At 65.0% G+C, this 53,102-nt stretch carries 55 protein-coding genes, 1 other RNA gene and 2 pseudogenes (1 of these 58 only partly in view); 39 read left to right on the top strand and 19 right to left on the bottom strand.

Features of this window, described 5'->3' with window-relative positions; genetic code table 11:
• Both A5658_RS23260 and A5658_RS23255 read right to left on the bottom strand, forming a co-directional pair.
• A pseudogene (locus tag A5658_RS23260) lies at positions 1 to 479 on the bottom strand (hypothetical protein); the annotation flags it as partial.
• Between the two features lie 13 nt (positions 480 to 492).
• Positions 493 to 795 (bottom strand): RNA 2'-phosphotransferase, encoded by a 303-nt coding sequence (locus tag A5658_RS23255; RefSeq protein ID WP_231997419.1) that lies wholly within the window; start codon positions 793 to 795, stop codon positions 493 to 495.
• Positions 796 to 940: 145 nt separating this feature from the next.
• On the opposite strand from A5658_RS23255, the gene A5658_RS23250 reads away from it, so the two are divergent.
• From A5658_RS23250 to A5658_RS23240, 3 genes are all read left to right on the top strand, one after another.
• Positions 941 to 2,905, top strand: coding sequence for a hypothetical protein (locus tag A5658_RS23250; protein WP_156751616.1), 1,965 nt, complete (start codon positions 941 to 943; stop codon positions 2,903 to 2,905).
• A gap of 118 nt (positions 2,906 to 3,023) precedes the next feature.
• Complete coding sequence (locus A5658_RS23245) at positions 3,024 to 3,488, top strand: hypothetical protein (RefSeq protein WP_067340739.1); 465 nt, start codon at positions 3,024 to 3,026, stop codon at positions 3,486 to 3,488.
• Positions 3,489 to 3,510: 22 nt separating this feature from the next.
• Complete coding sequence (locus tag A5658_RS23240) at positions 3,511 to 4,230, top strand: N-acetylmuramoyl-L-alanine amidase (RefSeq protein WP_067340737.1); 720 nt, start codon at positions 3,511 to 3,513, stop codon at positions 4,228 to 4,230.
• On the opposite strand, the gene A5658_RS23235 is transcribed toward A5658_RS23240, so the two are convergent.
• On the bottom strand, positions 4,205 to 4,390 hold the full coding sequence (locus tag A5658_RS23235) for an excalibur calcium-binding domain-containing protein (protein WP_067340735.1): 186 nt from the start codon (positions 4,388 to 4,390) through the stop codon (positions 4,205 to 4,207). The genes A5658_RS23240 and A5658_RS23235 overlap by 26 nt on opposite strands.
• Before the next feature lie 367 nt (positions 4,391 to 4,757).
• Here A5658_RS23235 and A5658_RS23230 point away from each other — a divergent pair, with 367 nt between their 5' ends.
• The 3 genes from A5658_RS23230 (at position 4,758) to A5658_RS23220 (ending at position 8,419) form a co-directional block, all read left to right on the top strand.
• Positions 4,758 to 5,243, top strand: a complete 486-nt coding sequence (locus A5658_RS23230; protein ID WP_067340733.1) for a universal stress protein — start codon at positions 4,758 to 4,760, stop codon at positions 5,241 to 5,243.
• A gap of 296 nt (positions 5,244 to 5,539) precedes the next feature.
• Complete coding sequence (locus A5658_RS23225) at positions 5,540 to 7,270, top strand: MFS transporter (protein WP_082993378.1); 1,731 nt, start codon at positions 5,540 to 5,542, stop codon at positions 7,268 to 7,270.
• 249 nt (positions 7,271 to 7,519) lie between these two features.
• A complete protein-coding gene (locus tag A5658_RS23220) occupies positions 7,520 to 8,419 on the top strand; it encodes a universal stress protein (protein WP_067340728.1) in 900 nt (299 codons plus the stop codon).
• A 54-nt stretch (positions 8,420 to 8,473) separates the two neighbouring features.
• Here A5658_RS23220 and ssrA read toward each other — a convergent pair.
• From ssrA to prfB, 9 genes are all read right to left on the bottom strand, one after another.
• Positions 8,474 to 8,843: a transfer-messenger RNA gene (gene ssrA, locus A5658_RS23215) on the bottom strand.
• 79 nt (positions 8,844 to 8,922) lie between these two features.
• Positions 8,923 to 9,756, bottom strand: coding sequence for a maleylpyruvate isomerase family mycothiol-dependent enzyme (locus A5658_RS23210; RefSeq protein ID WP_067340725.1), 834 nt, complete (start codon positions 9,754 to 9,756; stop codon positions 8,923 to 8,925).
• A 36-nt stretch (positions 9,757 to 9,792) separates the two neighbouring features.
• Positions 9,793 to 10,641, bottom strand: a complete 849-nt coding sequence (locus A5658_RS23205; protein ID WP_156751615.1) for an EamA family transporter — start codon at positions 10,639 to 10,641, stop codon at positions 9,793 to 9,795.
• Complete coding sequence (gene smpB / locus A5658_RS23200) at positions 10,638 to 11,132, bottom strand: SsrA-binding protein SmpB (protein ID WP_067340719.1); 495 nt, start codon at positions 11,130 to 11,132, stop codon at positions 10,638 to 10,640. The genes A5658_RS23205 and smpB overlap by 4 nt, the downstream gene beginning before the upstream one ends.
• 2 nt (positions 11,133 to 11,134) lie before the next feature.
• Positions 11,135 to 12,028: a permease-like cell division protein FtsX gene (ftsX, locus tag A5658_RS23195; RefSeq protein WP_067340716.1), complete on the bottom strand. Its 894-nt coding sequence runs from the start codon at positions 12,026 to 12,028 to the stop codon at positions 11,135 to 11,137.
• Positions 12,029 to 12,718 carry a cell division ATP-binding protein FtsE gene (gene ftsE, locus A5658_RS23190; protein ID WP_067340713.1) on the bottom strand — a complete coding sequence of 230 codons (690 nt, stop codon included), beginning with the start codon at positions 12,716 to 12,718 and terminating at the stop codon, positions 12,029 to 12,031. It abuts the gene before it with no gap.
• Positions 12,719 to 12,788: 70 nt separating this feature from the next.
• Positions 12,789 to 13,280, bottom strand: coding sequence for a hypothetical protein (locus A5658_RS23185; protein WP_067340711.1), 492 nt, complete (start codon positions 13,278 to 13,280; stop codon positions 12,789 to 12,791).
• Complete coding sequence (locus tag A5658_RS23180) at positions 13,280 to 14,260, bottom strand: mechanosensitive ion channel family protein (RefSeq protein WP_067340708.1); 981 nt, start codon at positions 14,258 to 14,260, stop codon at positions 13,280 to 13,282. Before A5658_RS23180 ends, A5658_RS23185 begins: the two co-directional genes overlap by 1 nt.
• On the bottom strand, positions 14,250 to 15,356 hold the full coding sequence (gene prfB / locus A5658_RS23175) for a peptide chain release factor 2 (RefSeq protein ID WP_067340705.1): 1,107 nt from the start codon (positions 15,354 to 15,356) through the stop codon (positions 14,250 to 14,252). Before prfB ends, A5658_RS23180 begins: the two co-directional genes overlap by 11 nt.
• A gap of 74 nt (positions 15,357 to 15,430) precedes the next feature.
• Here prfB and A5658_RS23170 point away from each other — a divergent pair, with 74 nt between their 5' ends.
• Entirely contained in the window at positions 15,431 to 16,792 is a 1,362-nt protein-coding gene (locus tag A5658_RS23170; protein WP_067340703.1) for an FAD-dependent oxidoreductase, read from the top strand.
• A 4-nt stretch (positions 16,793 to 16,796) separates the two neighbouring features.
• Here the strand turns inward: A5658_RS23170 and A5658_RS23165 are convergent, their stop codons facing one another.
• Positions 16,797 to 17,150: a hypothetical protein gene (locus tag A5658_RS23165; RefSeq protein WP_067340702.1), complete on the bottom strand. Its 354-nt coding sequence runs from the start codon at positions 17,148 to 17,150 to the stop codon at positions 16,797 to 16,799.
• 23 nt (positions 17,151 to 17,173) lie between these two features.
• Positions 17,174 to 18,832 (bottom strand): NAD-dependent malic enzyme, encoded by a 1,659-nt coding sequence (locus A5658_RS23160; RefSeq protein WP_255361360.1) that lies wholly within the window; start codon positions 18,830 to 18,832, stop codon positions 17,174 to 17,176.
• 157 nt (positions 18,833 to 18,989) lie between these two features.
• On the opposite strand from A5658_RS23160, the gene hisN reads away from it, so the two are divergent.
• The 3 genes from hisN (at position 18,990) to A5658_RS23145 (ending at position 22,511) form a co-directional block, all read left to right on the top strand.
• Positions 18,990 to 19,772, top strand: a complete 783-nt coding sequence (gene hisN / locus A5658_RS23155) for a histidinol-phosphatase (RefSeq protein ID WP_067340696.1) — start codon at positions 18,990 to 18,992, stop codon at positions 19,770 to 19,772.
• A 92-nt stretch (positions 19,773 to 19,864) separates the two neighbouring features.
• Positions 19,865 to 21,274 carry an acyl-CoA dehydrogenase family protein gene (locus tag A5658_RS23150; RefSeq protein WP_067340693.1) on the top strand — a complete coding sequence of 470 codons (1,410 nt, stop codon included), beginning with the start codon at positions 19,865 to 19,867 and terminating at the stop codon, positions 21,272 to 21,274.
• 28 nt (positions 21,275 to 21,302) lie between these two features.
• The gene (locus A5658_RS23145; RefSeq protein WP_067340690.1) at positions 21,303 to 22,511 is read left to right on the top strand and encodes an acyl-CoA dehydrogenase family protein; all 1,209 of its coding nucleotides are present in this window, start codon (positions 21,303 to 21,305) and stop codon (positions 22,509 to 22,511) included.
• Positions 22,512 to 22,544: 33 nt separating this feature from the next.
• Here the strand turns inward: A5658_RS23145 and A5658_RS23140 are convergent, their stop codons facing one another.
• The gene (locus A5658_RS23140; protein ID WP_067340687.1) at positions 22,545 to 23,204 is read right to left on the bottom strand and encodes a TetR/AcrR family transcriptional regulator; all 660 of its coding nucleotides are present in this window, start codon (positions 23,202 to 23,204) and stop codon (positions 22,545 to 22,547) included.
• A 127-nt stretch (positions 23,205 to 23,331) separates the two neighbouring features.
• Here A5658_RS23140 and A5658_RS23135 point away from each other — a divergent pair, with 127 nt between their 5' ends.
• The 8 genes and pseudogenes from A5658_RS23135 (at position 23,332) to A5658_RS23105 (ending at position 30,189) form a co-directional block, all read left to right on the top strand.
• Complete coding sequence (locus A5658_RS23135; RefSeq protein WP_067340684.1) at positions 23,332 to 24,462, top strand: VOC family protein; 1,131 nt, start codon at positions 23,332 to 23,334, stop codon at positions 24,460 to 24,462.
• Positions 24,459 to 25,400 carry a fumarylacetoacetate hydrolase family protein gene (locus A5658_RS23130; protein WP_067340681.1) on the top strand — a complete coding sequence of 314 codons (942 nt, stop codon included), beginning with the start codon at positions 24,459 to 24,461 and terminating at the stop codon, positions 25,398 to 25,400. The genes A5658_RS23135 and A5658_RS23130 overlap by 4 nt, the downstream gene beginning before the upstream one ends.
• Positions 25,397 to 26,941: a bifunctional 3-(3-hydroxy-phenyl)propionate/3-hydroxycinnamic acid hydroxylase gene (locus A5658_RS23125; protein ID WP_067340677.1), complete on the top strand. Its 1,545-nt coding sequence runs from the start codon at positions 25,397 to 25,399 to the stop codon at positions 26,939 to 26,941. Before A5658_RS23130 ends, A5658_RS23125 begins: the two co-directional genes overlap by 4 nt.
• A gap of 350 nt (positions 26,942 to 27,291) precedes the next feature.
• Entirely contained in the window at positions 27,292 to 28,131 is an 840-nt protein-coding gene (locus A5658_RS23120) for a cytochrome P450 (protein ID WP_369830558.1), read from the top strand.
• A gap of 15 nt (positions 28,132 to 28,146) precedes the next feature.
• Positions 28,147 to 28,503, top strand: a complete 357-nt coding sequence (locus A5658_RS23115; protein WP_082993376.1) for a DoxX family protein — start codon at positions 28,147 to 28,149, stop codon at positions 28,501 to 28,503.
• Positions 28,491 to 28,676: pseudogene (locus A5658_RS27755) on the top strand (hypothetical protein); the annotation flags it as partial. The gene A5658_RS23115 and the pseudogene A5658_RS27755, both read left to right, overlap by 13 nt.
• On the top strand, positions 28,663 to 29,694 hold the full coding sequence (locus A5658_RS23110; protein WP_067340674.1) for an amidohydrolase family protein: 1,032 nt from the start codon (positions 28,663 to 28,665) through the stop codon (positions 29,692 to 29,694). The pseudogene A5658_RS27755 and the gene A5658_RS23110, both read left to right, overlap by 14 nt.
• Before the next feature lie 78 nt (positions 29,695 to 29,772).
• Positions 29,773 to 30,189 carry an EVE domain-containing protein gene (locus A5658_RS23105; protein WP_067340671.1) on the top strand — a complete coding sequence of 139 codons (417 nt, stop codon included), beginning with the start codon at positions 29,773 to 29,775 and terminating at the stop codon, positions 30,187 to 30,189.
• Here A5658_RS23105 and A5658_RS23100 read toward each other — a convergent pair.
• Positions 30,161 to 31,486 carry an amidohydrolase family protein gene (locus A5658_RS23100; RefSeq protein ID WP_067340667.1) on the bottom strand — a complete coding sequence of 442 codons (1,326 nt, stop codon included), beginning with the start codon at positions 31,484 to 31,486 and terminating at the stop codon, positions 30,161 to 30,163. The two genes, A5658_RS23105 and A5658_RS23100, sit on opposite strands and share 29 nt — an antisense overlap.
• 3 nt (positions 31,487 to 31,489) lie before the next feature.
• The gene (locus A5658_RS23095; protein WP_067340665.1) at positions 31,490 to 32,044 is read right to left on the bottom strand and encodes a pyridoxamine 5'-phosphate oxidase family protein; all 555 of its coding nucleotides are present in this window, start codon (positions 32,042 to 32,044) and stop codon (positions 31,490 to 31,492) included.
• 129 nt (positions 32,045 to 32,173) lie between these two features.
• Between A5658_RS23095 and A5658_RS23090 the strand changes: the two genes are divergently transcribed.
• Together A5658_RS23090 and A5658_RS23085 are read left to right on the top strand one after the other, a co-directional pair.
• On the top strand, positions 32,174 to 32,815 hold the full coding sequence (locus A5658_RS23090) for a TetR/AcrR family transcriptional regulator (protein WP_067340763.1): 642 nt from the start codon (positions 32,174 to 32,176) through the stop codon (positions 32,813 to 32,815).
• Between the two features lie 20 nt (positions 32,816 to 32,835).
• The gene (locus tag A5658_RS23085; protein ID WP_067340662.1) at positions 32,836 to 33,807 is read left to right on the top strand and encodes an NADPH:quinone oxidoreductase family protein; all 972 of its coding nucleotides are present in this window, start codon (positions 32,836 to 32,838) and stop codon (positions 33,805 to 33,807) included.
• An 89-nt stretch (positions 33,808 to 33,896) separates the two neighbouring features.
• On the opposite strand, the gene A5658_RS23080 is transcribed toward A5658_RS23085, so the two are convergent.
• Positions 33,897 to 34,373 carry a polyketide cyclase gene (locus A5658_RS23080; protein ID WP_067340658.1) on the bottom strand — a complete coding sequence of 159 codons (477 nt, stop codon included), beginning with the start codon at positions 34,371 to 34,373 and terminating at the stop codon, positions 33,897 to 33,899.
• Positions 34,374 to 34,484: 111 nt separating this feature from the next.
• On the opposite strand from A5658_RS23080, the gene A5658_RS23075 reads away from it, so the two are divergent.
• The 10 genes from A5658_RS23075 to A5658_RS23030 all read left to right on the top strand — a co-directional run bounded on the left by A5658_RS23075 (position 34,485) and on the right by A5658_RS23030 (position 44,066).
• A complete protein-coding gene (locus A5658_RS23075; protein WP_067340655.1) occupies positions 34,485 to 35,576 on the top strand; it encodes a homogentisate 1,2-dioxygenase in 1,092 nt (363 codons plus the stop codon).
• Positions 35,576 to 36,778, top strand: coding sequence for an alpha/beta fold hydrolase (locus A5658_RS23070; protein WP_067340652.1), 1,203 nt, complete (start codon positions 35,576 to 35,578; stop codon positions 36,776 to 36,778). The genes A5658_RS23075 and A5658_RS23070 overlap by 1 nt, the downstream gene beginning before the upstream one ends.
• The gene (locus A5658_RS23065) at positions 36,775 to 37,974 is read left to right on the top strand and encodes a CaiB/BaiF CoA-transferase family protein (RefSeq protein ID WP_067340649.1); all 1,200 of its coding nucleotides are present in this window, start codon (positions 36,775 to 36,777) and stop codon (positions 37,972 to 37,974) included. Before A5658_RS23070 ends, A5658_RS23065 begins: the two co-directional genes overlap by 4 nt.
• A gap of 61 nt (positions 37,975 to 38,035) precedes the next feature.
• A complete protein-coding gene (locus A5658_RS23060) occupies positions 38,036 to 38,929 on the top strand; it encodes a hydroxymethylglutaryl-CoA lyase (RefSeq protein ID WP_067340645.1) in 894 nt (297 codons plus the stop codon).
• On the top strand, positions 38,929 to 39,540 hold the full coding sequence (locus tag A5658_RS23055) for a TetR/AcrR family transcriptional regulator (protein ID WP_067340641.1): 612 nt from the start codon (positions 38,929 to 38,931) through the stop codon (positions 39,538 to 39,540). Before A5658_RS23060 ends, A5658_RS23055 begins: the two co-directional genes overlap by 1 nt.
• A 12-nt stretch (positions 39,541 to 39,552) precedes the next feature.
• Positions 39,553 to 40,791, top strand: coding sequence for an acyl-CoA dehydrogenase family protein (locus A5658_RS23050; RefSeq protein ID WP_067340638.1), 1,239 nt, complete (start codon positions 39,553 to 39,555; stop codon positions 40,789 to 40,791).
• A complete protein-coding gene (locus A5658_RS23045; RefSeq protein ID WP_067340635.1) occupies positions 40,788 to 41,774 on the top strand; it encodes a phosphotransferase family protein in 987 nt (328 codons plus the stop codon). Before A5658_RS23050 ends, A5658_RS23045 begins: the two co-directional genes overlap by 4 nt.
• Positions 41,775 to 41,791: 17 nt before the next feature.
• Complete coding sequence (locus A5658_RS23040; protein ID WP_067340632.1) at positions 41,792 to 42,724, top strand: catalase family peroxidase; 933 nt, start codon at positions 41,792 to 41,794, stop codon at positions 42,722 to 42,724.
• Positions 42,724 to 43,071 (top strand): DUF6285 domain-containing protein, encoded by a 348-nt coding sequence (locus tag A5658_RS23035; RefSeq protein ID WP_067340629.1) that lies wholly within the window; start codon positions 42,724 to 42,726, stop codon positions 43,069 to 43,071. Before A5658_RS23040 ends, A5658_RS23035 begins: the two co-directional genes overlap by 1 nt.
• An 86-nt stretch (positions 43,072 to 43,157) precedes the next feature.
• The gene (locus A5658_RS23030; protein WP_067340626.1) at positions 43,158 to 44,066 is read left to right on the top strand and encodes a DMT family transporter; all 909 of its coding nucleotides are present in this window, start codon (positions 43,158 to 43,160) and stop codon (positions 44,064 to 44,066) included.
• Here the strand turns inward: A5658_RS23030 and A5658_RS23025 are convergent.
• Positions 44,046 to 46,397, bottom strand: a complete 2,352-nt coding sequence (locus tag A5658_RS23025; RefSeq protein WP_067340623.1) for an MMPL family transporter — start codon at positions 46,395 to 46,397, stop codon at positions 44,046 to 44,048. The genes A5658_RS23030 and A5658_RS23025 overlap by 21 nt on opposite strands.
• Positions 46,398 to 46,561: 164 nt before the next feature.
• On the opposite strand from A5658_RS23025, the gene A5658_RS23020 reads away from it, so the two are divergent.
• The 9 genes from A5658_RS23020 to nuoE form a co-directional block, all read left to right on the top strand.
• Positions 46,562 to 47,800, top strand: coding sequence for a GNAT family N-acetyltransferase (locus A5658_RS23020; protein WP_067340619.1), 1,239 nt, complete (start codon positions 46,562 to 46,564; stop codon positions 47,798 to 47,800).
• A 32-nt stretch (positions 47,801 to 47,832) separates the two neighbouring features.
• Positions 47,833 to 48,216 carry a nuclear transport factor 2 family protein gene (locus tag A5658_RS23015; RefSeq protein ID WP_067340617.1) on the top strand — a complete coding sequence of 128 codons (384 nt, stop codon included), beginning with the start codon at positions 47,833 to 47,835 and terminating at the stop codon, positions 48,214 to 48,216.
• 13 nt (positions 48,217 to 48,229) lie between these two features.
• Entirely contained in the window at positions 48,230 to 48,766 is a 537-nt protein-coding gene (locus A5658_RS23010; protein ID WP_067340614.1) for a YceI family protein, read from the top strand.
• Between the two features lie 27 nt (positions 48,767 to 48,793).
• Positions 48,794 to 49,192, top strand: a complete 399-nt coding sequence (locus A5658_RS23005) for a response regulator transcription factor (protein WP_067340611.1) — start codon at positions 48,794 to 48,796, stop codon at positions 49,190 to 49,192.
• A gap of 280 nt (positions 49,193 to 49,472) precedes the next feature.
• Positions 49,473 to 49,850: an NADH-quinone oxidoreductase subunit A gene (locus A5658_RS23000; protein ID WP_067340608.1), complete on the top strand. Its 378-nt coding sequence runs from the start codon at positions 49,473 to 49,475 to the stop codon at positions 49,848 to 49,850.
• A gap of 7 nt (positions 49,851 to 49,857) precedes the next feature.
• Positions 49,858 to 50,412 carry an NADH-quinone oxidoreductase subunit B family protein gene (locus A5658_RS22995; protein ID WP_067340605.1) on the top strand — a complete coding sequence of 185 codons (555 nt, stop codon included), beginning with the start codon at positions 49,858 to 49,860 and terminating at the stop codon, positions 50,410 to 50,412.
• Positions 50,409 to 51,149, top strand: coding sequence for an NADH-quinone oxidoreductase subunit C (locus A5658_RS22990; RefSeq protein WP_067340603.1), 741 nt, complete (start codon positions 50,409 to 50,411; stop codon positions 51,147 to 51,149). Before A5658_RS22995 ends, A5658_RS22990 begins: the two co-directional genes overlap by 4 nt.
• Positions 51,149 to 52,444 carry an NADH dehydrogenase (quinone) subunit D gene (gene nuoD, locus A5658_RS22985; protein ID WP_067340601.1) on the top strand — a complete coding sequence of 432 codons (1,296 nt, stop codon included), beginning with the start codon at positions 51,149 to 51,151 and terminating at the stop codon, positions 52,442 to 52,444. Before A5658_RS22990 ends, nuoD begins: the two co-directional genes overlap by 1 nt.
• Positions 52,441 to 53,102 carry the 5' portion of an NADH-quinone oxidoreductase subunit NuoE gene (gene nuoE / locus A5658_RS22980; RefSeq protein ID WP_067340598.1) on the top strand. It continues 109 nt past the right edge of the window, so the window shows 662 of its 771 coding nt (coding positions 1-662); it begins with the start codon at positions 52,441 to 52,443; its stop codon lies beyond the right edge, outside the window. Before nuoD ends, nuoE begins: the two co-directional genes overlap by 4 nt.

The raw sequence follows: 53,102 nt of genomic DNA, 5'->3' as shown, positions 1-53,102 counted from the left end.
GCACCGCGCACCGCGTTGGCCAGTTCCTCATCGGCGTTATGGGCATGCAGCTTGCAAGTGTCGAGTTGTCCTTGCAGCAGCTGTTCTTCGGCAGCCAACGTCAGCTGGTCAAACCCGATCGCACCTATCCCGGCTTCGATGCGCCAGTCCGGCGTGATCGAAAAGCCAAAGCCCTCGGCGGCCTGCTCGATCCCCTCCAGCTCAGACTTCACCGCACGCACGTCTGCTTCGGCAACCGACACCGCCGCGGCCACCTGCTTGGACTCCTGCCCGTCGGCCTCAATGTCGCGACGCGTCTTGCCCAGATCAGCACGAAACGCATCCCCGGCATCCCCGCGCCAATCGCTCAGCGTGTCATGCACCTGCCCCAGGTTGTCGCCCAACCTCTGCAACGTCACCGCCCGATTGCTGGCGATCTGAAACACCCCATGAATGGCATCAGGATCCCAGCGCTTGACGTCGGCCGGGGTCAACGCCACCACGAGCTACCCCTTACTCAGACAACGACCGCAGCGATCGGGCCGCCTCTTCCTCGTTGGTGACGAAGCGGAGCATCGCTTCGGCGACGTGCGATCCCAAATTGCCCACCTGCAATTTGTGGTGGCCATGCCGAGCCTCCCAGCGCGCCGCCAGCTGACCAAGCGCTTCTTGCGAAGAACCCACCCAGCCGGGCGCGGCTTCGGCCAGCCCGTCTTCGTGGTTCGCGAAACTCAATGCGGCCTCACCGACCGATTCCAGCATGTCGTTGCTGCCGTTGTTCAGCGCGACAGGATCGACCTTCAACACCTCGGCCACGACGATCCCTCCTGTTCACTGGTCCTGCGCGCTGAAGCATAGCCCGAACAAAGGGGGTGCGCCCTTCACCTTTTTGAGCGACCAATTCGCACGTATTCGTGGTCGGCTTGACCAATAATTCGGGCATCCCAACGAAGGGAGCGGCATGGCATCCGCGATGCGCAACGTGACGTGGTCCTCAGCTCTGCCGCGGCGGATGCGATCCATCGGGCTTGCTGCGACCGCGGGCGCCATGGCGATGGCGATCACCGCGCCACACGCCAACGCCGATCCGGCGTACCAGCCCGCGCTCGATCAGCTTCTCGAAGCCATGCAGCAGGCAGCGGCTTACGACGCCAGCCTGCCGTTCGCGACAGTGGACAGCGATGCCATGCTGATGACCGGTCTGCAGAACACCAACTATGAGCTGCTCTCGGCCGGCCTATCCAGGGTCACCGAGCTGTTCAACGGCGTCTTCTTCCAGTCGCCCGAAGCAGTGGCGACCGATGCCGCCGATTCCCGTCAGTACTTCCAGTTCTTCACCCCCGATATCTACTACCACGCGACCGCCGGACTCGCCCCCGGTGCGACCTACGAGCTCACCGGCACCGTCGGCAAGGGCACCGAAGCGCTCGCCATTGCGACCGAAGCCATCACCGGGTCGACGGCCGTGAGCAAGGAGAGCCTGGAACTCGACCACGGCCTGGTCGTCAATCCCGATGGCTCGTTCACTATCGACATCGGTCCCACCGAGCCAACTGGCGCCGTCAATTTCATCAACGACACCGATGCCACCACCAATGGCGATGCCTCCCTGCTGATTCGAGATGTGCTCGGCGACTGGGCCCAGGGCCCCGGCAGCATCAGCATCCATTGCGTGTCCGACTGTCCGGCGTTTTTCTCCATACCGTCCACCGGGCTCTTCCCCGGAGCGGACAGCTCTGCGGCCGAAATAGGCACGCTGACAGGAACTTCCACCCCGCCAATCACCTCGGTCGATTCCCTGCTCACAACCCTGTTCACCGCGTTCAGCAACATCGTCGGACCCTTCAACCAGGAAAACATGGGTCTGGCCCAGGTTGCCGGCATCGATCTGCCGCCCAACACGATGAGCATGCTCGCACCTGAAACCAGTGTGTTCGCAACCGGTCTGCCGAGCGCGGACGTCTCGGGCGGCAATTTCGACCTGAGTCCAGACCAGGCCCTGATCGTGCAGGTGCCCGATGTGCCGTCGGGCTACAGCGGAATCGAGCTGATGAACGTCTTCGGCGCGGCCCTGCCCTTCACGTTGGCGCAGACCACGCTGAACAACACCACGGCGTTCGCCGATCCGGACGGATACACCTACTACGTGGTCAGCGCGACCAACCCCGGCGTCGCGAATTGGCTTGACAGCAGCGGGGTTAGCAGCGGCGAGATCTTCGCCCGCTTCGAGAACCTCCCCGACGGTGTCGACCCGACCGGTCTCCCGGTGACGACAGAAGTGGTTCCGGTAGCCGACGTGGCCAACTACCTGCCCGCCGACACACCCACCGTCAGCCCGGCGGAGTACGCGGCCGACATGTCGCAGCGGGTGCTGTCCTACGACTACGCCTTGGACCTGTCCCGCGAACACGCCCAACCCGATTGGGTGCTACAGGAATTGCTTCTTCACGGGTTCCAGGGCTTGATGGGCACAGACAACTTCGCCGCGGTGTTCGGCAGCGAGCCCAGCATCCCGTTGGACCTGAGGTTCACCCCTGCGCTGTCTCCGGACTGGGCCACCGTCGACCACGACCTGCTGACCAATCCGGTCGCCAGTGTGGAGGCGATTTTCAACACGCTGCCGCTGGCGGCCAGTGACATCAGCCTGCCCACCGAATTGGCGGTGGGCCAGACCGCGCTGTCGTTGCTGCTCCCCCAGCAGCTCGGGTCGCTGTTCAACGACGCGATTCTCGACCCGAATACCGGCATCATCGCGGGCTTCCTCAATGCCCGCGACGACTTGGCGACCGCGATTTTGACCGCCAACAACGGCTTCCCCACCGAGCTGGGAAGTGTGGCGACGGCAGAGTGGGCGAACATGCCCGAGTTGGTGCAGTCGACCGCGAGCACGCTGTTGACGCAGCTTGGGGCGCTATTCGGCGCGTAGAGCCCCGACGAAGCGCGATAACCGCGTTTATTCGTATCGTGATACGGGAATTACACGCTTGTGATTATCGGTTGTAACCGCTGAACCAGTTCAGCCTGGAGCCAGAAAGGGACAAACCTTGAACACGATCCTCTATTTCAGCCCTGATGGCGCCGCGTATGAAACTCGGGCCTACAGCAATGCCGATATCGTCGCACTCGTTCACGACTACGGGCTGGAAAGCCTGACCAGTTCGGATCGACAATTCGACTTCTGGTTCACGCCGACCACGCGGCGGTGCCGGCGGAAAGTGAACCGCAGCGCTACCGAACTGCTTTTGGCCACAACGCGATTCACCGCAAAGACGGTGCCCCTGCTTTATGGCGCGGTAGTGGTCGCCACCCACGACTCGGTTGGCGATCTTGATGGGCTCAGCTGGCGACAGCTCGACCTTCTGGCGAAGCGCAGCGCGACCCTGACCCGGCGCGACGACCGCGTGCTCGACCGGCGGATCAAACGGGAAGCGCGACGTCTGGAGGCACAGGCGTCCGCGAACGTGGTCACCGGTCGCTATGTAGAACAGCGCATCGTCACCGGGAGCTGACCGCAGTTTGTAACGTGAGCGCATGGACCTGCCTCACGGCCCGCTCAATCGCCGTCAGTTGCTCCGGTTAGCGGGCGGCGCCGCGGTGGCATCGACGGCCGGCGCCTGTTCCACCGCTGCGATGCCGATGACCGGCCCACGCCTGGCCAGCGCCACCTCGGCGATGTTGATCTGCCGCGACGCGTGGGGCGCACGACCCGCGCGTCCCGGCGGCAAGCGGCACACCATAACGCGGATGACCCTGCATCACGAGGCAGTTGTGCTCGGCGACAACCGAAATGCGCCAGGACGGCTGCGTCAAGATCAGCGATACCACCAAGAGCAAAAGGGGTGGATCGACATCGCGTATCACGTCGCCGTCGACCGCAATGGCAACCTTTACGAATTGCGGAGCACCGAAATTGCGGGCGACACCGCCACCGATTACGACACGACGGGCCACTTTCTGGTGCTTTGCGAAGGAGACTTCGATCAGGAAGCGGTCTCTGAGCCTCAACTTCACGGCACCGCTGTGGCATTCGCATGGGCCGCGCAGAATTTCCGCATCAACACCGACACGTTGGCCGGCCATCGCGACTTCGCCCAGACCTCGTGCCCGGGTGCGAATTTGTACGCCCACTTGTCATCTGGTGACCTCAAGCACCGGATCGACGCATTGATCGCTTCAGGTGGGGTCAATCTCGAGCGTTTCTGCGGTCCCGATGCCGCCGCACGAGTTACCGCGGTCGAGGCGGGTAGCTAAGCCGCCGTCGCTGGGTCGACCGGCGCGGCTTGCCGGGCTCGCACGCGAACCCGTCGCCGTCGAGGTCGAGTTCCGGCCGATAAGCCGGGTCGGTGTAAGGAATGCTGGACCGTCCGTCGGCGCGAGCCTCACTGCAGTTTTCATACGGCGGATCGGCCATTGCCGTTGACGCTGCCCTCATCTCGACCCCGGCCGAAAACAGAACGACAGCTGCTGCACTCAGCAGGCCTGCGCCGCTCCCGCGTATTGCTGCCATGTCTGTCAGCTTAAGCAACGCGGATACCGCGGTGAAGTGAAAACTGATCCGCGCCTCCCCACGGACGGCTGTCGACGTGTGGCTCGCACATGAAGAAACCCTGAAAAAAGACTGAGCGAAGCGTGTGTGCCGGTCAATGAGGGTTTCCCTTCACTTTCGTGAGGCCCCGCCCCGCCCCGCGGGTCTGCGCCCAGATGGCCCAATGGGCCTCGCGCGAGTGTCCGGGCCGATAGGGTCTTGTTGTCGTCGTTGAGCTGCTGGTGGAGGCGCAATGAGCTATCGGACAATCGTTGTCGGAACTGACGGCTCGGAGTCGTCGTTTCTGGCGGTGGAGCGCGCGGGCGCGATCGCGGCCCAAGACTCTGCGAAGCTGATCATCGCGAGCGCACATCTCGACACGTCGGAAAAAGGCGGCTGGTCCAGAGCACCGTCGCCCGATCGCGTGATCGACCCCAAAGCCGCGGACAGCCTCGGTGACTCGGGTTACCGAATGCATGGAAGCGCGTCCGTTTATTCGATCCTTCAGGACGCCCGCGAGCGAGCGAAGAGTGCTGGCGCTCACGACATCGAAGAGCGGTCGATCGTCGGCGCGCCCGTGAATGCGCTGCTGCATCTGGCCGACGAGGTCAACGCCGACTTGCTCGTGGTCGGCAATTTGGGCGTCAGTACCGTCGCCGGCCGGCTGTTGGGCTCGGTGCCCGACACCGTTGCACGCAAAGCCAAAGTAGACATCCTCATCGTCCACACCGTCGGATAGCGCGGCCACCGCTCCGCCGACCCCGCCACCGTCGGCGCAGCAGCCCATCGTCGACTTCTTTGTCATCACGCCCCGGGGCCCCTGAAAGCAGCCGCCGGGCAGCACTGAGACGAAAAGGTTTGGGATACTAACGAATTCGCGACACCCCGACGCACAGGTGACGGTGGGAACCTGCTACTGCTCGCGTACGTCCTACGTGAACGAGAAGCAGGAAGCATTCGTGAACCGTCCTTGTTGTAACCCCGTGAGCTATTTATACGGGTCGAGGATGAGCACCTTGAGGGAGTAGCGCCGGAATGACTGCTGTGACCGTGGCCAGCAACGGTGTTCCGTCTGCATCCGAGGACACGTCGGCGTGGGCGCCACTGAAGATTGCGATATACCGCAACTTGTTCATCGCGCAGCTGGTATCGAACGTCGGCACGTGGATGCAGACCGTCGGCGCGCAGTGGTTTCTGGTTGAGCATCACAGCAGCGCGACCGTTGTCGCATTGGTCCAAACCGCTTCGCTCACACCGACATTGGTGTTAGGGCTCTTCGGCGGCGTGTTTGCCGATCTGTTCGACCGTCGAAGGCTGCTGATCGTCATTCAAACCTATGCAGTGCTCGCGACTGCTGCGCTCGCCGCACTGGCGTTCATCGGGGTTCTGACCCCGACGTGGCTATTGGGGTTCACCGTCGCCATCGGCTGTTGCTCGGCGCTGACCGCCCCGGCGTGGCAGGCGATCCAGCCCGAACTCGTTCCGCGCGAACAGATTCCCGCTGCTGCGTCGCTGGGCAGCGTCACGGTCAACGTGGCCCGCGCGATCGGACCTGCCCTCGCCGGAGTCGTGATCCTGGCGGCCGGCCCCGCTGCGGTGTTCGCGCTCAATGCGGCGTCCTTCGCCGCGATCATCGTCGCGTTGCGGACCTGGAAGCGGCCGGGTTGCGCGCCGTCGGGTGAGCGCGAAAGCATCGCGCTCTCGATCCTGGCCGCACTGCGATGGGTCCGCCACGGACCGGTCACTCGCCGGATCCTGCTGCGCTCGGCGCTTTTCGCGTTTCCGGCCTCAGCGTTGTGGGCGTTGCTGCCTGTCACGGCTGCGCAGCATTGGCGGATGAACTCCTGCGGTTACGGTCTGGTCCTTGCCGCCCTCGGCGTCGGCGCCGTCATCGGGGTGGTCCTGATCGCGCAGCTCCGCAGATTACTTGAAACCAATACCGTGTTGGCAGGTTCTGCCGGCGCATACGCGCTGGGCCTACTCGTGGTGGCGATCGGCCCGTTCGACCTGGCGGTCCCCCTGCTGTTGGTGTGTGGCATGGCGTGGATCGCCACGCTGACCACTCTCAACGCCGCGGTCCAACTGTCGCTGCCGCCGTGGGTGCGCGCCCGCGTCATGGCCGTATATCTCCTGGTCTTCAGCGGCTCGCAAGCACTCGGGTCGTATCTGTGGGGTCTGATCGCTGCCCACTTCGGGCTTGCACAATCGCTCTCGGCGGCTGCCGCCCTCCTCGTGCTGACGGCGCTCAGCGTGACGGTCCTTCCGCTGCGTCCCGAAACCGGAACGCTGGACCTGACGACCTCGACCGCCTGGCCCACGCCGACGCTGGTTTTCCAGCCCGAGCCCAGCGACGGGCCGGTTCTGATTTCCACCTCCTACCGCGTCACCGACGAGCGCATCGACCAGTTCGCCGCGGCGATGCTGAAAGTCGGCAGGTCGCGCTCACGGACCGGCGGCTACCGATGGCGGTTGTACCGCAGCGGCGAGGACCCGCAACTTGTCATCGAGGAATTCACCGTGCCCTCGTGGGCGGAATTCGACCGCCAACACAGCACTCGTTGGCTGGCCTCCGACAATGCCGCCCTGGCCAGCGCGTTGCAATGCACGGTCGATGGCCGCGCGGAGGAGCACTGGTACTTCGCGCTGGCGGGCCCAACGGGTGTGCTTGGCGGACCATCGAAAACGAGCGCAGCGACGCGCACCAAGCGCAGCACCATCACCCTGAATGGGATTGTTGTGCCGCCGTGGGCAGATCGACGGGTCTAGTACGACAAGGACCAGGCCGTTTCGGCCCGGCCCCTTCTCAGTGGAGCCGCCGAGAGTCGAAACCGAAGCTCTACCAAGAGTTTTGGGATAGTCAGGCACTCCCAATGGCCCGTGACCGCACGCCATCGAACGGGTACGCGCTGCAATCGGTGCCTTTGGTCCCTGGGCTTGCATCTCTTCGGCCCTGATACTTGCGGCCTGCCTGCGCGACCCTGCCGTTGAGTAGACACCACCAGAAGAGAAACGAAAATGTGGCAACCAATACGTGGCGCAATCTTGGTAGGCGTTGACGGTTCAGCAGCGGCATTGCGCGCCGTCCGGTGGGCGGCCCGCGACGCAGCACTGAGGAATGCGCCGCTGACTCTGGTCCACGTCGTCGACGAGCCCTTACCGGAGTGGTTGGAGGTCGCCGCGTTGGCCGGCGTCCGGCACTGGCAGAAACGGCGGGTGCACAATGTGATCGAGTCTGCGACCAAGGTCGCCGAGGTGAGCGCTGATGCGTGCGGTCCAGTGCACATCGACAGCAAGGTGCTTCATTCGGCCACCATCCCGACGCTTGTCGACCTCTCCGCAGAGGTGGCGATGGTCGTGCTTGGTTACCAGGGGCATGGCGGCGCGCTGGGACGCAGCCTCCCCGGCTCGGTGTGTTCGGCGTTGGTCTACCACGCGCATTGCCCAGTCGCCGTCATCCACGACGACGAAGCCATGATCGCCCATGTCGGACAGGCGCCGGTGCTGGTGGGCATCGACGGCTCACCGGCATCGGAAGCGGCGACAGCTATTGCATTCGAAGAAGCCTCCCGGCGGGGTGTCGGGCTACTTGCTTTGCACGCCTGGAATGACCCCCGAGTTAGCGGCTCCGGCCGGCTACTCCAAGACTCCAAATGGGACGCTCAGCTCTCCGAAGAGGAGGAGACGCTCGCCGAACGGCTGGCGGGTTGGCACGAACGCTATCCCGACGTGGGGATCCGTCGCGTCGTCGAAATCGGTGACCCGGCACGGTGGCTCATCGAGGTCTCCGAACGGGCGCAATTGCTTGTAGTCGGCAGCCACGGCTGCAGCCGGCTCAGGGGCACGCTCCTGGGATCGGTCGGGGCGGCGGTGATCAACAGGGCAAGGATCCCGGTGATCGTGGCCCGCCAGCCCTGAGAGGCGGAACCGACAGCAAACTGGCCAGGATTTTTGGTCCTGGCCAGTTTCTTGTAGTGGAGCTGCCGGGAATCGAACCCGGGTCCTACGGCATTCCCTCAAGACTTCTCCGTGCGCAGTTCGCTATGCCTCTACTCGGATCTCTCGATCACGCGAACAAGTTCGAGATGACGATCCCAGTCGCTGTTTGGTGTCCCCACGGGCCCCGCGACCGAACCCGTGGGTGGGTCCCTCTAGCTGATGCCAGGGTCCGGGCCGAGGGCGCTCCCGGTCTGACAGACACGCAGTCGCTTAGGCAGCGAGTGCGTAGTCGCGCTGTGTTGAAACGGCGCTTAATTGGTTGCAACGACGCTTACGGTGGTCTCTTGCCTGCACCGGCACGCTTCCCTTGATTCGATGCGCGAAGTCGAAACCGTTCAGCCCCTCGCACCCCTGCCGAGTTTCGGCAAGACAATTGATTGTACGCGTTTTTCAACAACAGATCAGGGAGCGTTCTTCCCTGGTCAGATCACGAAATTGAGACGCTCGACGATGCGCGCGCCAACCTCGGTGTCGCCTGCGAGCTCAACACCCGCGCTGTCGTCGGTGCGTCCCCCAGCCAGGCGGGCCAGCAGCAGACCGTCCAGGCGAATCGTCGACGTCGGCTCTCGGCCGCCGAAATCGTCGACCACCTGGGCACGGCCGTCCACGGCGACGCGGATGGTCCGGGCCAAGGGGCCCGTCAGTTCGATGGCCACCCGCGACCCTTCGGGCGCTTGTCCGAGTTTGCCGACGACGTATCCCATCGTCGCGGCGATCTCGTCGACTGACTGCCTCGCCGCCGGCCCCCTCAGATCGCTGTCGGGCGATGGCGAATTGACGCCGTCGCGGATGTCCTGCTCGTGCATCCAGCAGTCGAAAAGCCGCACCCGCATGAATCGTCCGAAACTCTCGATGCCCACCGGTGTCGGGGTCGGCGCGTTCCATTCGTCGACCGGCATGGCGGTCAGGCGCTCACGGCGCTCGGCGGTGATCGAGCGGAACCGTTGCAGCAGAACAGCTCCGGGCTCAGGGCTGAGATGCCGAACCCAGGCTTCGTTGGCCACACCGACGTCGTTGCGCACGTGATCCAACGTCGACAGATCGACATCCGCGTCGGGTGGACTGACCCCCTGCAACGACGATTCCGTGCCGATCATGTGGGCAACGACGTCGTGAACGCACCACCCGGGCAGCGGCGTCGGCGCACGCCATTGCTGTTCCGAGAGTCCGCCCAAGAGTTCTTCGAGGCTGTCCCAGGTGCCGAACAGACCCGACAAAACGTCGGACTTGTCGAGCACGGTCACCGGTCGCGGCATGGTCGGATCTTAAGCCCGTACGTTGCCGCGACGAGGTCAGGCAGCGGCGATCATGCTGACCGACACCGCGGCCAACAGCATGCCGATCGCCTGCCAGCGCGTCAGCCGCTCGCGCAGCACGATGATCGCCAAAACCACCGTCGTCGCCGGGTACAACGAGATCAGGATGCTGGCCAACGACAGCATCCATTTCTGGATCGCCAACAGCATGCTGACGTTCGCGCAGGTGTCGAGCAGTGCCGCGAGGACCGCCAGCCGCAGCGGCGTCGTGGACGGCAGCTGGAGATTCTTGCTGGCCGCGGCCACCGCGATCACGAGCACGGTGGCCGCGGCGCGGGCGAAGAACAACGGCCACATCCGGCAGACCACCGGAGCCTGGTGCAGCAGAACGAAGTCCAGGCCGAACGCCACGCCCGAGCCGATGGTCAGCCACGCGACCTTGCTGGTGAATCTGTGTGTGCGGACATCCTCGTCGTCCGGCGACTCCCGGCTGACCAGCATCACCGCGAAGATCGCCAACACCACACCGATCGACGCGGTTGCACCCGGTCGCTCGCCGAGCGACACTCCGACCGCGACAGGAACAGCCGCGTTGAGCACAGCGGCCAGTGGCGAAACCACCGAGATCGGTCCGGCGCTCACGGCGGCGTAGAACCAATAGACCCCGATCGCCTGGCTGATGCCGTATAGCGATCCCCACAGCACGGCGCCCGCATGGATTGGCCCGCCGGCCGTGAGGGCCAGCGCTCCCAGCAAAAGCGTGGCGAGCGGGTAGGTCACCAGCATGATGCGCAGCGCGGCCGCGCGGCGGGACGCTACACCCCCGACGAAATCACTGACGCCGTAGCTGACTGCCGATAGCTGGGCGTAAGCCGCCCCGATCAGCTCATGCCCTTGGATCGTCTGCCCAATTCGCGAATCACTTCGCGCTGAGCGTCACGCTTGGCCATGTCCTGCCGCTTGTCGTGGGCTTGCTTACCACGCGCTAATGCAAGCTCCACCTTGACTTTTCCTTCGGAGAAATACAGCGACAACGGAACGAGCGCGAGGTTACCATCCTTGATTTTCCCGATGAGTACATCGATTTGGCGCCTGTGGAGAAGTAGCTTCCGGTTACGTCGCGGCTCGTGGTTGGTCCAGCTGCCGTGGTGATATTCCGGAATGTGCAGGTTACGCAACCAAACTTCGCCGTCGTCAACGGTGGCGTAAGCGTCGGCCAACGACGCCTTACCGTCCCGCAAACTTTTAACTTCAGTGCCGAGCAAAACTACGCCGGTCTCGTACACATCCAGGATCGAGTAGTTGTGTCGGGCCTTGCGGTTGGTCGCCAGGATCTGCCGGGCCGGCGCAGACTTGTTCGGCGACTTCTTGGCCATCGCTACCGCCGCACGTACAGGCGCAAGGTCACATACGACGTGACGCCGGCCACCGCGACGCCGACTATCAGCAACAGCGGCGCGATGTAGAGAATGTCGGCGTAGTCGACCTTCGCGACTAGATGCGCTTGGTAGAACTGGCGCAATGCGCTGTCCAGGAACAGGGCCCGCACCACCATCAGGCCGACGATCGCGATGACGACACCGGCCGTCGCCGCCACCATCGCCTCGACCAGGAACGGCAACTGGGTGTACCACCGGGTGGCCCCGACCAGTCGCATGATGCTGATCTCGGTGCTACGCGTGCGCGCCGCGACCTGAACCATGTTGGCAATCAACAGAATTGCCCCGATCGCCTGGACCAATGCGACGGCAAAGGCCGCATTGGACAGGCCGTCCAGCACCGCGAAGAGCCGGTCGATGAGCTCTTTTTGGTTGAGCAGGTGATCAACCCCGGGCTGACCCTGCATCGCGGCGTCGAATTCGGCGTGCTGCTCCGGGTTTTCGAGCTTGACGATGAACGACGCCGGAAACGCGTCCTTGCTCGCCAGATCCTTGAACTGCGGGATCTTACGGATGGCGTCGTTGTAGGCGTCCTGGCGATTGAGAAAGCGCACCGACTTGACGTCGCTGCGCTTCTCGATCTTCTCGCGCAACGCTTTACATTCCGGGCTCTCGCAATTCATGTCGTTGGCCGAGACGTCGGGGGTCAGGAAGACCTGGGTCTCGACGCGGTCGAGATAGATGCTGCGGGAATGGTCGGCCAACCGGACCACCAGCAGACCGCCACCGAACAGCCCGATCGAAATGGCGGTGGTCAGGATCATCGCGACCGTCATCGTCACGTTGCGACGAAACCCGGTCAGGACCTCATTGAAGAGAAAGCTGAAGCGCACTTACCGGTCCATCCCATAGACGCCGCGCTGTTCGTCGCGCACCAACCTGCCCAGCGACAGCTCCACCACGCGCTGCCGCATCGAGTCGACGATGTGGTGGTCATGGGTCGCCATCAGCACGGTGGTCCCGGTGCGGTTGATCCGCTCGAGCAAATCCATGATGTCGTTGCTGGTCTCCGGGTCGAGGTTGCCGGTGGGCTCGTCGGCCAACAGGACCAGCGGCCGGTTGACGAACGCGCGCGCGATGGCCACCCGCTGCTGCTCGCCACCGGACAGTTCGTGCGGCAACCGGCCGGCCTTGCCGGACAGCCCCACCATCTCGAGCACGTCGGGCGTCACCCGGTTGATCACGTCGGGCTTTTTCCCGATGACCTCGAGAGCGAACGCGACGTTCTCGAACACCGTTTTCTGCTGCAGGAGCCGGAAGTCCTGGAAGACGCAGCCGATGACTTGTCGCAGTTTGGGCACATGCCGTCCGGGCAGCGTGTTGACGTGAAACTTCGAGACCCGCACGTCGCCTTTGGTGGGCGTCTCGGCCCCGAGCAGCAGCCGCATGAACGTCGATTTGCCCGAGCCGGACGGACCGATCAGGAAGACGAATTCACCCTTGTCGATCTTGAGATTGACGTTGTCCAGCGCCGGTCGAGCCGACGACTTGTACTGCTTGGTGACTCGGTCGAGGGTGATCATCACGGGTCGCCAGTCTAACCGTGAACTTCCGATGTCCCGACGACGCGGCGCGCTGGCGAGCCAGGACGCGTCATCCGGGCAGCCCCGGCAACCGGGGCAGGCCGAGTGCGGGCGGCGGTGACGGAGTCGGAGATTCGGGCGCCGGTCCCGGCGCCGGGCTGGGCGTCGTCGTGCCCGGGCCGAACGGCGGGGGCAGCACCGGCAGTTGGATCAGCGGCGGCGGGGTTGTCGTCGTCGTCGGAGGCGTGGTCGGCGGCGTCGTCGTGGTGGGGACCGTAGTGGTCGGGGTGGGCGTCGGCATTTCGTACGTCGGCTGCTGCACCCGAGTGCGGGGCACCCAGGTGTAGTTGGGATCGGGAACAAAGCCGGGCGGCACGACCGCCGGCGCTGCCGGCGGCGGGGGTGGCTGCGGCTTGTAGGTGTTGTAGGTCCACCAGGTGGCCAAGAACGCAATGATCAACACCAGCGTCGACGTCCGGACCCGCCCGCCGAACATGTAGTTCGGCCAGTGCTTGTCCGTATCGCGGCTGTGGTTTTCGAGGACGTTGAGTGTCAGCTTCATCAGGGTTCAACCGGCTCGCGGGCTTTTTCGTACTCTTCCTGCTGGGCCGCAGCCACCTCGGCGCCGGGTCCCTCGACCACGCCGACCTTGGCGTCGGCCGCGGTCACGATGCCCGCGCGCGCCAGCGCCCGGATAACCAGGACACGCAGCTGACGGCCGGCTTCGAACTGTTTGCCGGGCAGTGTGCGGGCAACCATGCGCAGGGTCACGGTGTCGACCTGGATGCTCTCGACGCCCATCACGGTCGGCGCGTCCAACAGCAGATCGCCCAGGATCGGGTTCTCCAGGGCGTGCTCGCACTCCTGGCGCAGCACCTCGGCGACTCGGTTCAGGTCGACGGTGGTCGAGACGGGGATGTCCACCACCGCGCGTGCCCAGTCCTTGGATTCGTTGACCGCCTTGACGATCTGGCCGTTGGGAATGGTCAGCACCTCGCCGTTCGGCGAGCGCAGCCGCGTCACGCGCAGTGTCACGTTCTCGACCGTGCCGCTGGCCTCGGTCGCCGACACCACCGTCAGCGTCACCAAATCACCGAAGCCGTACTGCTTTTCGACGATGAGAAAGAATCCCGCCAGAATGTCTCTGACCACCTGCTGCGCGCCGAACCCGAGCGCGGCACCGATCACGGTCGCCGGAGCGACCAAGCCCGAGACCGAAAAGTTGAAGACGTCGGCAAGCCGGACCATCCCCCAGATCGCGATCAGAACGATCAACACCCACTGGACGACCGAGGCCAGGGCTTGCCGGTGTTTGGACGATTCCGACCGAACCAGCGCGTCGCTCTCGACGAAACGTTCGTCGAGCTGCCGGGTGATCTGACCGGTGACCCAGGTGACGAACCGGACCGCCAGGATGGCGACGATCACCACCATCACCATCCGCAGACCGCGGGTGATGATCCACTGCCCGAAGACGCCGTGCCAGAAATCGTGCCAGCGCTGCGCCGTGCTCGTCGCTAGGAGCGTTGTGTTAGTCGTCATCTTTTCTGTTACGCCATCTGATTCCTGCTTCCAGGAACCCATCGATGTCTCCGTCGAGAACGGCCGCCGGGTTGCCTACCTCGAACTCGGTACGCAGGTCCTTGACCATCTGATACGGGTGCAAAACGTAGGACCGCATCTGGTTACCCCAGCTGCTGCCGCCGTCACCCTTCAACGCGTCGAGCTCGGCTCGTTCTTCTAAACGCTTGCGTTCCAACAACTTTGCCTGAAGCACCCGCATCGCCGCAACTTTATTCTGCAGCTGTGACTTCTCGTTCTGGCAAGTCACGACGATACCCGTCGGAATGTGGGTCAAGCGAACCGCGGAGTCGGTGGTGTTCACCGACTGGCCACCGGGACCGCTCGAGCGGTACACGTCGACGCGCAGATCGCCCTCGGGTATTTCGATGTGATCGGTGGTCTCCACCACCGGCAGCACCTCGACTTCGGCGAACGACGTCTGCCGGCGGTTTTGGTTGTCGAACGGGCTGATCCGCACCAGCCGATGGGTGCCCTGCTCGACCGACAGCGTGCCGTACGCATAAGGGGTGTGCACGGCGAACGTCGCGCTCTTGATCCCGGCTTCTTCGGCGTAGGAGGTGTCGAACACCTCGACCGGGTACTTGTGCTGCTCGGCCCAGCGGATGTACATCCGCATCAGCATTTCGGCCCAGTCGGCGGCGTCCACCCCGCCAGCCCCGGAGCGGATGTTGACCAGCGCCTCGCGCTCGTCGTATTCGCCGGAGAGCAGTGTGCGCACTTCCATCGCCTCGATGTCGGCGTGCAGCGCCTTGAGCTCGGCGTCTGCCTCGGCCTTCGCGTCTGCGGAGTCCTCCTCGGCAGCCAGCTCGTAGAGCACGGGCAGATCGTCGAGTCGTTGGCGCAAACCCTCGACACGCCGCAATTCGCCCTGCGTGTGGGAGAGCTCGCTGGTGACGCGTTGCGCGCGAGCCTGGTCGTCCCACAAATTGGGATCGGCGGCCTCGTGCTCCAGTTTGTCGATGCGGCTGCGCAGACCGTCGACGTCGAGCACTCGCTCCACCGTGGTCAGCGTGGAGTCGAGTGCTGCAATATCAGCCTGACGGTCGGGATCCACGCCTGACCACGTTACCGGCCGGGCCGGTCGTTCCTGTCACGGGCGAACAGGGCGGGCGTTTAGCATCGTGGCTTATGCGTCCGTATCACGTTGCGATTGTCGGTTCGGGTCCGTCGGGTTTCTTTGCTGCGGCGTCGTTGTTGAAAGCGGCGGATTCCGAGGCGGGTTTCGATGTGGCGGTCGACATGTTGGAGATGTTGCCGACGCCGTGGGGTTTGGTGCGTTCGGGGGTGGCGCCAGATCATCCGAAGATCAAGTCGATCAGCAACCAGTTCGAAAAGACCGCCCAGGACGAGCGGTTCCGCTTCTTCGGCAACATCGGGATCGGCGAGCACATCAGCGCACCGGAGCTGGCGCAGCAATACGACGCGGTGGTCTATGCGATCGGCGCCCAGTCCGACCGGCCGTTGAACATCCCCGGGGAGGACCTGCCAGGCAGTGTCGCCGCGGTCGACTTCGTCGGCTGGTACAACGCCCACCCCCACTTCGAGGACATCTCCCCCGACTTGTCAGGTGCGCGCGCCGTCGTCGTCGGCAACGGCAACGTCGCGCTCGACGTGGCGCGCATTCTGGTGACCGAGCCAAACGAACTCGCCAAGACCGACATCGCCGATCACGCGCTGGAGTCGTTGCGGCCCAAGGGCGTCGAAGAGGTGATCGTCATCGGTCGCCGCGGCCCGCTGCAGACCGCGTTCACCACCCTTGAGCTGCGGGAGCTGGCCGACCTGGAGAACGTCGATGTGATCGTCGACCCGGCGGACTTCGAGAACATCACCGAAGAGGACGCCGCGGCGGTCGGCAAGGTGTGCAAGCAAAACATCAAGGTGCTCAAGGGCTACGTGGGTAAAGAGCCGCGTCCGGGACATCGCCGGATCGTGTTCCGCTTCCAGACCTCCCCGATCGAGATTCGCGGCGAGGGCCGCGTCGAGAAGATCGTGCTCGGTCGCAACGAGCTGGTGACCGACGACAGCGGACGGGTGATCGCCAAGGACACCGGGGAACGTGAAGAGGTGCCGGTGCAGTTGGTGGTCCGCTCGGTGGGCTATCGCGGCGTTCCCACCGAGGGCCTGCCGTTCGACGAGAACTCCGGGACCATTCCCAACAGCGGCGGCCGAATTGAGGGCAGCCGCAATGAATACGTCGTCGGCTGGATCAAGCGCGGCCCGTCCGGGGTGATCGGAACCAACAAGAAAGACTCCCAAGACACCGTCGACGCGCTGATCGCCGACCTCACCGCGGCGACCGACCTGCGCGAATTCGGCGCCGACCACGCTGACGAAATCGCCGCGTGGCTGACCGAACGTCAACCCAAAATCATCACCGATGCGCACTGGAAACTGATCGACGAGCACGAACGCTCAGCCGGTGAGCCGCATGGACGACCCCGAGTCAAACTGGCCAACGTGGCCAAGATGCTCCACATCGGCCACGGCTGACGCGCTACTCGGGGGGCTCGGCGGGCGCGGGCGGATCGGGCGGCTCTGGCGGCACGAAGGCCCACTTTTCCGGATTGCGCTGCGAGTACATCACTGGCTTCAACTCCCCGATCGCCGGCCAATGGTCGACGTCGGAGGTGATCCGCTGGTAGACGGTGAAGTCGCTGACCGTCGGCCCGTCGATGACGCCGGTGACCGTCACGTATTGCTCGCCGACGGCGTCGGGCCGGGGGCTGACACCCGTGATCAGCAGCGTGCCGCTCAGCCAGTCGCTGCCGGGGCGCTGACGGAACATCCGTGGGGCCAGCAGGCTCGCGGCGATGGCGATGAGCAACAACACCGCAAGGATTTCCCACACGACGCCATGGTAGGTCCACAGAGTCAGGTTGATGCGATCCGATAGTCGGGATGCCAGTGCACGTGGGCGATCCGCTCGGCCAGCTCCGCGCTACTTCGCTTCGGGGCCACGCCCTCGGCCACCGCCTGCTCGCCAACGGCCTGCGCAATGCGGATGGCCACGTCGGGTGCCTCCGACCACGACGGCAGCAGCGGCTGGTTCGGATCGTTGAGGGCCGGCGACGCGTCGCCGAGAGTCGCCGCGGCCGCCCGCATCATCTCGTCGGTGACCCGGTTCGCTTGCGCCGCAGTCACGGCCAGACCGATCGCAGGAAAGATATAGACGTTATTACATTGCGCCACAATGTATTCCACACCATCACGCTGGATCGGCGCAAACGGAGAACCGGTGGCGATCAATGCCCGACCGTCGGTCCAGGCATCCAGCTCCGCGGGATGCGCCTCCGCGCGGCTGGTCGGGTTCGACAACGGAAAGATGATCGGTCGCTCGGTTTTACTCGCCATTTCACGCACAATCGATTCCGTGAAAGCTCCTGCAGCGGTGGATAATCCGATCAGAACGCCGATATCGGCGTTGTGGATGACGTCGGCGAGCTGCGCCGTTCCGGACACATCCCAATCGGCAACACGCTCTGCGGGCTGGGCGAAGTCGCGCTGCGCGTCCGACAGATCGGTGCGGTCCTCGGTGAGCAGGCCGGCCACATCGACGACCCAGATTCGTTCTGCAGCAGCCTTTTCGGACAGCCCCTCGGTCACCATCTCACGGCGGATCATGTCGAGGACCCCGATGCCGGCCGAACCGGCCCCCAACATGACCACGTTCTGCTCCGACAACGGCCGATCGGCGACTTTCGCGGCACCGTGCAGCGCGCCGAGGGCGACGGCCGCGGTGCCTTGGATGTCGTCGTTGAATGTGAGCAGCGTGTCGCGGTAGCGGCCGAGGATCGGTAGTGCATGGCTCGTGGCGAAGTCTTCCCACTGCAGTAGGACATCGGGCAGCGCCTTGCGGACGGCGGTGACGAAGCGGTCGATGAACTCGTAATACTCGTCGTCGTCGATGCGGCGGTGGCGCCAGCCGAGGTAACGCGGATCCTGCAGGAGTTCGACGTTGTCGGTACCGACGTCGAGCACGATCGGGAGTGTGCGGGCCGGATCGATGCCGCCGATCAGTGTGTAGAGCGAGAGCTTGCCGATCGGAATGCCCATGCCACCGATGCCTTGATCGCCCAAGCCGAGGATGCGCTGGCCATCGGTCACCACGATCACGTCGATCTCGCGTTGCGGGCGGTTCGCCAACACCTCGTCGAGGCAGTCGCGATCTGGATAGGACACGAACAATCCCCTTGGCCGCCGGTAGATTTCGCTGAAGCGTTGGCAGGCCTCGCCGACGGTCGGCGTGTAGACGATCGGCAGCGATTCGGGAATGTGGTCCCGCAGCACCCGGTAGAACAGGGTCTCGTTGCGATCCTGCAGGGCGCGCAGGTAGATGTGCCTGTCCAGATCGTCGCGCCGCGTGGAGAACTCATGCCAGCAATGCGCGGCTTGCTCGTCTTGCGTCTTCACCGCGGTCGGCAGCAGGCCCAGCAAGCCGAGTTTACGTCGCTCAGCTTCCGTGAAGGCGGTGCCCTTGGTCGTCAACGCGTCGAAAAGGGCGGCTTGTCCTCGCTTTTCGTCAGACATCATCGACGTCCCTTCTGATGTTGCCGGTGTTGCCGGGCGCGACCGCGACCGCGGCCTCACTTCTAATCCTGCGTCCCCGGGGTGAACGGATTCGAAACAAGCCCGCGTACGCGAGAATGCGGAGTCGACGACTACATAGATGTGAGGCGAAAGGCGGCGCATGAGCGACGACGACCTGGCGGTGGCATTGACCCTGGCCGAGCAGGCCGACGAGGTGACGCTGGCCCGCTTCGGTGCGGTCGACCTGAAGGTCGACACCAAGCCCGACCTGACACCGGTGAGCGACGCGGACCACGCGGTCGAAACGGGTCTGCGCGAGACACTCGCCCGGGTCCGCCCCAACGACAGCGTTCTCGGCGAAGAGTTCGGCGGCACAACCACTTTGGCCGGCCGCCAGTGGATCATCGACCCGATCGACGGCACCAAGAACTTCGTCCGCGGCGTGCCGGTCTGGGCCAGCCTGATCGCCCTGCTCGACGATGGCGTGCCGCAGGTCGGCGTGGTCAGTGCGCCCGCGCTGCAGCGACGGTGGTGGGCCTCGGCCGGCGCGGGCGCTTTCGTCGCAGTCGCCGATGCACCAGCCCGGCGGCTCTCGGTTTCCTCTGTGGCGCAACTGGATTCGGCGAGCCTGTCGTTTTCCAGCCTGTCCGGCTGGGCCGAACTCGGGTTGCGGGACCGCTTCGTCGCTCTCACCGACGAGGTCTGGCGGGTACGGGCGTTCGGCGACTTCCTGTCCTACTGCTTCGTGGCCGAGGGCGCGGTCGACATCGCCGCCGAACCCGAGGTGTCGGTGTGGGATCTGGCCCCGCTCGACATCCTGGTCCGCGAGGCGGGTGGGCGATTCACCAGCCTCGACGGTGCGACAGGCCCGCATGGCGGGAACGCGGTGGCGACAAACGGCCTCCTGCACGACCGGGTGTTGCGGAAACTGTCCGCGAACTAGCCGCCACGTGTGAACTAACTAACAGGCGCCTTCTATCTTACTTTGGAGTAAGGTAGTGGCATCGCACTGCCCCAACGACCGAGGCTGCATTCATGACAAACACTGTCACCTCCACAAACGGCTCCCGAAATGGCTCCAAGCAGCGCCCCAACCGCGGCCGCAGCACGTCCACCATTGGGGAGCAAACCCACAAGCGCACTGGCATCGACGTAGCGATCGGCCTGCTCACGCCTATCGTCGGCCAGGAATTCCTCGACAAGTACGGCCTGCGCGACCCGCTGAACCGGACTCTGCGCTACGGCACGAAGCAGATCTTCTCCGCCGCCGGCGCCGCGAACCGGCAATTCAAGAAGGTCGAAAACCTGCGCGGCGGGCCGACCCGATTGAAGACCAGCGGTAAGGACTACTACGACCTGACGCCCGACGACGACCAGAAGATGATCGTCGAGACGGTCGAGGAATTCGCCGCAGAGGTACTGCGCCCGGCCGCGCACGACGCCGATGCGGCCACCACGTATCCGCCGGATCTGGTGAAGAAGGCCGCCGAACTCGGCATCACCGCGATCAACATTCCCGAGGAGTTCGACGGCATCGCCGCGGAACGATCCAGCGTCACCAACGTGCTGGTCGCCGAGGCGCTGGGTTACGGCGACATGGGCCTGGCCCTGCCGATTCTGGCGCCGGCCGGCGTCGCCGCCGCCCTCACCCACTGGGGTAGCGCGGGCCAGCAGGCCACCTACCTCAAGGAGTTCGCCGGCGAGAACGTTCCGCAGGCCTGCGTCGCGATCGCCGAGCCGCAGCCGCTGTTCGACCCGACCGCGCTGAAGACCACCGCGGTACGCACGCCGAGCGGCTACCGGCTCACCGGCGTCAAGTCGCTGGTCCCCGCGGCCGCGGACGCCGAATTGTTCATCGTGGCAGCGCAACTCAACGGCAAGCCGGCACTTTTCATCGTCGAGTCGTCAAGCGAAGGCCTGACCGTCAAGGCCGACCCGAGCATGGGTATCCGGGCCGCCGCGCTCGGCCGGGTCGAACTGGACAACGTCGCGGTGCCGCTGAGCGCACGGCTGGGCGAAGACGACGCGACCGACACCGACTACTCCGAAGCGATCGCGCTGTCCCGGCTGGGCTGGGCCGCGCTGGCGGTCGGCACGTCGCACGCGGTGCTCGACTACGTCATCCCCTACGTCAAAGAGCGCGAAGCATTCGGCGAGCCCATCGCTCACCGGCAGTCGGTTGCCTTCATGTGCGCCAACATCGCGATCGAGCTCGATGGCCTGCGCCTGATCACCTGGCGCGGAGCGGCCCGGGCCGAGCAGGGCCTGTCGTTCGTCCGCGAAGCCGCGCTGGCCAAGAAGATCGGCACCGACAAGGGCATGCAGATCGGGCTGGACGGCGTGCAGCTGCTCGGTGGCCACGGCTACACCAAAGAGCACCCCGTCGAGCGCTGGTACCGCGACCTTCGAGCCATCGGCATCGCCGAGGGCGTCGTAGTTATCTAACTTCCCGAAAAGCGACGAAAGACCAATCATGGCAATCAATTTGGAACTGCCCGGCAAGATGCGCGCAGTGATCGACAAGGCCCACCAGGGCGCGGCCGAGATGATGCGGCCGATCGCTCGCAAATACGACCTCAAGGAGCACGCCTACCCGGTCGAGCTCGACACACTGGCCGATCTCTACGCCGGCGCGTCGGAGTCCAACACGCTGGATATGGCCGGCGCCAACGGTCTTCGCAGCAGCGAGAGCAACGGCGAAAACCGCAACGCCGCCAACATGGCCGCCGCGCTGCAGGCGCTTGAGGCCAGCTGGGGCGACGCGGCCATGCTGCTGTCGATTCCGTACCAGGGGCTCGGTAACGCGGCTGTGTCCGCCGTCGCCACCGACGAGCAGCTGGAGCGGCTGGGCCGGGTCTGGGCCGCGATGGCGATCACCGAACCGGGGTTCGGTTCCGACTCCGCGGCGGTGTCCACCACCGCGAAGCTGGACGGCGACGAGTACGTGATCAACGGCGAGAAGATCTTCGTCACCGCGGGCTCGCGCGCCACCCACATCGTGGTGTGGGCGACGCTGGACAAGTCCAAGGGCCGCGCGGCGATCAAGTCGTTCATCGTCCCGCGCGAGCACCCCGGCGTGACCGTCGAGCGGCTCGAGAACAAGCTGGGCATCAAGGGTTCCGACACCGCCGTCATCCGGTTCGAGAACGCCCGCATCCCCAAGGACAACCTGCTCGGGAACCCCGAAATCGAGCCGGGTAAGGGCTTTTCCGGGGTGATGGAGACCTTCGACAACACCCGTCCGGTCGTCGCCGCCATGGCCGTCGGTATCGCTCGCGCCACATTGGAAGAGCTGCGCAAGATCCTGACCAACGCCGGCGTCGAGATCTCCTACGACAAGCCCGCCCAGGTGCAGAGCGCCGCAGCGGCCGAGTTCCTCCGGATGGAGGCCGAGTGGGAGTCCAGCTACCAGTTGACCCTGCGCGCCGCGTGGCAGGCCGACAACAACATCCCCAACTCGAAAGAGGCGTCGATGTCCAAGGCCAAGGCCGGCCGGGTGGGCAGCGACATCACCCTGAAGGCGGTCGAATTGGCCGGCACCATCGGCTATTCGGAAGAGACGCTGCTGGAGAAGTGGGCCCGCGACTCGAAGATCATGGACATCTTCGAGGGCACCCAGCAGATCCAGCAACTGGTGGTCGCGCGTCGACTGCTGGGCCTGTCGTCGTCCGAGTTGAAATAAGGCACGCGGCGCCGGGCTCGAACCCGTCCCGGCTTAGGCGGCCGAACCTGGCCGCATCAGTTCTTCGAGGTCAGGCAACGGCCGCTGGCAGAGCTTGCGAGCCCGCTGGCGGGACAGCCCCAACATCAGCAAGATGTCTTCAGTGACCTGGTCGGTCGCTTCGCCCTCGTCACGCTCCGGCTCGTCGTTAAACAGCTGCGCCAAGCCCAGCAGCGCTCCACCCACCACAGCGACGGCCAGTTGCGGATCGGCGACCTGAAATTTCCCGGCCGCCGCGGCGTTGGTGATGTCCCGCTTGGCACGTGGGGCCAGCCCCCGCTCGGAGGTGATCAGCGCCAACCCGTTGTTCACCAGCACCCGGCTCATGTCGGGACGCTGCCTGAGCAACCGCCCACATAGCCGATAACTCTGCGCGAACATCTCGGCAGGATCTTCGAGGGTGGCGGTCAGGGTGTCCAGCACCGCTCCGAGCGCGTCGAGGACCTCGTTGACGGCCACCTGAAAGAGCTGTTCTTTGCTCTCGAAATGGTTGTAGAACGACCCGACGCCCACGTCGGCGGCTTGGCTGATGTCCTGGACGGGAACGCTTAAGCGGCCCGCGGCAATGAAGTCTTGGGCCGCTTTGATCAGCGCGGCGCGAGTGCGCTGTTTGCGCCGTTCCAGACGGTTGGGCGGTTGGCCGTCATCGCTCATGCTGATCTCCTTAGCATCCGCCGAACCGAACTACAGGCTACATCACTTCTGAATTATTCTTCACAATAGCTTGACTGAAGCATCCTTCCTAAGTGAAGATAGCTTCAATGTTTCGAAAGGAGGCGCGATGACGCGTCACGCCGAAGCCCATCGAGATCTGCACAGTGAGCGGGGCGCGCGCAAGGGCGAACACTGTGGCCGGTCGCGCAACCCGGTCATCAAGGTGCACGACTTGGCATGGCTGGAATTTGAAAAACCCGACCTGCAGCGTGCCGAGGTGTTCGCACGTGCGTTCGGGTTCGCCACGGTGTCACGGTCAGCCGACGAGCTGCAGTTGCGCGGCACAGCAGCCGGCCCACCATGCATGATTGTGCGCCGCGCGCCTCGCTCGCGCTTTGTCGGCACGGCGTTCGCGGCGCAAGACGAAGCCGATGTGCTACGCCTGGCCAAAGCCACCGGCGCGCCGGCCCGCAGGTTGCCCGACTCCATTGGTGGCATGGGGGTCGAACTCGCCGACCCCAGCGGCGTTCCCGTGCGCGTCGTCGCAGGCACGCACGACCTGACCGCGCTGGCTGCGCAGAAACCCCACACCTACAACTTCGGGCAGGAGCTGCGGCGCGCCAACGCCGTCCAACGCCCTCCGCGCGAGCCAGCACGCATCGAGCGACTCGGTCACGTCGTGCTCCAGACCAACAAATACATCGAGGCCCTCAACTGGTATCTGGACAACCTCGGCTTGATTGTCAGCGACTTCCTGTTCTTCCCCGGACAGCGTGACCGCGGGCCGGCGATGAGCTTCATCCGCTGCGACCGCGGCATGACCCCCGCGGATCATCACTCCCTGGCGATGGCGTTGGGGCCGGTCAATCGCTACGTACATTCCGCCTACCAGGTATGTGATCTCGACGCGTTGGCTGCCGGCGGCGAATACCTGAAAGAACTTGGGTACCAAAGGTCTTGGGGCATCGGCCGGCATATCCAGGGCAGCCAGATCTTCGACTACTGGCGCGACCCGGATGGGTTTCTGGTCGAGCACTTCAGCGACGGCGACATGTTCGACTGCACGCTGGAGCCGGGCTGGGCGCCATTCACCGGCTCGGGACTGGCGCAGTGGGGCCCTGCGGCAACCAAGGACTTCCTCGGACTGAATCCGAGATCCCTTCCACACGAGGCTCGCTCGATGGTCGAGGCGCTTCGGCAAGACAACGAATTCGACTTCCGCCGTCTGATCGGCCTGATGAAAGTAGCAAGCTCATGACGATTTCGATTCTGCGTACCGCTGAGGGCTGGTGGGTTCAGACCGCTAACGGTGCAGCGAAAATCGCGACCACCGCCGCTACCACCGGACAGTTGCTCGCCGACCGCGCCGCCATCGAGGCCGCCGCCCACGGCACCGACACCGTGGCCGCCGATACCCTGACCCTGCTCTCCCCCGTGACGAAGCCGTGCCGGGTGGTGGCCCAGATGACCAACTTCGCATCCCATGTTCGCGATGCGGGCATGGATCCCAAGACAATTCCGCTGACGTTCTTCCGTAAGTCGTCGGCGTCGATCACGGGGCCGTTCGACGACATCGTCAAACCCGCTCACGTCCGGTTCCTCGACTACGAGGTCGAGATAGGCCTGGTGATTGGCCGCGACATTCCGGTCGGCACAATGATTTCGGAATCGAATTGGTTCGAGTTCGTCGCCGGTCTGGTCGTCACGAATGACGTGTCCGCTCGGGACATCCAGTTACCGCAGACCCAGTTCTACGAGGCCAAGTCGTATCCCACCTTCACGCCGGTTGGACCCGCGCTGGTGCTGCTCGACGCCGACGAACTCAAGCGCTTCGGTGATCTGCGCTTGCGCCTGAAGGTCAACGGTGAAGTTCGTCAGAACATGGTCGTGGACGGCGACATGCTGTACAAGCCGGTACAGGCGCTGCAATCGCTGGCCCGTTTCCAAGACCTCGCCGCCGGCGACGTCATCCTGACCGGTACCCCAGTGGGTACCGCGCTGAGCGCACCACCCAAGCCGATCGAGATCATCGGCTCGCTGTTGCCGCCCGCCGTCAAATGGAAGGCCTTCTTCAAGCGGCAAGCCGGCAACGCCAAATATCTGCACGACGGCGACGTCGTCGAGGCCGGCGTGGCGACCGACGACGGCGCCATCGACCTGGGCGCGCAACGCAGCATCGTGCGATTCGCGACATGAGCGAAGAATCCGTCCCCGTCGTCATCGTGGGTGCCGGCCCGACCGGGATCACCGCCGCAACATTGTTGGCGCAGTACGGGATTCAGTCCCTCGTCTTAGAGCGCTGGGACGATGTCTACCCGCAACCCCGCGCGGTTCATCTCGACGACGAGATCCGTCGCATCCTCAATCGACTTGGTATCAGCGATGACTTCGCCGCGATCTCACGCCCGGCGCTGGGGCTTCGGCTACTCGATCCCGAGTTTGGCGTGCTCGCGCAGTTCGACCGGAATGCTACCGAAAGTGCCAATGGATTCCCGCAAGCCAACATGTTCGACCAGCCGGACTTCGAGGCGCTGCTGCGCAGAAACCTGGCGAACTTTCCCAACGCGAGCATCAGAGGCAATTGCGAAGTCGTCGATGTCAGCCAAACCGAGTCCGGCCGGGTTCGGGTGACCTACGCCGACCGCGGCACCGGCAAAGGTCACATTGTCGACGCCGCTTACGTTTTGGGCTGCGATGGCGCTAACAGCCTGGTGCGTTCTTCGATCGGTTCCACGATGCGGGATCTGCGGTTCGAGCAACGCTGGCTCGTTGTCGATGTGGCCACCGATGTCGAGCTCAACCAGTGGGACGGCGTACATCAGGTATGCAGTCCAGAACGTGCTGCGACCTACATGCGGATCGGAGCCACCCGCTACCGATGGGAGTTCCGGCTGCTGGCCGGCGAGACCGCTGACATGTTCGGCAGCTGTGCTGCCCTTCGCGACCTGATCTCACCGTGGCTCGGCCACGTCGCCGAACACGACCTTGAGTTGGTACGCGTGGCCGAGTACACCTTTCGCGCGCAGTTGGCGAACAAGTGGCGTGACCGCAGGGTGTTCCTTCTTGGCGACGCAGCGCATCTCACGCCGCCGTTTATCGGCCAAGGCATGGGTGCGGGACTTCGCGATGCAATGAACTTGGCCTGGAAGCTTGCCGGCGTGCTGAACGGAGCCCTTTCCGACGACGTCCTGGACAGCTACCAGCAAGAGCGAAAAACACATGCGCGCATGTTGATCGGCCTCGCCCTCGTGATGGGGTGGGCCATGACCGCCGGCGGCCGCGCCGGCGATGCTATGCGGCGAATGGTCGTCCCGCGCCTGCACCTGATTCCGGGAATGCGAACCAGGATCGCCAACAGCCGAACCCCCGCCCTGCGCAGATCCGCGCTGGTGGTCACGCGGCACCGACGGCCACGATTGGCAGGCAGCTTGTGCCCCAATCCTGTGCTACCGGAAGGTGTCCGGCTGGACACCGCGCTTGGCATCGGTTTCGCCGTGATCACCACCACGCAGTTCACCGCGCGACAGCATGAGCTGCTCCGCCAACGAGGCGCGGCCGCTCTCACCGTCAAACACACCAGCGACCTAGGCCGCTGGTTGCAGCGTGCCGGCGCGACCGCCGCGATTATCCGTCCTGACCGCACCGTGATGCAGGCCGGGCGTCGATTGTCCAGCCTTTGCGACGCTGTCCCGTCGTTCACACCCGCCGCCAAGCCAGAGAGGGCGAATCAGTGCTGATCCGCGGAATAGACAGGCAAGTTCCGGTATATGACGCCGACATCTACAGTCGCGATGCCATCGTCGATCCGTATCCGCATTATCAACGGTTGCGAGACCTCGGCCCAGTGGTGTGGTTGACCAAGCACAAGGTATACGCGTTGCCCCGCTATGCCGAGTGCAAGTCCGTACTACGTGACGACGGCACCTTCCTGTCGGGAAGCGGCGTTGCGCTCAACGGGATCGCCAACCGCATGTCGCGGGGTACGACGCTCAACAGTGATGGCGCCGAGCATGATCGGCGGCGCAAGCTGCTCGCGCACGGACTACTGCCACGTGCACTGCGATCGATCGGCGACAGGGTGGACGGTATGGCCGCCACGGTCGTCGACGCCGCGCTCAACAGCGGCGAGATCGACGGCGTCAACGATCTTGCGGCCGCCCTGCCGCTAGCCGTAGTCCCCGACCTCATCGGCTGGCCGCGAGATCAACGCGACCACCTTGTCGAATGGGCAGGGGCAACTTTCGATACCCTCGGCCCTCTCAACCGGCACGCAATCAGGGCCATGCCCAACGTGCTTCGAATGCTGCGATTTGCCCGCCGAGTCGTGCGCGAACGCACCTTCCTCGAAGGCAGCATCGCAGATGAACTGCTGAAAGCCGCCGACCAAGGCAAGCTGTCGCACGCCGAATGCCCGGCACTGATGGTCGACTACCTCGCGCCGTCGATCGACACCACGATGAGCGCCATCTCGAACGCGATGTACTTGTTCGCCCGCCACCCCGAGCAGTGGCAGTTGCTCAAAGGCGAGCCAGCCCTCATGGCGAACGCGATCAACGAAGTGATCCGCTACGAGCCACCACTGCGCGCATTCACCCGCCGGGTGAGCCAGCCGGCTGAAATCACCGGTGTGAGAATCCCATCCGGTGCCCGCGTCCTGGTCATGTACGCCTCGGCCAACCGTGACGAACGGGAGTGGGAAAACGCTTCGGTCTTCGATATCCGCCGTGACGCCGGCCGCCAGATAGGCTTCGGACAGGGCGCGCACGCGTGTGCCGGTCAAAGCCTGGCGCGCTTGGAAACGACCGCGATGCTCTCCGCGCTCCTCAAGCGAGTAGACCGCATCGAAGTCACCGGTGCGCCAACGTGGGCGATCAACAACGTCATTCACCGTCATGAACGCTTGCCCCTCAAGCTGATTCCCGTTTAGCTACCTAGGAGTGTCATGCACGTCGCATTCATTGCGGTATCCATCCTGTTGGCGCTGGAGATGGCTGGCGCCGGTGTGCCAAAGCTTCTCCAGCTCAGCGCCGTTCGCGGCAGCGCCGAACATCTCGGCGTCGGCGTCGGGCTGCACCGAACGATCGGGGTAGCTGAGGTCGCCGCGGCCGTCGGTCTGGGGGTTGGAATCGCTTATCCCCCATTGGCAGTCGTGACCGCAGCAGCGGTGTGCCTGCTCATGTGCGGGGCCGTCGGCTACCACATCAAAGCCGGCGACAAGGCCTCGATCATGCTTCCGGCGGTGCTGACCGGCATGGCGGCGATCATCGTTGCGCTACTGGCCGCAGCGTCGACGAGATAATTTGGGTGCCAACCACTTATCAAGGCATCAGCATCTGGGGCCATCCCAGGGAGGGACAGACCATCGTCGAGAAGCTGGGCCAGTTCAAGACCGCAGCCCAGTCGTTACTGCACCGCGAAGACACCGTGCCCGCGCTCTCGCACAGCCGAGGAGGAGATCGTGCTACGCATTGACACTCACCACCACCTGATCCCGCCTGACTATCGAAAAGCGCTGCGGCAAGCCAATTTGCTCGACGCCGGTGGACGCGCACTGCCCGACTGGAGCCCCGAGGCGTCGCTGCAGACGATGGCCGAACTCGGGGTCGGCACCGCGATCCTTTCGGTATCAACGCCGGGCACTGCATTTTTGCCCAACCCCGCCGATGCCGCTGCACTGGCCCGCGACCTCAACGACTACACCGCCGACGTGGTTGCGGCCCGGCCCGACCGGTTCGGCCACTTCGCCACCGTTCCACTACCGCACCTCGACGAGTCCGCCGCGGAAGCCAAACGGGCACTGGATGATTTGGACGCTGACGGTGTCGTGCTGCTGGCCAACAACGCCGGAATGTATCTCGGCCAAGACGGCCAGGACGCTTTGTTCGCCCCCCTCAACGACCGCTCGGCGGTCGTCTTCATCCACCCCGCCGACCTGCCGGGCCCTGCCGTGGCGGACGTCCCGCCGTTCGCGGCCGACTTCCTGCTGGACACCACCCGAGCCGCATACTTGTTGATGCGCAACGGCATCCGCGCCCGGTACCCGAAGATACGTTTCATCCTGAGCCACGCGGGCGGGTTCGTGCCCTACGCCAGTCACCGAATGGCCGTGGCCATCACCGCCGACACCGGCCGCAGCCCCGCCGATGTCCTCGACGACTTCGCCGGCTTCTACTTCGACACCGCGTTGTCCTCAAGTGCCGCAGCGCTGCCCACGCTGCTGGCGTTCGCGAAACCGGGCCACATCACCTTCGGATCCGACTTTCCGTATGCCCCCACCGCCGCGGGAAAGCTGTTCGCGGCGGGCCTGGAGGCCTACCCCGGGCTCGACGCTGATACCCGGGGCGCCATCGAGCGCACCAACGCGTTGGCGCTGTTCCCCCGGCTCGGCGCTGCGCCGCAACCGATCCCGCAGTCATCGGTTCAGCGGCTGCGGCATACCTTCAGCCGCTCGGTGATGCGCGGGATTGCGCGGATGACGAACGTCAGCTAACGACGTCGGCCAATCTGGTTATCCACAGCCCACGATTAGTCGCGACGATATGTCAGCCACCCCGCTTAGCATTTGGTCATGACGAACTGGATCAACACCGTCAGCCGTGACCATGTCGAAAACGGGGTGCGCGGCCGGTTCACCCAGGCCAACCACGGCAAGCCGCACATGCTTGGCCAGATGGCCAAAGGCGACTGGATCGTATTCTATTCACCGAAGACCGTCTACCCCGACGGCGAGCCGCTTCAGGCCTTTACCGCGATCGGTCAAATTGCCGATGACGAGCCATACCAATCGGAGATGACACCCGACTTCCACCCGTGGCGCCGAAACGTCGACTTCCTCGATTGCATGGAGACGCCGATCCGACCGTTGATCGACCAACTCGACTTCATCGAGGATAAAGCCCGGTGGGGCTACAAGTTTCGATTCGGCGTGTTCAAGATCGACGATCACGACCTCGAGGTCATCCGCTCGGCGATGACCGGCTCGTGACGTGCAGACCGTGAAGCAGCCGCTCGCCGGACTCACGTAGCCGTCCTCGGACATCGTCGAGATCGACGTCGACCAAAGCGTGCCCACGTTTGCGCCACCCGCCCCCGATCATCACCGCCTCGATGTTGGCGACGCCGGCGTGCAGCGCCGCCGCGATCGGATCGTGCGCCGGCCAGAGATTCAGCCCGCCCGTATCGATGACGACCAAATCAGCCTGCATGCCAGGTTCGAGCCGGCCGACCCTGTCAGCGAGGCCCAGTGCTTTGGCTCCCTCGACGGTGGCCCATGACAGTGCCTGCTTGCTGGTGATGGACGCCGTGCTCAGCATCATGCCAGCCTCGCGCCGGTGCTTTTCGTGGTCGAGGCCACGCTGATAGGTGAGCGCGCACCTTGCCGCACTGAGGATTTCACCGGAGGTCGCGGTATCGGTGTCGGTGCCCAGCGAGGGCGCCGCGCCGAATCGCAAGAGCCGTCCGGTGATCGGTGCGCAATGACCGTGACTGAGTTCGTTTTCCGGCGTGGTGGTGACGGTAACGCCCAGGTCCACTAGTGCGGCGATCCAGTCGTCGGTCAGTCCGGCGCCGTGCACGACGTTGGTGCACGGTCCGAGTAGCTCCGCGGCGCGCACAGCTTCCCAACCTGGCGCGGGCTCGCCGCCACTTTGGTGCATCGACGCCACCAGCCCTCGTTCTTGCGCGGCGCGTAAATCGGCGACTGCCACATCGGGAGTCGAGAGTTGCGGGCCGCCGATCGCCATCCCGACGGTGATCAGGCCTCGCGCCTGGTCGAGCAGACGATCCACCTCGTCCAACGGGTGCCTAGCATCGGGGTTTCGGTTCGGCGTGCCGTGCAGGAAGGCGGCGCGGATCCCGGAATGGCGTAGGCCCGCGACTGCCGCGTCAGTGTGTTCCGGCGTCGGGTTGTTGTGGCACCAGTCACCGAGTGTCGTTGTACCACAATTTATTTGGTTGATCGCTCCGGCAAGGTTGCCAATATAGACATCGTCGGGCGCGTAACGCGGAGCAATGTCGGCATGGATGCGCTGCAGGTATTCCAGCAGCGTCCAGTCAGTACCCAGGAGTCGAAGTGCGCCTTGCCAGGTATGCAGATGGGCGTTGACCAGGCCGGGAATGACGATCCGGCCGGCCAGGTCAACGATTTCAGCGTCCGGCCGGTCACAGCGTTCACCGATGTCATCGATCCGGTCGTCGTCAATCAGGAGGTCGACGAGTTCCGCGTCGGGCCGATTCGGCGACATGGTGATCACCGCGGCTCCGCGTAGCAGAAGGCGACTCACGATTCAGGCCGGGTCTGCAGCGTCCCACGGGACGGTGCCCGACACCCAATGGCTAATGACCTCTTCCTGATCGTTGCGATGTAGATGACGCGGAGGTTGAGCAAACGTCTCATAAGGCTTGCAGCGCACGACGACTCGATTCTCCTGCTCGGCCATCGCTTCGATGAATGGGCGAGCTTCCTCGCCGAGCGGCTGCCCCGACATCCGCCCGGCCACTGCCATCATGACGTCGACGACCAGGTTCCGATCGCTCTCGATGACCGCATCGGCGTACACCTGCAGGTACGCAAACGGCCAGCGCTCGTCGAGCACACAAATGCTGACCTTCCCGTCACGGGCAATGACCCGGGCCTTGCCGCGCCCCGCCATCGTCGAGATCAAGAGCTCGTCGCTGTCGGTCGGGATGTAATACACGATCGACATTCCGGGGCCGTCGTGTCGTCGGCGGTAACCGAATACGCACGTGCGGTGAGTGCGCACGAAGGTGCGCCGCTCTGACGGCAGCATGTCGCGGTCGGTGGGAGCCGTGAACGGCTCGGTCGAAAGGGGAAGCAGCATGGTGGTGGCCTGACCTCGTCGTAGATTAATGGATACAGTGTTGCCGTTATTGCGGATACTGTCAAGGGTCGCCATACTGACGCGGTGAGCACCAGCAATCCCCGCACCCGCGGGCGTCCACCGGTACCGCTGGATCGGATCGTTGCGACGGCGCTGCAGATCGTCGACGACGAAGGGGCAGACGCCCTGTCGATGCGAACGCTTGCGCAGCGGCTGGATTCGGGTACCGCCACGCTGTATCGGCATTTCGCCAGCCGGTCGGAGTTGATCGCCCACGTCGTCGACACGATGTTCGGCGCCATCGAGTTGGACGTGGCAACGCTGAGCACGCTGCCCTGGCAGGAGGCATGTAAAGCGGCCGCCGACACCATGTTTGACGTATTGCGCCGCCACCAGAATGTGACGTCTCTGCTATACGAGACCGTTCCGATCGGGCCGAACGCCCTCGCCGCCCGGGAACAGATGCTCGCGTTCCTGCTCGCCAACGGTTTCCCGCCGGCACTCGCGGCACGCTCGTACGCGACGCTGGCCCGTTACATCCTCGGCTTTGCTATGCAACTCAACAGCAGCCACGGCGACCTCGGCGATGCGAAGCTGGCGCAGGTCTTCCACGACCTCGACAGGAATCAGTTTCCCGCCACCGTCACCGTGGCGGACAGTCTGCCGGTGCCGTTGGATGACGAGTTCGCGTTCGGCCTCGACCTGATCGTCGACGGATTGGCGCAGGCGCTTCACCGCGCGCGGTCGGGCCGGGCTAACGTCAAGCGCTAGCGACTCACAACGGAGGTGGCATGCGCGCAGCACAGTTGACCAGGCTCGACGGTCCGGAGGCGGTCGAGGTCGGCGAGATCGACGAACCGACCGGCGATGGTGTGATCGTCGACGTGCATGCCGCCGGTGCGGCGTTTCCCGACGCATTGCTCACCCGCGGCCTCTACCAATACCGCCCGGATCCGCCTTTCGTGTTGGGTGCCGAGATTGCGGGCGTGGTGCGATCGGCGCCGGCCGACGCGAACGTGAAGGCGGGCGATCGGGTGGTCGGTCTGACCATGCTGACCGGCGGTATGGCCGAAGTGGCAATGCTGCAGCCCGACCGGGTGTTCAAGCTGCCGGACAACGTGAGCTTCACCGCCGGCGCGGGCCTGTTGTTCAACGACCTGACCATGTACTTCGCGCTGACGGTTCGGGGTCGGCTGCATGAGGGTGAGTCGGTTCTGGTGCACGGGGCCGCCGGCGGCATCGGTACGTCGACGCTTCGGCTGGCGAAGGTGCTCGGTGCGTCGAAGGTCATCGCGGTGGTCAGCACCGAAGAGAAGGCCGACATCGCGCGGGCGGCCGGCGCGACCGACGTCGTGCTGGCCGACGGATTCAAGGACGCCGCCAAGGAACTGACCGGCGGCCGCGGCGTCGACATGGTGGTCGACCCGGTCGGCGGCGACCGGTTCACCGACTCACTGCGCTCACTCGCCCCGGGCGGCCGGCTACTTGTCATCGGTTTCACCGGCGGCGAGATCCCGACGGTCAAGGTAAACCGCTTGCTGCTGAACAACATCGACGTCGTCGGCGTCGGCTGGGGCGCGTGGGCGGGAACTCATCCCGGCTCGCTGGCCGAGCAGTGGGCCGACCTCGAGAAGCTGCTGGCATCTGGCACGTTGCCGCCGCCCGAGCCGGTCGTCTACCCGCTCGAGGAAGCGGCGGCCGCGATCGCGTCGCTGGAAAATCGCACCGCGAAGGGGAAAGTCGTTCTACGCGTTCGCGACTGACGCGGCGAGGCGCGCGCTGGCGTCGCGACACGTAAACGTCGGCGACGACACGCCGGTTCTGATCGCAGCCGTTTACGTTTCGGGGGCGGTCACCGTGACGCCGCCAGATTCGACAGGTTCGCCAGTGAATTCTCGAGATGCGCGGGCTCGAACGGCGGGAATTGAATGTGCTCCCGCAGTTCGGCCGGCACCGCCGACCAGTCGTAGGTCAGCGTGACGTCAGCCTGCGATGGTCCCGCGTCGCGAATGTCGTAGCGCCAGATCCAGCCGCCGAATGACAACTGCCCGCCCCCTGCGTCGTTGCCGGGTTCCCAGGCGATGGCGTGGGGGCGGTCGAACACGACCACCTTGTTGGCCATCTCGTAGTTCTTGTCGGGGTGGTTGTCGTGGTACATCGCGACGCGGAAGATCTGGTCGGGTTGGGTCAACGACTTTCCGTCCAGCGATTCCCGCACCCAGCCGGTCCCGTCGATAGCGGCGTGCGTCGTCGGGTCCGCCAGTACGCCGAACACCGCTTCGGCCGACGCGGGGATGGTGATGGTGGCGTTGATCGTGTCTTTGCTCATGCCGATACAGACTGCGTCGGGTCGGAAAAATAATCTCGGCTTCCCTTGTACGCGCCGTGAAGAAAAAGTAATGTCACTTTTAGTTTCTGCCCGCGCAACCCTGGAGCCGCTATGGAATCCTTCATTCACCTGCGCAAAGGCAAAACACCGCGCCGACTACACGCCGACCTCGACGGGTTGAAAGACGACGAACTGGGCCGCGGCGGTTTCACCGGGCGCACGGCGAACCTGTACCGCCGCCACGACCCCACCGCCTACCGGACCGAGGGGCCACTGCGTCCTATCGACGTGCTGTCCAGCGAATTGAAACCCAGCGACGCCACCGACGCCGACGGCGGGCCGTTGCTGATGTTCAGCAACGCCGATTGCCGGATCTCGCTGTCGCGCCGCGAACAGCCGATGCCGTTCTTCGCCCGACACGTCGACGGTGATCTGCTGTGCTTCGTGCATCAGGGCGAAGGCCTGCTGGAGACCGAGTTCGGACCGCTGCGCTACCGCGCCGGCGACTGGGTGTACTTACCCAAGGCATGCACCTGGCGTCAGGTCCCCGCTGCTGAGACGACGGTGCTGATGATCGAGGCCACCGACGACTTCCGCGTCCCACCTCCGGGTGCGCTGGGCCGCCACTTTCCGTTCGACCCGTCGCAGGCGGTGATCCCGGACCCCGAGCCGATCGACGACGACGGCCGTGACGAGTACCACGTCCGGCTGATCCATGAGGGCGGCCCGACAACGCTTATCTACCAACACCATCCGCTCGACGTCGAAGGATGGCGCGGCGACAACTTCGCGTTCACCTTCAACATCGCCGACTACAACGTGGTGACCTCTGACAGCGTCCATCTCCCCCCGACCGTGCACCTGTTCATGCAAGCCACCGGGGTGTACGTGATGAACTTTCTGCCCAAGCCCGCCGAAGGTGTGCCGGGCACCGAGCGCACTCCGTGGTATCACCGCAACGTCGACTACGACGAGATCGCGTTCTTCCATGGCGGCTCGCTGTATGGCATCCCGATGCCGCCCGGACTGATTTCCCATGCGCCGCAAGGTGTTCACCACGGCGCGCCGGAGAAGGCGCGCGAACGAGCCCGCCGCAAATTCGACGAGCACTCACGCGTCGACTGGCAGGTAATCGCAGTCGACACCCGTCGGCGACTCATCCCGTCAGCCGAGGTGCTGGCGCACGACCTAGGACAGCATTGATGACGACCATTGCTCCGGTAAAGCACGACTACGAGCGAATCCCCTACCTGGTTGCGTTCCAGAACAATTCCGGGGTCCGCGATGTCTACGGTGGGCTCGCCGAAATCGTGGTGCTGGAGAGCTATCTGCTCAAGCCGAAGGACAACCCATCGGACACCGTGCTGATGTTCATGCATCCGATCGGCGGCGGGGCGTATCTGCCGATGATCAACGCGCTGGCCCGGGCGGGGCACCACGTCATCTACTGCAACAGCCGATTTCGCGGCACCGACTCGGCGTTGTTGATGGAGAAGGTAGTCGAGGATCTCGGCGCCGCCATCACGGACGCCAAGGAGCGGCTGGGCTACCGCAAGGTCGTGCTCGCGGGCTGGAGCGGCGGCGGTTCGCTGTCGGTGTTCTACCAACAGCAGGCCCAACACGCGACCGTCACCTCCAGCCCGTCGGGTGACGGGCCCGACCTCACCAAGCTCGACCTGCCCGCCGCCAACGGCATCATGCTGCTGGCCGCGCACATCAGCCGACACGGCACACTGACCGAGTGGCTGGACGCCTCGATCCTCGACGAGTCGGATCCGAGCAAACGCGACCCGGAGCTGGACCTGTACAACCCGGACAACCCGAACCAGCCGCCGTACAGCGAGGAGTTTCTCCAGCGCTACCGGCAGGCCCAGATCGACCGCAACCGCCGAATCACGGCCTGGGTCAAGGACAAACTGGCAGAGTTGAGAGCTAGTGGGCGCCCGGGCAGCGATGTAGCCGAGTTCGGATTCGTCGTGCATGGCACGATGGCCGATCCGCGGTGGCTCGATCCGACCGTCGATCCCAACGAACGGGTTCCGGGAACGTGTTATCTGGGCGATCCTCAAGTGGTGAACATGAGCCCAGTCGGCCTGGCGCGGTTCTCCACGCTGCGCAGTTGGCTGTCCCAGTGGAGTTACGACGACGCGCACGGCGACGGGATCGCCTGCGGGCGCGACATTGCGGTGCCGGCGCTGGTGATCGGCAACCTCGCCGACGACGCCTGCACCCCCGAGCACACCCGCCGCCTCTTTGAGGCCATCGGGCACCCGGACAAGGAGATGCACGAAATCCACGGCGCCACGCACTACTACGCCGGTCCCGACCAGCGCGACAAATTGCGCGAGGCCGTCACCGTCGTCTCCGATTGGCTTGAGCGCCACAACTTCACGGGGGTCGCATGACAGGTGCGCTCGACGGTATCCGGGTGATCGAACTGGGCACCCTGATCGCCGGGCCGTTCGCCGGACGGCTGCTCGGGGACATGGGCGCCGACGTGATCAAGGTCGAGCCGCCAGGCGCGCCCGACCCGCTGCGCACCTGGGGCCAGGCCGAAGTCGACGGCCACCACGTCTTCTGGACCGTGCATGCTCGCAACAAGCGTGCCGTCACACTGGACCTGCGTCAGCCCCGCGGCCGCGGGCTGTTCCTCGACCTCGTCGAGAAATCGGACATCATCGTGGAAAACTTCCGCCCCGGCACCCTGGAGAAGTGGGACCTCGGTTACGACGTTCTCAGCCAACGTAATTCGGGGATCATCCTGGTTCGGGTATCGGGCTACGGGCAGACTGGTCCCGACGCTCACAAGGCCGGATACGCCTCGGTCGCCGAGGCGTCCAGCGGGTTGCGGCACCTCAACGGCTTCCCGGGCGGCCCGCCACCCCGGCTGGCGCTGTCACTCGGCGACAGCCTGGCCGGAATGTTCGGCGCCCAGGGCGCGCTCGCTGCGCTGTATCGGCGCAGCGTCACCGGACGCGGTCAAGTGGTCGACGTCGCGCTGACCGAATCATGCTTGGCCGTACAGGAATCCACCATCCCCGACTATGACGTCGGCGGTGTGGTTCGCGGACCGTCGGGCACCCGGCTGGAAGGCATCGCGCCGTCGAACATCTACCAGAGCGCCGACGGCTCGTGGGTGGTGATCGCGGCCAACCAGGACACCGTGTTCGCCCGGCTGTGCAAGGCGATGGGCCGCCCCGAGCTGGCCACCGACGAGCGGTTCGCCAATCACGTTGCCCGCGGCCGGAATCAAGACGAGCTGGACACCATCATCGGCGCCTGGGCCGCCGAGCGTGAACCCGGCGACATCATCGACACCCTCAGCGCCGCGGGCGTGATCTCAGGTCCGATCAACACCGTCGCCGAGGTGGTGAACGACCCGCAGCTTCGGGCGCGCGGCATGCTCGTCGAGCACCACGACGAACGACTCGGCCGACCGGTGCTGGGCCCGGGCGTCACACCGGTGCTGTCGGAATCACCGGGAAGTGTCCGCAATGCCGGCTCGGCCCGTCCTGGTCAGCACAACGACGACGTCTACCTCGGCCTGCTCGGCAAGAGCGCCGCCGAGGTCGAGGAGTTGCACAGCGAAGGGGTGATCTGATGACCCCGCCGGCGACGATCAACAGGGCAGTGCGATCCAGAGAAGCAGGAGGAGCGGCGCTATGGTTCACGTCGACATTCGCGAGGTAGCGCTGCGCGACGGTTTGCAGATCGAGAAGCCAATCCCGTTGTCGGCCAAGCTGGAACTGCTGGCCGCCGTCGCCGCCACCGGGGTGCGCGAAGTCGAGGCCACCGCGTTCGTCTCCCCGTCGAAGGTACCGTCGATGGCCGATGCCGCCGAGCTGGCCGCCGAATTGCACCACTACCCCGACATCGATTTCTCCGCTCTGGTGGCCAGCCCCAACGGTGCCAGGCGGGCCGTCTCGGCGGGTTTGCGCTCGATCGAATACGTGGTCGCCGCCAGCGATGCGTTCAGCCAGGCCAACGTCGGGCGCAGCAGTGCGCAGGCCACCGAACAGATCAGCGACATCGTCGCCATCGCCCACGACAGCGGCGTCACCGTCGAGGTGATCGTCGCCGTCGCGTGGGACTGCCCGTTCGAAGGGCCCACCCCGCCGCAGCGGGTCCTCGACATCGCCGCCGCCGCGCGCGACCGCGGCGCAGACCGGTTCAGCATCGCCGACACCGTCGGCACCACCACCCCGGGACGGGTGCGCTCGCTGATCACCCAGCTGCGGCCGGTGATCGGCGAGTTGGCACTGGGCGGTCATTTCCACAACACCCGCGGCGCCGGGCTGGCCAGCGCGTACGCCGCGGTCGAGTCGGGCGTCACCCGGCTGGACGCCTCGGCCGGCGGGTTGGGCGGCTGCCCGTTCGCGCCGGGTGCCACCGGCAACATCGCCACCGAGGATCTGGTGTACCTGCTGCGCGACAGCGGCATCGACGTCGATATCGACCTGCCGGCCGCGATCGAAGCGGCAGGCGTGGCGAGATCGGTTGTCGGCCATGACTTACCGAGTGCCTTACTGCGGGCGGGCGACCGGATACAGCACTGATGCCCACCGATGTCGTGACTGCGAAAGGCCGCCAGACCCGGGCGGCCATCGAGCAGTCCGCCCGCAAACTCTTCGCGGAGCGGGGTTTTCACGGCACCACGCTGGCCGACATCACATCTGCCGCCGGCAAGTCCGGCGCGGTGTTCTACAGGTACTTCGACGACAAGGAAGATCTGCTTGCGGCCCTGGCCGAATCGTTTCTGCACGAGGTGTTGACGCCCTCCGGGTTGAGCCTGCATCTGCCGGACTCTGCCGACGACGAAGCATTCTTCACGACGGTGGTGACCGGCTACTGGAATATGTTCAAGCAGAACATCGGCATCATGATCGCGATCGATCAGCTAGCGACCACCCAGCAGCGATTTGCCGCTCTGCAGAACGAATTTCGGCGGTTCGGCATGAACATCGTCGCGGACTCGGTCCGAAGTGCGCAGCGACAGGGCTACGCCGCCGACCTCAACCCCGAGCACATCGCTGCGGCGATCGCGCTGTTGTTCGAGAACTTCACCACGGTATTCGTCGGAGGCTCCGGTCTGGATATGAAGATCAGCGACGACGACGCGATCGCGACCCTCGCTACGGTGTGGAAGAAGACCCTGTACGGCGCCTAAGGAGAAATCACAGTGGATTTCACGTTGCCCGACCACCTTCCGGGTGTGCTCGCCGAGATGGACGCTTTCATCGAACGCGAGATCGCCCCGCTGCAGGCCGAGAACATGCAGTACTTCGACCAGCGGCGGGAACACGCCCGCACCGACTGGGACAACGACGGGATCCCTACCCGGGAGTGGGAGGACCTGCTGTCCGAGATGCGCCGGCGGGCAGACCGGGCCGGCTGGCTGCGCTACGGGCTGCCGGCGTCGCTCGGCGGGCGCGACGGCACCAACGTCGACATGGCGGTGATTCGGGAACATTTGGCGCACAAGGGTCTTGGCCTGCACAACGACCTGCAGAACGAATCGTCGATCGTCGGCAACTTCCCACAGGTGATCATGATGGAGCGGTTCGGCACCGACGAGCAGCGCGCCGCGTGGTCCGAGGCGCTGATCACCGGCGAGCGTTCGATGGCGTTCGGTCTGACCGAGCCGCTGCACGGCTCCGACGCCACCTGGCTGGAGACTCATGCCAAACCCGACGGCGACGACTGGATTATCAACGGTTCCAAGCGATTCAACACCGGCGTGCACCGGGCCACGCACGACTTGATCTTCGCCCGCACCTCCGGCGAGCCCGGTCAGGCCCAGGGCATCACCGCGTTCCTGGTGCCCACCGACACTCCGGGTTTCGAAGTGCCGTACTACTGGTGGACCTTCAACATGCCCACCGACCACGGTGAGGTCGAGTTGACCGACGTGCGGGTACCCGCCGACGCGGTGCTCGGCGAAGTCGACCGGGGACTGGAGGTCGCGCAGACCTTTCTGCACGAGAACCGCATCCGGCAGGCAGCCAGCAGCCTGGGCGCGGCGCAATACTGCATCGGCCGTGCCGCCGAATATGCCGGTAAACGAATGGTTTTCGGCAAGCCTTTGGCAACAAACCAGGCGGTGCAGTGGCCACTGGCCGAGCTGCAGACCGAAGCCCAGATGGTCCGGTTGCTGGTCCAGTACGCGGCGTGGCACCTCGACCGCGACCATCACATGGAAGTCTCGGACAAGGTGTCCATGGCCAATTACCGGGCCAACCGGCTGGTGTGCGACGCCGCCGACCGCGCGATGCAGATCTTCGGCGGCCTGGGATACAGCCGCCACGAGCCGTTCGAGCACATCTATCGGCATCACCGCCGCTACCGCATCACCGAGGGCGCCGAGGAGATCCAGATCCGCCGGGTCGCCCAGCGGCTGTTCAGGTTCGGACACAAGTGACCCTCGCCGAACACCTGGCGCCGAAACTCGTCGACGTGCTCGAACCCGCCCTCGGTGCCGGCACCGTCGTCGAGAGCCTGGTGACGTTGACCGGCGGGGCCAGCCGCACCACGTGGGCCTTCGAAGCGATCACCGGCGGACAGCGACGGTCGCTGATCCTGCGCACCGGTCCACCCGACGAGGTGCACGCCGGCATGGAACTCGAGGCCAGCGCGCAACGCGTCGCGGCTGCCGCCGGCGCACCGGTCCCCCACATCATCGTTGCCAGCGATTCCGTTGTCGCACTGGGTAATCCGTTTCTGATTTGCGACGCGATCGCCGGCGAGACGATCGTCCGGCGTATCCAGCGTCAGCTCGACGACGTCGGGCGGCAACGACTGCTGCGCCAGTGCGCCGAAGCACTGGCCGCTATCCACCGGGCTGACACGAATCTGCCCGGCATCAGCGACGAGGACCAGTTGGCGGGGTGGCGCGAGCAGCTGGACACCATGGGCGACACCACCGCCACCTTCGAGTGGGCGTTTCGCTGGCTCGCCGACAATCGGCCGGCGCCGTCCCCGCAGCGGTTGGTGCATGGCGACTTTCGGATGGGAAACCTCATCGTCGACCGATCCGGGCTGGCGGCCGTGCTGGATTGGGAGCTCGTGCATATCGGCGAGGTCTATGAAGACCTGGCGTGGTTCTGCATCCGGGCCTGGCGGTTCGGCGCGCCACTGAGTCTCGCGGCCGGCGGGCTGGGCAGCATCGAGGATTTCGTTCACTGTTATGAAAAAGCCGGCGGGACGACGATCGATCGGACCGCGCTTCACTGGTGGGTGGTTCAGGCCACACTGCGTTGGGGAATCATCTGCCGCTACCAGGCCGAACGCCACCTGAGCGGGCAGGCCCGCTCGGTCGAACTCGCGACGATCGGTCGCCGCGTCTGCGAGACCGAGTGGGACTTGCTCAATTTGCTCGAGAACGCGGTCGCGCATGCTGGTTGAGAGCCTAGGGTTGTGCTGTGGTCACTCCTGATCAGGCAATCGACGCAATCCGCGCAACTGGTGGCGCCCAACCGGGCAACCGGGCACTGCACGCCAAGGGCAAGCTCTACCGAGGTACCTTCACGGCAACTCCCGAGGCCGCCGCACTCTCGCACGCCGCGCACCTGAGCGGCGCGACCGTTCCCGCCCTGGTCCGATTCTCCAGCGGCTCAGGCAATCCCAAGCAACCCGACAATGCGCCGGGCGTGCGCGGGCTGGCGGTCAAGTTCACCCTGCCCGACGGGTCGACAACCGACGTCTCTACCCAGACCGCGAAACTGTTCCCGGCCAGCACACCCGACGGCTTCGTCTCGCTGCTGCGGGCGATGCGTCCCGGCCCGACCGCTCCCCTACGGCTGATCGGATACATCGCCACCCATCCGCGTTTCGTCAAGGCGCTGCCCGTTGTCAAAGAAGCGAACAAGGTACCGGCCAGCTACGGCAGCGTCGCGTATCACGGGTTGCACGCGTTCCGCTGGATTGCCCCCGACGGCAGCCGGCGATTCGTGCGCTATCACTTGCAGCCCGCCGGCGGCGAGGAGTTCCTGCCGGCGGACGTCGCGAAAGCCAAGGACGCTGACTTCCTGACCACCGAACTCGACGAACGCCTTGCGTCCCAACCGATTCGGTTCGACTACGAGGTGCAGATCGCCGCGCAGGACGACTCCACGGTCGACCCGTCCAAACCGTGGCGCAGCGATCAGACCGTCACCGTCGGCACGCTCGAGATCACCGGCGTCGAAACCGAACGCGAACACGGTGGCGACATCGTCGTCTTCGACCCGATGCGCGTCACCGACGGCATCGAGCCCTCCGACGACCCGGTGCTGCACTTCCGGACGGTGGCGTACTCCGCGTCGGTCAAGCTGCGCACCGGCGTCGACCGCGGACCCGAGGCTCCCGCGACCTGATGACGTCCGCACACGGTCGTCCCACCGCGGCGGAGCTGATCGCCGCGGTAGCCGAGTTCCTCGAAACCGACGTGCGGGATTCCACCTCGGGTCAGGTGAACTTCCATTCCCGGGTCGCGGCCAACGCGCTGCGCATGGTCGAACGCGAGTTGACCGCCGATCCCGATGACGGCGTCGGCGAGGCGCTCACCCGCATCGGATTCGACGACGAAGCCCAGCTAGCCGCGGCCATCCGCGCCGGCAAGGTCGACGGGGGCGACGCACCCGTGCGGTCGGCCTTACGCGCGCTGGTCGGACGCCGGCTGGCCGCCGCCCACCCCGGCTACGAGCTCGAGGATCGGGCCTGAGAGCAACGCCCCGGTAACGCCCCGGCATAAGGGGTAACCAATCGCGGCCATTTCCTTCACGTTTCGACATCGACGGAGAACCGTTTATGGCCAAGCCAGAGATCGCTGCCGTGCTGGCTCTGGGTTCGGCGCTATGCATCGCGATCGGCGACGTCCTACAGCAGCGCGCGGCGTACAGCATGGATAGATCGCTCGGGCAGGTCGCCGTGCTCACCGGTCTGCTGCGCAATCGACGCTGGTGGTGGGGTGCGCTGCTGCTGCTGGCCAGCATCGGATTGCAAGCGGCCGCGCTGGGCCAAGGATCAGTGTTGTTGGTCCAGGCGTTGTTGATGTTCTCGGTGCTCTTCGCTCTCCCCATCAATGCGAGGGTGTATCGGCGCACGATGTCCGGCAAAGAATGGCTGTGGGCCGGCTTGCTGACAGCTGCGGTGACGGTGATCGTGACGTTGGGCAATCCGCAGGCCGGACGATCGAGTGCGCCGCTTCAGACCTGGGCGGAAGTCGCCTGCGTGGTCGGGCCGCTGTCGATCATCTGCGTCGTTGCGGGCCGGATGTGGGGCGGCTCTGCTGCCGCGGTGCTCTTCGCGCTCGTCTCTGGATCACTATGGGGGGTGTTCGCGGTGCTGACCAAAGAGGTCATGGCACGACTCGGACAAGGCCTGCCGGGGGTGCTCGCAACCCCCGCGCTGTACGCGTGTGCCCTGGCCGCTACCGGCGGTGTGATGCTGAGCCAGGCGGCGTTTCACGCGGGCTCCCTTACCGCGTCGATGCCCGCGTTGCAGGTGTCGCAACCGGTGGTGGCGGCGGTACTCGGCGTGGTGGTGCTCGACGAGACGTTGAACACCGGTCGGGCCGGATTGATCGTGATCTACCTGGCGTTGGCGCTCACGGCCGTAGCCATCTTTCGGCTTGCTCGCATCGACGCGGTGGCGACCCGCCGTCAGGTCCACCGGCGGTTGCGGGGCGGCCGCCCACTAGTCGCCACGCGGCACTGACGCAGCGGGCTGTCCCGTGACGTCATTTTCGTGACGCTCAGGCGTGTCGCCAAACCAGCGGTCCCGCCCCACCGCGGCCTCGGTTTCTTCGTCGATCGAAATCCGATTACGCAGGCGGACAAGCGGTTCCGGCGCCCACCAGGTCCACCGGCCAAGCAGGTGAATGAATGCCGGAACCAGGACCATCCGCACAAGGGTGGCATCCACCAGCACGGCGAGCGTCAACCCGACACCGAGCATTCGCATGAACGACACATGAGCAGGAATCAGCGCGGGGAACGAAATCGACATCACCAGCGCGGCGGTGGTGACGACACGGCCGATGCCGGCGATGCCGTGCGCCGTGCTCTCGTCGTTGGCCGCGCGTGCGACGGCCGCACTCGGCAACACCTCACGGGTGACTTCGGAGGCCACCCAATACTCGTGAATGCGCGAAACCAGGAATACCTCGTAGTCCATCGCCAGCCCAAAAGCGATGCAGAACAACAACACTGGGATGTTGGCGTTCAAGGTTCCGTTCGTCGTGGTGCCGAAGGCGCCCAAGTGGCCGTCTTGAAACACCCATACCAACGCGCCGAATGCGGCGGTCAGCGACAACACGTTGCACACCAGCGCTTGCAACGGCAGCACGGCGCTGCCGGTCAGCAAGAACAACAGCGCGAAGGTGATCACGGCGATCAGCCCGAGCACCAACGGCAACCGGGTGGTGATCGCCGCGATGCTGTCGCGGTTGATTTGGGCCAACCCGGTCATCTCCACCGACCGGCCTGACGGCGTCGGGACCCGGTGCAAGCGGTCCAGCTGCGTGGCCGAGGCCTGGGAGTACAACGGCGCTGTGGTCGACACTGTGAGAAACGCGCTGCCGTCCGCCGAGCCGGTGGCGGCGGCGACGGGTCCGGCCAGCGCGCCGCGCACGTAGGTCCCGCTTGGCGCGGTGACCGATGAGACATCCGGAACGTGCGACAGGTCGGCGGCATAACGTCCCACATCGCTGGCGTTGCCGGCGTCGGGCACGGCAACCGTGACCGCGGTTCCCAGGCCGTTGCTGAAATCGTGGTCCAGCATGTCGGCGACCTGACGGGAGGACGCCGACTGGGGCAGCACGCGTTCGTCCGGAAATCCCCACTTGACGCCCAAGAACGGGGTGCCGAGTACCAGCAGAAGCACCACGACGCTCAGACCGGCGGGCAGCGCATGCCGCAGCACGAACCGCGTCGACCGGTACCAGAACTGCAGGTGAACCGGTTTGTGCGCGTGATCGCGCCACGACTTTCCCGGCGGCAGCAGGCGCCGGACCAGCCGGTGAGCATCCAGCGCGTCCAGCCGCGGGCCCAGCAGCGCAATGGCGGCAGGCGTTATCACCACCGCCGCGATCGCGACAACGACGGCCGTGGCCACGATGGTGTAGGCCGATGATTTCAAGAAATACATCGGGAACACCGCCATTACCGCCATCGACAACCCGACCGTCGTCGCCGAGAACAGCACGGTCCGACCGGCGGTGGCCATCGTGCGCAGCAACGCCTCGCGCCGGTCGCCGGCCCGCGCGAGCTCCTCGCGGTAACGGCTGATGATCAGGAGGTTGTAGTCGATGGCTAGTGCCAAGCCCATCGCAATGCTCAGGTCCAGCGCATAGGTCGAAACATCGGTGGCGAAGCTGATCAGCCGCAGCACCGCCGTCGTGCAGACGATGGCGAATCCACCCAGCAGAACCGGCAGGGCCGCGGCTACCACGCCGCCCAGCACCCAGACCAGCACCGCGAAGCTCAGCGGAATCGCGATGGATTCCATCACCACCAGGTCGCGTTCGTTCTGGCCGTTGATCTGGGCATACGCCACGGCCATACCGCCCGCGCGCATGGTCACACCGTCTCGGTCATGCACCAACTGAGATGTCAGCGCGCTGGCGTACTTCTGCGCGTCGTTTTCTCCGCCCTTCAGCCCGGCCGCGATCATCCCCGACTTGCCGTCCTTGCTGATCAGCCCAGCGGCGGCCGGTGGCGGCGACGTCCAGGCCGATGACACGTCCAGCACCCATGGCGACCTTCGGAGCCGGTCCACCACGTCCGTGCCGACCCGCCGCGCCCGGGCGCTGGTCGCGCCGTCCGGTGCGGTGACGACAATCAGTATTTGCTGATCGGTCTGTCCGAATTTGTTCCGGAGCAGGTCGCTGGCGCGGGCCGACTCCGAGGACGGGTCTTCGAACCCGCCGCCGGATAGGCGGTCGACCACGGGTAGGCCGAATATCGCGGCCCCGATGGCAAGCAGGACAGCCACGACAATGACCCGGCGCGGTGCGCCGATCGCCACTCGAGTGAGTCGTTGCAACATCCCGGTGTCCCTCCGCATTCGTTCCTGGCCCTTGGGGCGCATACCCGATCCGGGATACGCGACACCGGTGGTAGCGGTTTCCGCTGATTGGACCAACCGGTTGACGGGTACGTGACGACGAGGATCGCCGCGGATCGTAGTGCCAACAGCGAATTGGATAAGCAATGAACACGACGCAGGACGGCATCATCATTCGGCACCCAACCGAAAAGGATTGGGACGCAGTCTATGAGAACCAGGCGCGCACGTTCGGCGATCCAATCGACGAGCGCAGCGTCAACGCATGGAAACAACGCGTCGAGTTGGACGACATTCTGATTGCCGAGGATGTGGCGAATCCTGACGATACGTTCATCGTCGGCACGTCGATCATCTATCGTTCGCGACTTACGGTGCCCGGTGGCGCAAGTCTGCCCGCTGCGTGGTTGACGATGACCGCCGTTGCGACAACGCATCAGGGGCGCGGTGTTTGGGCCGAACTCAGCGCCAAAGGCCTGGGGATTCTGATCGATCGCGGCTATCCGATCGTATGCGGGGTGCCCACCCAGACCGAAATGTACGACAACGTCGGTGCAGGCGTCGCGAGTTACAGTCAGAACTACTCGATCGACCGTCGCGCGGCGAAGCTTCGCGACGCGCCGCGTGAGTACCACACTCGCGAGATCAATGCCTCGACGGCGCGACACATCCTGCCCGAAATCTACGAAAGATGGTGTGCTGCAACGAATGGAGCAGTTGAGCGGAATGATGCTTGGTGGAATGACTGCCTGGAAGATCGTCCCACCCAACGGGGTAACGGATCCGTGCTGAATTGCACAACCCACCCCGACGGCTTCTTGACCTACCGCGTGTTCGGCCAATCGAACCACGCGTTCCGGCCACCGCTCGGCGCGACGGTCGTCGAGGACTTCTGTGCGATCACCGACGAAGCCCACACGGAATTGCTGCAAACGCTGCTGGCGCTGGAGATGTTCGACGAGATCAGCATCGATGTGCCGCTTGACGACCCGCTGCAACTCAAGCTGACCGACCCGCGTGCCGCTGAGGTCAAAGGTGTGAGCGACTGGCTTTGGGTGAGGATCAACGATGTCCCTGAGGCGTTGGGGGCTCGCACATACGGCGCCGATGCCGACGTCGCACTCGACATTGTCGACCCACTCGGCCTGTCGGGCGGTCGATTCCTGCTTCAAGTGCGTGACGGCGCCGGCAAATGCGTGCCCTATGAAGGGGACGCCGATGTCGAAATCGGCCTCGCGGACCTGGCGACGATGTACACCGGCGCGCACGGAGCATCAGAGCTGTTGCGCGCCAATCGAATCAACGAGACACGCAGCGGCGCTGTGCGCAACCTTGACGCGGCGTTCCGGGTTGACCGCGCCCCGTTCTGCAACACTCTGTTCTGATACCCCACCGAGGCAGCGAGTACGGTCGTCTCATGCTCGCTAGCGAGGCCGTGGTCGATCTGGCCGATGATCTGTTCGCGACGATCGAGCGCGGCGACGAGGCGCGACTCGAGCAAATCCTCGCCGACGACGTCGCGGTGTGGCGGGCCGGCGCGCAGCGTGACGACGACAAAGTCCGGGCGATGAAGGTGCTGCGATGGTTCATCCGCGTCACCACCGAGCGCAGCTATGAGGTGTTGGACCGTCGGTTGTTTCCCGGCGGCTTCGTCCAGCAGCACGTCTTGCACGCCACCGGAACGAACGGCGGGTTGATCGCGCTGCGGGTCTGCATCGTGATCACGGTGAATGCCGACAACCTGATCGATCGCATTGACGAGTATTTCGACCCGGCCGATATCGCACCGATCATGAACTGAGGAGGAGCGCCGCATGAGTGACGTCGACACCCTGCTGAACGACCCGGAGACCGCCGGGGTGTGGAACCTGGACCCCGACCGTTCCAGCGTGGGCTTCAGCATCAAGAACTTCTGGGGCCTGCTCAACGTCAAAGGTCGGTTCACCGACGTCAACGCCGACGGCCAAATCACCAGCAAGGGCGCGATTTTCGGCCGCCTCGCCGTCGAGGTAGCGTCGCTGCACACCGGTATCGGCAAACGCGACCAGCACCTGCGGTCGGCCGACTTCTTCGACGCCGACCGGTATCCGGAGATCAGCGTGCAGGTGACCGGCATCGAGCCGGGCACGGGCGACGCCGCCAACCTCCACGCCACGTTCACGATCAAGGGCGTCACCGCGCCGGTCCCGCTGCCGGTCCAGGTCAGCGCACTCGGCGGCGGCACGGTACGAGTCACGACGAAAACCCAGATCGACCGCGATCAGTTCGACATCGGATGGAACCAGCTAGGCATGGTCGCGAAGACGGCGACGGTCACGGCCGAGGCGTACTTCGTGCGGGCGCCGCAGTAAATCTCGCCGGGCAGTACCATCTGGATCGTGTCTGCCACCAGCCCCTTGCGGGTCCTCGTGTACAGCGACAACGCCAACACCCGGCAGGCCGTCATGACGGCCCTGGGCAAACGGGTGCACCCCGACCTGCCCGAGCTGAGCTACGTCGAGGTCGCGACCGGGCCGGTCGTGGTTCAGCAGGTCGACGCCGGCGGCATTGATCTGGCTATTTTGGACGGCGAAGCGACCCCCGAAGGCGGCATGGGGCTCGCCAAGCAGCTCAAGGACGAAATCCACGACGGGCCCCCGATCGTGGTGCTGACCGGTCGTCAAGACGACGCCTGGCTGGCCAGCTGGTCACGCGCCGAGGCTGCTGTCCCCCACCCGATCGATCCGATCCGGCTGAGCAGGACTGTTCTCGAGTTGCTGCGCACCCCGGTGCGGTAGCCGGGAACCGACTCCGAAATCCGGCACGGTCAGTCTTTTGGGCGGGCCGAATTCCTGACTGAATCGCGTCTCGAAAATGAGTCAAAGCGCTTTGCACTCTTAATACTTCGCGCTTTTCGCCTGATCGGCTCCATGGCGCCTGTCTCGTTGCGTTCACCGGTCGTCAAGCTGTGGTTGAGGTCACATCTAACCTGCTGAGCGCCCGACCACACACGGTCGCTAGGCTGTGGTTGCGCTCACAGTCCAGCCCTAAACCAGAGTGAGGAAGCGTCGTCGCGGGATGAATCTCTACCTACCCATTCTCGTTCTCGGAGGGATCGCCGCAGCTTTCGCGCTCGGCTCGGTCGCACTCGCGCAGATCACCGGCCCGTCGCGCTACAACCGGGCGAAGCTGGAGGCTTACGAATGCGGGATCGAGCCCAGCGATCAGCCGGCCAATGCTCCCCACGCGGGCAGCGGGCAGCGGTTCCCGGTCAAGTATTACCTGACCGCGATGCTGTTCATCGTCTTCGACATCGAAATCGTGTTTCTGTACCCGTGGGCGGTCAGCTACGACCAACTGGGGCTGTTCGCGCTGATCGAGATGGTGGTGTTCATGCTCACCGTCTTCGTGGCCTACGCCTACGTGTGGCGCCGCGGCGGATTGACGTGGGATTGAGGTAATCGTGGGCATCGAAGAAAAACTCCCCAGCGGCTTCTTGCTGACCACCGTCGAGCAACTGGCCGGATATTTTCGCAAGAGCTCGCTGTGGCCGGCCACGTTCGGCCTGGCTTGCTGCGCGATCGAGATGATGGCCACCGCGGGCCCACGTTTCGACATCGCCCGGTTTGGCATGGAGCGGTTTTCGGCAACACCGCGTCAGGCCGACCTGATGATCGTCGCCGGCCGCGTCAGCCAGAAGATGGCACCGGTGCTGCGTCAGATCTACGACCAGATGGCCGAGCCCAAGTGGGTGCTCTCGATGGGTGTGTGCGCCTCGTCCGGCGGCATGTTCAACAACTACGCGATCGTGCAGGGCGTCGACCACGTTGTGCCGGTTGACATTTACCTGCCCGGCTGCCCGCCGCGCCCCGAGATGCTGCTGTACGCAATCCTCAAGTTGCACGACAAGATCCAGGAGATGCCGCTCGGCGTCAACCGCGAGCAGGCCATCGCCGAGGCCGAGCAGGCGGCCCTCGCCGCGCGGCCGACGATCGAGCATCTGGGGCTGCTGCGATGAGCTCACCGGAACACGACCCCGCTCGCGCGGCCAGCGAGGTCGGCGGGCCTCCCGTCGGCACCAGCCCGTCGGATGCCGACCGGATCGCTGTGCGCCGCGGCATGTTCGGCGTCCGCGGCAGTGGTGACACCTCCGGCTACGGGCGACTGGTTCGCCAGGTCACCATCGACGAGGGCAGCCCCCGCCCCTACGGCTTCTATTTCGACGAAGTCGTCGACCGGCTGACCGAGGCGCTGAAGACCGACGACGACGTCGAATTCGCCGACGCGATCGAGAAAGTCGTCGTGTACCGCAACGAGCTGACGCTGCATGTGCGCCGCGAGTTGCTGCCACAGGTCGCACGCCGGCTGCGTGACGACCCGGGGTTGCGCTTCGAGCTGTGCCTGGGTGTCAGCGGCGTGCACTACCCGGACGAAACCGGCCGCGAGTTGCACGCGGTGTACCCGCTGAACTCGATCACCCACAACCGCCGCGTCCGCCTGGAAGTGGCTGCGCCCGATGGTGATCCGCACATCCCGTCGCTGTTCGGGATCTACCCGACCAACGACTGGCATGAGCGCGAGACCTACGACTTCTTCGGCATCATCTTTGACGGCCACCCGTCGCTGACCCGTATCGAGATGCCCGACGACTGGGAGGGACATCCCCAGCGCAAGGACTACCCGCTCGGCGGTGTCCCAGTGGAATACAAGGGAGCGAAGATTCCCCCGCCCGATCAGCGGAGGTCCTACAACTGATGACCGAAACACTCGTAACCCTCGGCGGGCAGGACTGGGACAAGATTGTCGAGGAAGCCCGCCGCAAGGGCGAACCCGGCGAGCGGATCGTCGTCAACATGGGTCCACAGCACCCGTCCACGCATGGCGTGCTGCGACTGATCCTCGAGATCGAGGGCGAGACCGTCACCGACGCCCGATGCGGAATCGGCTACCTGCACACCGGAATCGAGAAGAACCTCGAATACCGATACTGGACGCAGGGCGTCACCTTCGTGACCCGAATGGACTACCTGTCACCGTTTTTCAACGAAACCGCATTCTGCCTCGGCGTGGAGAAGCTGCTGGGCATCACCGACGAGATCCCCGAGCGGGTCAACGTCATCCGGGTGATGATGATGGAGCTCAACCGAATCTCCTCGCATCTGGTCGCTTTGGCGACCGGCGGCATGGAGTTGGGCGCGATGACACCGATGTTCACCGGCTTCAAGGGCCGCGAGATCTGCCTCACGCTGTTCGAATACATCACCGGCCTCCGGATGAACAGCGGCTACATCCGTCCCGGCGGGGTCTCGCAGGACCTGCCGCCCGATGCGAAGACCGAAATCGCCAATGCCCTCAAGGATTTGAAGGTCGCACTGCGCGAGATGGGCGATCTGCTCAATGAGAGCGCGATATGGAAGGCCCGCACCAAGGACGTCGGCTACCTGGACCTCACCGGCTGCATGGCACTGGGCATCACTGGGCCGATCCTGCGCAGCACGGGGTTGCCGCACGACCTCCGCAAGGCCGAGCCCTACTGCGGATACGAGAACTACGAATTCGACGTGATCACCGACGACGGCTGTGATTCCTACGGCCGCTACATCATTCGCGTCAAGGAAATGTGGGAGTCGGTCAAGATCGTCGAGCAGTGCCTCGACAAGCTGAAGCCCGGGCCGACCATGATCGAGGACCGCAAGATCGCCTGGCCCGCCGACCTGAAGGTGGGCCCGGATGGCCTCGGTAACGCGCCGGAGCACATCGAGAAGATCATGACCGGCTCGATGGAGGCGCTGATCCACCACTTCAAGCTGGTCACCGAGGGCATCCGCGTTCCGGCCGGACAGGTCTACGTCGCGATCGAATCGCCGCGCGGCGAGCTGGGTGTGCACATGGTCAGCGACGGCGGCACCCGCCCCTACCGCGTGCACTACCGCGACCCCTCGTTCACGAACCTGCAAGCCGTCGGCGCGATGTGCGAGGGCGGGATGGTCGCCGACGTCATCACCGCGGTGGCCAGCATCGATCCGGTGATGGGCGGGGTGGACCGATGACTGAAGCATTAAATCCCGGCGCCAGCAACGGCGAGCGGGTGTTCCTCCGGCTTGGGCCGCCCCCGGAGGAGCCCGGCCAGTTCGTCACCGACGGCGCACCCAAGTCGTATCCGGCCGACGTGCAGGCGCGACTCGAGGTCGACGCCAAGGAGATCATCAGCCGCTACCCGAGCCCGCGCTCGGCGCTGCTGCCACTGCTGCACCTGGTCCAGGCGCAAGACGGCTACGTGACACCGGCCGGCGTGGAGTTCTGCAGCGCACAGCTCGGATTGACCGGAGCCGAAGTCGCCGCTGTTGCAAGCTTTTACACCATGTACAGGCGCGGACCCACCGGCGAGTACCTGGTCGGCGTGTGTACGAACACGCTGTGCGCGGTGATGGGCGGCGACGCGATTTTCGACGCGCTCAAAGACCATCTCGGCATCGGCAATGACGAGACCACCGACGACGGATCGGTCACCCTGCAGCACATCGAGTGCAACGCCGCGTGCGACTTCGCGCCAGTGGTGATGGTCAACTGGGAGTTCTACGACAACCAGACCGTCGAATCGGCGCGCACGCTGGTCGACGGTCTGCGTTCTGGCAATCCCCCGGCCCCCACCCGCGGAAACCTGTGCACGTTCAAGGAAGCCGAGCGGATCCTGGCCGGCTTCCCCGA

Origin of the sequence: Mycobacterium sp. 1245111.1, from assembly GCF_001673405.1 — a bacterium.
Classification (GTDB): domain Bacteria; phylum Actinomycetota; class Actinomycetes; order Mycobacteriales; family Mycobacteriaceae; genus Mycobacterium.
This window is presented reverse-complemented; position numbering and strand designations above follow the sequence as displayed.

Excerpts from the sequence above, each read along its gene's own strand:
- A5658_RS23250 (WP_156751616.1), top strand. The coding sequence starts at position 941 with ATGGCATCCGCGATGCGCAACGTGACGTGGTCCTCAGCTCTGCCGCGG.
- A5658_RS23240 (WP_067340737.1), top strand. The coding sequence starts at position 3,511 with ATGGACCTGCCTCACGGCCCGCTCAATCGCCGTCAGTTGCTCCGGTTA.
- A5658_RS23235 (WP_067340735.1), bottom strand. The coding sequence starts at position 4,390 with ATGGCCGATCCGCCGTATGAAAACTGCAGTGAGGCTCGCGCCGACGGA.
- A5658_RS23230 (WP_067340733.1), top strand. The coding sequence starts at position 4,758 with ATGAGCTATCGGACAATCGTTGTCGGAACTGACGGCTCGGAGTCGTCG.
- A5658_RS23225 (WP_082993378.1), top strand. The coding sequence starts at position 5,540 with ATGACTGCTGTGACCGTGGCCAGCAACGGTGTTCCGTCTGCATCCGAG.
- A5658_RS23220 (WP_067340728.1), top strand. The coding sequence starts at position 7,520 with ATGTGGCAACCAATACGTGGCGCAATCTTGGTAGGCGTTGACGGTTCA.
- A5658_RS23210 (WP_067340725.1), bottom strand. The coding sequence starts at position 9,756 with ATGCCGCGACCGGTGACCGTGCTCGACAAGTCCGACGTTTTGTCGGGT.
- smpB (WP_067340719.1), bottom strand. The coding sequence starts at position 11,132 with ATGGCCAAGAAGTCGCCGAACAAGTCTGCGCCGGCCCGGCAGATCCTG.
- ftsE (WP_067340713.1), bottom strand. The coding sequence starts at position 12,718 with ATGATCACCCTCGACCGAGTCACCAAGCAGTACAAGTCGTCGGCTCGA.
- A5658_RS23185 (WP_067340711.1), bottom strand. The coding sequence starts at position 13,280 with ATGAAGCTGACACTCAACGTCCTCGAAAACCACAGCCGCGATACGGAC.
- A5658_RS23180 (WP_067340708.1), bottom strand. The coding sequence starts at position 14,260 with ATGACGACTAACACAACGCTCCTAGCGACGAGCACGGCGCAGCGCTGG.
- A5658_RS23170 (WP_067340703.1), top strand. The coding sequence starts at position 15,431 with ATGCGTCCGTATCACGTTGCGATTGTCGGTTCGGGTCCGTCGGGTTTC.
- A5658_RS23160 (WP_255361360.1), bottom strand. The coding sequence starts at position 18,832 with ATGATGTCTGACGAAAAGCGAGGACAAGCCGCCCTTTTCGACGCGTTG.
- hisN (WP_067340696.1), top strand. The coding sequence starts at position 18,990 with ATGAGCGACGACGACCTGGCGGTGGCATTGACCCTGGCCGAGCAGGCC.
- A5658_RS23150 (WP_067340693.1), top strand. The coding sequence starts at position 19,865 with ATGACAAACACTGTCACCTCCACAAACGGCTCCCGAAATGGCTCCAAG.
- A5658_RS23145 (WP_067340690.1), top strand. The coding sequence starts at position 21,303 with ATGGCAATCAATTTGGAACTGCCCGGCAAGATGCGCGCAGTGATCGAC.
- A5658_RS23140 (WP_067340687.1), bottom strand. The coding sequence starts at position 23,204 with ATGAGCGATGACGGCCAACCGCCCAACCGTCTGGAACGGCGCAAACAG.
- A5658_RS23135 (WP_067340684.1), top strand. The coding sequence starts at position 23,332 with ATGACGCGTCACGCCGAAGCCCATCGAGATCTGCACAGTGAGCGGGGC.
- A5658_RS23130 (WP_067340681.1), top strand. The coding sequence starts at position 24,459 with ATGACGATTTCGATTCTGCGTACCGCTGAGGGCTGGTGGGTTCAGACC.
- A5658_RS23125 (WP_067340677.1), top strand. The coding sequence starts at position 25,397 with ATGAGCGAAGAATCCGTCCCCGTCGTCATCGTGGGTGCCGGCCCGACC.
- A5658_RS23120 (WP_369830558.1), top strand. The coding sequence starts at position 27,292 with ATGGCCGCCACGGTCGTCGACGCCGCGCTCAACAGCGGCGAGATCGAC.
- A5658_RS23115 (WP_082993376.1), top strand. The coding sequence starts at position 28,147 with ATGCACGTCGCATTCATTGCGGTATCCATCCTGTTGGCGCTGGAGATG.
- A5658_RS23105 (WP_067340671.1), top strand. The coding sequence starts at position 29,773 with ATGACGAACTGGATCAACACCGTCAGCCGTGACCATGTCGAAAACGGG.
- A5658_RS23095 (WP_067340665.1), bottom strand. The coding sequence starts at position 32,044 with ATGCTGCTTCCCCTTTCGACCGAGCCGTTCACGGCTCCCACCGACCGC.
- A5658_RS23085 (WP_067340662.1), top strand. The coding sequence starts at position 32,836 with ATGCGCGCAGCACAGTTGACCAGGCTCGACGGTCCGGAGGCGGTCGAG.
- A5658_RS23080 (WP_067340658.1), bottom strand. The coding sequence starts at position 34,373 with ATGAGCAAAGACACGATCAACGCCACCATCACCATCCCCGCGTCGGCC.
- A5658_RS23075 (WP_067340655.1), top strand. The coding sequence starts at position 34,485 with ATGGAATCCTTCATTCACCTGCGCAAAGGCAAAACACCGCGCCGACTA.
- A5658_RS23070 (WP_067340652.1), top strand. The coding sequence starts at position 35,576 with ATGACGACCATTGCTCCGGTAAAGCACGACTACGAGCGAATCCCCTAC.
- A5658_RS23065 (WP_067340649.1), top strand. The coding sequence starts at position 36,775 with ATGACAGGTGCGCTCGACGGTATCCGGGTGATCGAACTGGGCACCCTG.
- A5658_RS23060 (WP_067340645.1), top strand. The coding sequence starts at position 38,036 with ATGGTTCACGTCGACATTCGCGAGGTAGCGCTGCGCGACGGTTTGCAG.
- A5658_RS23055 (WP_067340641.1), top strand. The coding sequence starts at position 38,929 with ATGCCCACCGATGTCGTGACTGCGAAAGGCCGCCAGACCCGGGCGGCC.
- A5658_RS23035 (WP_067340629.1), top strand. The coding sequence starts at position 42,724 with ATGACGTCCGCACACGGTCGTCCCACCGCGGCGGAGCTGATCGCCGCG.
- A5658_RS23030 (WP_067340626.1), top strand. The coding sequence starts at position 43,158 with ATGGCCAAGCCAGAGATCGCTGCCGTGCTGGCTCTGGGTTCGGCGCTA.
- A5658_RS23025 (WP_067340623.1), bottom strand. The coding sequence starts at position 46,397 with ATGTTGCAACGACTCACTCGAGTGGCGATCGGCGCACCGCGCCGGGTC.
- A5658_RS23020 (WP_067340619.1), top strand. The coding sequence starts at position 46,562 with ATGAACACGACGCAGGACGGCATCATCATTCGGCACCCAACCGAAAAG.
- A5658_RS23015 (WP_067340617.1), top strand. The coding sequence starts at position 47,833 with ATGCTCGCTAGCGAGGCCGTGGTCGATCTGGCCGATGATCTGTTCGCG.
- A5658_RS23010 (WP_067340614.1), top strand. The coding sequence starts at position 48,230 with ATGAGTGACGTCGACACCCTGCTGAACGACCCGGAGACCGCCGGGGTG.
- A5658_RS23000 (WP_067340608.1), top strand. The coding sequence starts at position 49,473 with ATGAATCTCTACCTACCCATTCTCGTTCTCGGAGGGATCGCCGCAGCT.
- A5658_RS22990 (WP_067340603.1), top strand. The coding sequence starts at position 50,409 with ATGAGCTCACCGGAACACGACCCCGCTCGCGCGGCCAGCGAGGTCGGC.
- nuoD (WP_067340601.1), top strand. The coding sequence starts at position 51,149 with ATGACCGAAACACTCGTAACCCTCGGCGGGCAGGACTGGGACAAGATT.